Source organism: Streptomyces sp. NPDC001515 (genome assembly GCF_053597115.1).
Window position 1 is genome coordinate 1 of sequence record NZ_JBSFHN010000027.1, and the last position, 55,700, is coordinate 55,700.

54 protein-coding genes (1 of these 54 running past the window's edge) are annotated in these 55,700 nt (G+C 72.8%); 20 read left to right on the forward strand and 34 right to left on the reverse strand.

The features are described 5' to 3' along the window. Positions 1-490 precede the first annotated feature (490 nt). The 10 genes from proC to ACWCXC_RS26045 all read right to left on the reverse strand — a co-directional run bounded on the left by proC (position 491) and on the right by ACWCXC_RS26045 (position 9,285). A complete protein-coding gene (proC, locus tag ACWCXC_RS26000; RefSeq protein WP_450685829.1) occupies positions 491-1,300 on the reverse strand; it encodes a pyrroline-5-carboxylate reductase in 810 nt (269 codons plus the stop codon). Positions 1,301-1,375: 75 nt separating this feature from the next. Beyond that, positions 1,376-2,164: an ABC transporter permease gene (locus ACWCXC_RS26005; RefSeq protein ID WP_450685828.1), complete on the reverse strand. Its 789-nt coding sequence runs from the start codon at positions 2,162-2,164 to the stop codon at positions 1,376-1,378. Beyond that, positions 2,161-2,928: an ABC transporter ATP-binding protein gene (locus tag ACWCXC_RS26010; protein WP_450685827.1), complete on the reverse strand. Its 768-nt coding sequence runs from the start codon at positions 2,926-2,928 to the stop codon at positions 2,161-2,163. Before ACWCXC_RS26010 ends, ACWCXC_RS26005 begins: the two co-directional genes overlap by 4 nt. A 79-nt stretch (positions 2,929-3,007) precedes the next feature. Then, entirely contained in the window at positions 3,008-3,799 is a 792-nt protein-coding gene (locus ACWCXC_RS26015; RefSeq protein ID WP_450685826.1) for a class I SAM-dependent methyltransferase, read from the reverse strand. Then, on the reverse strand, positions 3,796-4,029 hold the full coding sequence (locus tag ACWCXC_RS26020; protein WP_450685825.1) for a hypothetical protein: 234 nt from the start codon (positions 4,027-4,029) through the stop codon (positions 3,796-3,798). Before ACWCXC_RS26020 ends, ACWCXC_RS26015 begins: the two co-directional genes overlap by 4 nt. 85 nt (positions 4,030-4,114) lie before the next feature. Further along, on the reverse strand, positions 4,115-4,669 hold the full coding sequence (locus tag ACWCXC_RS26025) for a hypothetical protein (RefSeq protein ID WP_450685824.1): 555 nt from the start codon (positions 4,667-4,669) through the stop codon (positions 4,115-4,117). A gap of 92 nt (positions 4,670-4,761) precedes the next feature. Beyond that, positions 4,762-6,612, reverse strand: coding sequence for a dihydroxy-acid dehydratase (gene ilvD, locus ACWCXC_RS26030; protein ID WP_450685823.1), 1,851 nt, complete (start codon positions 6,610-6,612; stop codon positions 4,762-4,764). A 131-nt stretch (positions 6,613-6,743) separates the two neighbouring features. Beyond that, positions 6,744-7,367, reverse strand: a complete 624-nt coding sequence (locus tag ACWCXC_RS26035; RefSeq protein WP_450685822.1) for a TetR/AcrR family transcriptional regulator — start codon at positions 7,365-7,367, stop codon at positions 6,744-6,746. Then, a complete protein-coding gene (locus tag ACWCXC_RS26040; RefSeq protein WP_450685821.1) occupies positions 7,364-8,188 on the reverse strand; it encodes a sugar phosphate isomerase/epimerase family protein in 825 nt (274 codons plus the stop codon). The genes ACWCXC_RS26035 and ACWCXC_RS26040 overlap by 4 nt, the downstream gene beginning before the upstream one ends. Before the next feature lie 146 nt (positions 8,189-8,334). Next, positions 8,335-9,285 (reverse strand): Ppx/GppA phosphatase family protein, encoded by a 951-nt coding sequence (locus ACWCXC_RS26045; RefSeq protein WP_450685820.1) that lies wholly within the window; start codon positions 9,283-9,285, stop codon positions 8,335-8,337. Between the two features lie 85 nt (positions 9,286-9,370). Here ACWCXC_RS26045 and ACWCXC_RS26050 point away from each other — a divergent pair, with 85 nt between their 5' ends. Beyond that, positions 9,371-10,201 (forward strand): hypothetical protein, encoded by an 831-nt coding sequence (locus ACWCXC_RS26050; protein ID WP_450685819.1) that lies wholly within the window; start codon positions 9,371-9,373, stop codon positions 10,199-10,201. A 4-nt stretch (positions 10,202-10,205) separates the two neighbouring features. On the opposite strand, the gene ACWCXC_RS26055 is transcribed toward ACWCXC_RS26050, so the two are convergent. Next, on the reverse strand, positions 10,206-12,182 hold the full coding sequence (locus ACWCXC_RS26055) for a BACON domain-containing protein (RefSeq protein WP_450685818.1): 1,977 nt from the start codon (positions 12,180-12,182) through the stop codon (positions 10,206-10,208). A gap of 184 nt (positions 12,183-12,366) precedes the next feature. On the opposite strand from ACWCXC_RS26055, the gene radA reads away from it, so the two are divergent. Next, positions 12,367-13,779: a DNA repair protein RadA gene (radA, locus tag ACWCXC_RS26060; RefSeq protein WP_450683628.1), complete on the forward strand. Its 1,413-nt coding sequence runs from the start codon at positions 12,367-12,369 to the stop codon at positions 13,777-13,779. A gap of 123 nt (positions 13,780-13,902) precedes the next feature. Next, on the forward strand, positions 13,903-15,027 hold the full coding sequence (gene disA, locus ACWCXC_RS26065; RefSeq protein WP_450683629.1) for a DNA integrity scanning diadenylate cyclase DisA: 1,125 nt from the start codon (positions 13,903-13,905) through the stop codon (positions 15,025-15,027). A gap of 168 nt (positions 15,028-15,195) precedes the next feature. Here disA and ACWCXC_RS26070 read toward each other — a convergent pair whose 3' ends face one another. Further along, the gene (locus ACWCXC_RS26070; protein ID WP_450890691.1) at positions 15,196-16,032 is read right to left on the reverse strand and encodes a hypothetical protein; all 837 of its coding nucleotides are present in this window, start codon (positions 16,030-16,032) and stop codon (positions 15,196-15,198) included. A gap of 339 nt (positions 16,033-16,371) precedes the next feature. Here ACWCXC_RS26070 and ACWCXC_RS26075 point away from each other — a divergent pair, with 339 nt between their 5' ends. The 5 genes from ACWCXC_RS26075 to cseC all read left to right on the forward strand — a co-directional run bounded on the left by ACWCXC_RS26075 (position 16,372) and on the right by cseC (position 20,956). Continuing rightward, a complete protein-coding gene (locus tag ACWCXC_RS26075) occupies positions 16,372-17,274 on the forward strand; it encodes an A/G-specific adenine glycosylase (RefSeq protein ID WP_450683631.1) in 903 nt (300 codons plus the stop codon). A gap of 200 nt (positions 17,275-17,474) precedes the next feature. Beyond that, on the forward strand, positions 17,475-18,119 hold the full coding sequence (locus tag ACWCXC_RS26080; protein ID WP_450890692.1) for a SigE family RNA polymerase sigma factor: 645 nt from the start codon (positions 17,475-17,477) through the stop codon (positions 18,117-18,119). After that, positions 18,107-18,844 (forward strand): hypothetical protein, encoded by a 738-nt coding sequence (locus ACWCXC_RS26085; RefSeq protein WP_450890693.1) that lies wholly within the window; start codon positions 18,107-18,109, stop codon positions 18,842-18,844. Before ACWCXC_RS26080 ends, ACWCXC_RS26085 begins: the two co-directional genes overlap by 13 nt. 10 nt (positions 18,845-18,854) lie before the next feature. Next, on the forward strand, positions 18,855-19,559 hold the full coding sequence (cseB, locus tag ACWCXC_RS26090) for a two-component system response regulator CseB (RefSeq protein ID WP_450683634.1): 705 nt from the start codon (positions 18,855-18,857) through the stop codon (positions 19,557-19,559). Beyond that, a complete protein-coding gene (gene cseC, locus ACWCXC_RS26095; RefSeq protein WP_450683635.1) occupies positions 19,556-20,956 on the forward strand; it encodes a two-component system sensor histidine kinase CseC in 1,401 nt (466 codons plus the stop codon). Before cseB ends, cseC begins: the two co-directional genes overlap by 4 nt. Here the strand turns inward: cseC and ACWCXC_RS26100 are convergent. Then, the gene (locus ACWCXC_RS26100) at positions 20,953-22,533 is read right to left on the reverse strand and encodes an MDR family MFS transporter (RefSeq protein ID WP_450683636.1); all 1,581 of its coding nucleotides are present in this window, start codon (positions 22,531-22,533) and stop codon (positions 20,953-20,955) included. The genes cseC and ACWCXC_RS26100 overlap by 4 nt on opposite strands. A gap of 122 nt (positions 22,534-22,655) precedes the next feature. On the opposite strand from ACWCXC_RS26100, the gene ACWCXC_RS26105 reads away from it, so the two are divergent. Beyond that, a complete protein-coding gene (locus tag ACWCXC_RS26105) occupies positions 22,656-23,240 on the forward strand; it encodes a TetR/AcrR family transcriptional regulator (protein ID WP_450683637.1) in 585 nt (194 codons plus the stop codon). 22 nt (positions 23,241-23,262) lie between these two features. Here ACWCXC_RS26105 and ACWCXC_RS26110 read toward each other — a convergent pair whose 3' ends face one another. From ACWCXC_RS26110 to ACWCXC_RS26120, 3 genes are all read right to left on the reverse strand, one after another. Further along, on the reverse strand, positions 23,263-24,000 hold the full coding sequence (locus ACWCXC_RS26110; RefSeq protein ID WP_450890694.1) for a M23 family metallopeptidase: 738 nt from the start codon (positions 23,998-24,000) through the stop codon (positions 23,263-23,265). Between the two features lie 432 nt (positions 24,001-24,432). Continuing rightward, positions 24,433-25,629: an outer membrane protein assembly factor BamB family protein gene (locus tag ACWCXC_RS26115; protein ID WP_450890695.1), complete on the reverse strand. Its 1,197-nt coding sequence runs from the start codon at positions 25,627-25,629 to the stop codon at positions 24,433-24,435. A 221-nt stretch (positions 25,630-25,850) separates the two neighbouring features. Continuing rightward, positions 25,851-28,379: an ATP-dependent Clp protease ATP-binding subunit gene (locus ACWCXC_RS26120; RefSeq protein ID WP_450683640.1), complete on the reverse strand. Its 2,529-nt coding sequence runs from the start codon at positions 28,377-28,379 to the stop codon at positions 25,851-25,853. Positions 28,380-28,822: 443 nt separating this feature from the next. On the opposite strand from ACWCXC_RS26120, the gene ACWCXC_RS26125 reads away from it, so the two are divergent. Continuing rightward, positions 28,823-29,443, forward strand: coding sequence for an SCO3374 family protein (locus ACWCXC_RS26125; protein WP_450683641.1), 621 nt, complete (start codon positions 28,823-28,825; stop codon positions 29,441-29,443). On the opposite strand, the gene ACWCXC_RS26130 is transcribed toward ACWCXC_RS26125, so the two are convergent. From ACWCXC_RS26130 to ACWCXC_RS26175, 10 genes are all read right to left on the reverse strand, one after another. Continuing rightward, positions 29,422-29,757, reverse strand: coding sequence for a histone-like nucleoid-structuring protein Lsr2 (locus ACWCXC_RS26130; RefSeq protein WP_450683642.1), 336 nt, complete (start codon positions 29,755-29,757; stop codon positions 29,422-29,424). The two genes, ACWCXC_RS26125 and ACWCXC_RS26130, sit on opposite strands and share 22 nt — an antisense overlap. A gap of 144 nt (positions 29,758-29,901) precedes the next feature. Then, the gene (locus tag ACWCXC_RS26135; RefSeq protein WP_450683643.1) at positions 29,902-30,459 is read right to left on the reverse strand and encodes an amino-acid N-acetyltransferase; all 558 of its coding nucleotides are present in this window, start codon (positions 30,457-30,459) and stop codon (positions 29,902-29,904) included. Positions 30,460-30,468: 9 nt separating this feature from the next. Next, positions 30,469-30,918, reverse strand: a complete 450-nt coding sequence (locus ACWCXC_RS26140; RefSeq protein WP_450683644.1) for a BlaI/MecI/CopY family transcriptional regulator — start codon at positions 30,916-30,918, stop codon at positions 30,469-30,471. A 122-nt stretch (positions 30,919-31,040) separates the two neighbouring features. After that, positions 31,041-31,220 (reverse strand): hypothetical protein, encoded by a 180-nt coding sequence (locus ACWCXC_RS26145; RefSeq protein ID WP_450683645.1) that lies wholly within the window; start codon positions 31,218-31,220, stop codon positions 31,041-31,043. A gap of 37 nt (positions 31,221-31,257) precedes the next feature. Continuing rightward, positions 31,258-31,836 carry a hypothetical protein gene (locus tag ACWCXC_RS26150; protein ID WP_450683689.1) on the reverse strand — a complete coding sequence of 193 codons (579 nt, stop codon included), beginning with the start codon at positions 31,834-31,836 and terminating at the stop codon, positions 31,258-31,260. Between the two features lie 145 nt (positions 31,837-31,981). After that, positions 31,982-32,779, reverse strand: a complete 798-nt coding sequence (locus ACWCXC_RS26155) for a type III pantothenate kinase (protein ID WP_383648725.1) — start codon at positions 32,777-32,779, stop codon at positions 31,982-31,984. Further along, complete coding sequence (nadC, locus tag ACWCXC_RS26160; protein WP_450683646.1) at positions 32,779-33,822, reverse strand: carboxylating nicotinate-nucleotide diphosphorylase; 1,044 nt, start codon at positions 33,820-33,822, stop codon at positions 32,779-32,781. The genes ACWCXC_RS26155 and nadC overlap by 1 nt, the downstream gene beginning before the upstream one ends. Before the next feature lie 85 nt (positions 33,823-33,907). Next, positions 33,908-35,608: an L-aspartate oxidase gene (locus ACWCXC_RS26165; protein ID WP_450683647.1), complete on the reverse strand. Its 1,701-nt coding sequence runs from the start codon at positions 35,606-35,608 to the stop codon at positions 33,908-33,910. Beyond that, positions 35,605-36,639, reverse strand: a complete 1,035-nt coding sequence (gene panC / locus ACWCXC_RS26170) for a pantoate--beta-alanine ligase (RefSeq protein WP_450683648.1) — start codon at positions 36,637-36,639, stop codon at positions 35,605-35,607. The genes ACWCXC_RS26165 and panC overlap by 4 nt, the downstream gene beginning before the upstream one ends. After that, complete coding sequence (locus tag ACWCXC_RS26175) at positions 36,636-37,574, reverse strand: Rossmann-like and DUF2520 domain-containing protein (protein WP_450683649.1); 939 nt, start codon at positions 37,572-37,574, stop codon at positions 36,636-36,638. The genes panC and ACWCXC_RS26175 overlap by 4 nt, the downstream gene beginning before the upstream one ends. Positions 37,575-37,753: 179 nt before the next feature. On the opposite strand from ACWCXC_RS26175, the gene ACWCXC_RS26180 reads away from it, so the two are divergent. Both ACWCXC_RS26180 and ACWCXC_RS26185 read left to right on the forward strand, forming a co-directional pair. After that, positions 37,754-38,989, forward strand: coding sequence for a threonine aldolase family protein (locus ACWCXC_RS26180; protein WP_450890696.1), 1,236 nt, complete (start codon positions 37,754-37,756; stop codon positions 38,987-38,989). 85 nt (positions 38,990-39,074) lie between these two features. Then, positions 39,075-40,187: a DUF5937 family protein gene (locus ACWCXC_RS26185; protein ID WP_450683651.1), complete on the forward strand. Its 1,113-nt coding sequence runs from the start codon at positions 39,075-39,077 to the stop codon at positions 40,185-40,187. 14 nt (positions 40,188-40,201) lie between these two features. Here the strand turns inward: ACWCXC_RS26185 and ACWCXC_RS26190 are convergent, their stop codons facing one another. Genes ACWCXC_RS26190 through ACWCXC_RS26200 form a run of 3 tightly spaced genes read right to left on the reverse strand, consistent with a single transcriptional unit; the run spans position 40,202 to position 42,760 of the window. Continuing rightward, a complete protein-coding gene (locus tag ACWCXC_RS26190) occupies positions 40,202-40,810 on the reverse strand; it encodes an AAA family ATPase (RefSeq protein WP_450890697.1) in 609 nt (202 codons plus the stop codon). Between the two features lie 3 nt (positions 40,811-40,813). Then, positions 40,814-41,488, reverse strand: a complete 675-nt coding sequence (locus tag ACWCXC_RS26195; RefSeq protein ID WP_450890698.1) for a response regulator — start codon at positions 41,486-41,488, stop codon at positions 40,814-40,816. A 57-nt stretch (positions 41,489-41,545) separates the two neighbouring features. Continuing rightward, positions 41,546-42,760, reverse strand: coding sequence for a sensor histidine kinase (locus ACWCXC_RS26200; protein WP_450890699.1), 1,215 nt, complete (start codon positions 42,758-42,760; stop codon positions 41,546-41,548). Between the two features lie 95 nt (positions 42,761-42,855). On the opposite strand from ACWCXC_RS26200, the gene ACWCXC_RS26205 reads away from it, so the two are divergent. Both ACWCXC_RS26205 and ACWCXC_RS26210 read left to right on the forward strand, forming a co-directional pair. After that, positions 42,856-43,824 (forward strand): SAM-dependent methyltransferase, encoded by a 969-nt coding sequence (locus ACWCXC_RS26205; RefSeq protein ID WP_450683655.1) that lies wholly within the window; start codon positions 42,856-42,858, stop codon positions 43,822-43,824. 62 nt (positions 43,825-43,886) lie between these two features. Continuing rightward, positions 43,887-45,029: an NADH-quinone oxidoreductase subunit D gene (locus ACWCXC_RS26210; protein WP_450683656.1), complete on the forward strand. Its 1,143-nt coding sequence runs from the start codon at positions 43,887-43,889 to the stop codon at positions 45,027-45,029. Positions 45,030-45,100: 71 nt separating this feature from the next. On the opposite strand, the gene ACWCXC_RS26215 is transcribed toward ACWCXC_RS26210, so the two are convergent. The 4 genes from ACWCXC_RS26215 to ACWCXC_RS26230 all read right to left on the reverse strand — a co-directional run bounded on the left by ACWCXC_RS26215 (position 45,101) and on the right by ACWCXC_RS26230 (position 48,731). Continuing rightward, positions 45,101-46,201: a hypothetical protein gene (locus ACWCXC_RS26215; protein WP_450890700.1), complete on the reverse strand. Its 1,101-nt coding sequence runs from the start codon at positions 46,199-46,201 to the stop codon at positions 45,101-45,103. A gap of 103 nt (positions 46,202-46,304) precedes the next feature. Then, the gene (locus ACWCXC_RS26220) at positions 46,305-47,279 is read right to left on the reverse strand and encodes an ABC transporter substrate-binding protein (protein WP_450683658.1); all 975 of its coding nucleotides are present in this window, start codon (positions 47,277-47,279) and stop codon (positions 46,305-46,307) included. A 70-nt stretch (positions 47,280-47,349) separates the two neighbouring features. Then, positions 47,350-48,024 (reverse strand): ABC transporter permease, encoded by a 675-nt coding sequence (locus ACWCXC_RS26225; RefSeq protein ID WP_450890701.1) that lies wholly within the window; start codon positions 48,022-48,024, stop codon positions 47,350-47,352. A gap of 2 nt (positions 48,025-48,026) precedes the next feature. Beyond that, positions 48,027-48,731 (reverse strand): ABC transporter permease, encoded by a 705-nt coding sequence (locus tag ACWCXC_RS26230; RefSeq protein ID WP_450890702.1) that lies wholly within the window; start codon positions 48,729-48,731, stop codon positions 48,027-48,029. Positions 48,732-48,862: 131 nt separating this feature from the next. On the opposite strand from ACWCXC_RS26230, the gene ACWCXC_RS26235 reads away from it, so the two are divergent. After that, positions 48,863-50,140, forward strand: a complete 1,278-nt coding sequence (locus ACWCXC_RS26235) for an ABC transporter ATP-binding protein (protein ID WP_450890703.1) — start codon at positions 48,863-48,865, stop codon at positions 50,138-50,140. A 7-nt stretch (positions 50,141-50,147) separates the two neighbouring features. Here ACWCXC_RS26235 and ACWCXC_RS26240 read toward each other — a convergent pair whose 3' ends face one another. Next, a complete protein-coding gene (locus ACWCXC_RS26240) occupies positions 50,148-51,269 on the reverse strand; it encodes an alpha/beta hydrolase (RefSeq protein ID WP_450890704.1) in 1,122 nt (373 codons plus the stop codon). A gap of 139 nt (positions 51,270-51,408) precedes the next feature. Here ACWCXC_RS26240 and ACWCXC_RS26245 point away from each other — a divergent pair, with 139 nt between their 5' ends. The 5 genes from ACWCXC_RS26245 to folK all read left to right on the forward strand — a co-directional run. Continuing rightward, positions 51,409-53,250 carry a phosphatidylglycerol lysyltransferase domain-containing protein gene (locus tag ACWCXC_RS26245; protein ID WP_450683663.1) on the forward strand — a complete coding sequence of 614 codons (1,842 nt, stop codon included), beginning with the start codon at positions 51,409-51,411 and terminating at the stop codon, positions 53,248-53,250. 65 nt (positions 53,251-53,315) lie between these two features. Then, on the forward strand, positions 53,316-54,176 hold the full coding sequence (folP, locus tag ACWCXC_RS26250; protein WP_450683664.1) for a dihydropteroate synthase: 861 nt from the start codon (positions 53,316-53,318) through the stop codon (positions 54,174-54,176). Continuing rightward, positions 54,173-54,655, forward strand: a complete 483-nt coding sequence (locus ACWCXC_RS26255) for a nuclear transport factor 2 family protein (protein ID WP_450890705.1) — start codon at positions 54,173-54,175, stop codon at positions 54,653-54,655. The genes folP and ACWCXC_RS26255 overlap by 4 nt, the downstream gene beginning before the upstream one ends. Before the next feature lie 219 nt (positions 54,656-54,874). Beyond that, positions 54,875-55,234 (forward strand): dihydroneopterin aldolase, encoded by a 360-nt coding sequence (folB, locus tag ACWCXC_RS26260; RefSeq protein WP_450683666.1) that lies wholly within the window; start codon positions 54,875-54,877, stop codon positions 55,232-55,234. Beyond that, positions 55,231-55,700, forward strand: the 5' portion of a protein-coding gene (gene folK / locus ACWCXC_RS26265; RefSeq protein ID WP_450890706.1) for a 2-amino-4-hydroxy-6-hydroxymethyldihydropteridine diphosphokinase. Its footprint extends 142 nt past the window's final position; the window shows 470 of its 612 coding nt (coding positions 1-470); the start codon lies at positions 55,231-55,233; its stop codon lies off the right edge, out of view. Before folB ends, folK begins: the two co-directional genes overlap by 4 nt.

Genomic DNA, 55,700 nt, shown 5'->3' on the forward strand with positions numbered 1-55,700 from the left:
ACTCTATCAGACTCTTTCGTGTCCGATTCCCGGTCGAAGCGGGTCAAGCGTTTTTCGCTTTCCAGTTCTTCGCTTTCGCGTTTCCCTTTCCGGCGAGTCCGACTCTATCAGATCCTTTCGGGCCTGATTCCCAGTCAGCGGGGCTTGTCCTCCGGGCTGTTGGGCCCTTCCGACGAGTGAGACATTAGCGAATCACAGGCCCCGACGCTAATCGGGGTCGCGTTCCTTCGAACGCGGATTGCTCATTCCACGGGCGCGCACAGAAAAGCCAGCGACAGATGTCGCGTGCTCGTGTGGTTACTGCGGAATGGCTGTCCGGGGACCGACCGGGGTCGGCGCTCACGTCGGACAACTCGGAGCACACTACGGATGCGAGGAGAGCGTGTCAACCCCCGGCTCGGGCGCACTGCGGTGAGGGGCGGGGCAGTGGTGCGAGGACGTGCTGGCCAGGCGGCCGGCTCCGCGACGCTGTGCGGTTGGTCCAATGGGGTCAGCCGTTGCCGGAGGCCAGTTCGCGGCTGCGGTCGCGGGCGGCCTCCAGGGCGGCGATGAGGGCGGCACGTACGCCGTGGTTCTCGAGTTCGCGGATGGCGCTGATGGTGGTGCCGGCCGGGCTGGTGACGGCCTCGCGGAGCTTGACCGGGTGTTCGCCGCTGTCGCGGAGCATCACGGCGGCGCCGATGGCGGCCTGGACGATGAGGTCGTGGGCCTGGGCGCGGGGCAGGCCGAGCAGGATGCCGGCGTCCGTCATGGCCTCGACGAGGAAGTAGAAGTACGCCGGGCCGGAGCCGGAGAGGGCGGTGGCCGCGTCCTGCTGGGACTCGGGCACCCGCAGGGTCTTGCCGACCCCGCCGAAGATCGTCTCGGCGGAGGTCAGATGGCCGGGGGTGGCGTGGCTGCCCCCGGAGATGACTGACATGCCCTCGTCGACCAGGACGGGGGTGTTCGGCATGACCCGGACGACCGGGGTGCCCGTGGCGAGGCGGTCCTCGATGAAGGCGGTCGTGATGCCGGCCGCGGCGCTGATGACCAGGCGGTCGGCGGTGAGGTGCGGGGCGAGTTCGTCGAGGAGCCGGCCCATGTCCTGCGGCTTGACCGCGAGGATGAGGATGTCCGCGCGCTCGGCGGCCTCGGCGTTGGTGACCGCGTCGACCCCGTACCGGTCCTTCAGTTCGGCGGCGCGTTCGGAGCGGCGGGTGGTCACCAGGAGGTCGGCCGGGCGCCAGCCCGCCCGGATCATGCCGCTGAGCAGGGCCTCGCCGATCTTGCCTGTGCCGAGGACCGCAACTGTCTGGGTCATGCCGTTTCACCCTCCGGGCTGTGCTCGCCGTGCACGGGGTTCCGTACGCGTTCCGGTCATCCTCGCACCGGCCCGTCAGGTGGTGCGGCGGCGGAGGGTGGCGGCTCCGAGGGCGAGGACGACCAGGGCGCAGCCCGCCACGATGGCCACGTCGCGGACGAAGGCGCCGGTGACGTCGGCGTGGTGGAGGACCTCGTTCATGCCGTCCACGGCGTACGACATGGGCAGGACGTCGGAGACGGCTTCGAGTACGGGGGCCATCCGGTCGCGGGGGATGAACAGTCCGCAGAGCAGGAGCTGCGGGAAGATCACGGCGGGCATGAACTGGACGGCCTGGAACTCGGACGCGGCGAAGGCGGAGACGAAGAGGCCGAGCGCGGTGCCGAGGAGGGCGTCGAGGACGGCCACCAGCAGGAGCAGCCACGGCGATCCGGTGACGTCCAGGCCGAGGGCCCAGACGGAGAGGCCGGTGGCCAGCAGCGACTGGACGACGGCGACGGCGCCGAAGGCGAGCGCGTAGCCGGCGATGAGGTCGCCCTTGCCCAGGGGCATGGCGAGGAGCCGTTCCAGGGTGCCGGAGGTGCGTTCGCGCAGGGTGGCGATGGAGGTCACCAGGAACATCGTGATCAGCGGGAAGATCCCGAGGAGCGAGGCCCCGATGGAGTCGAAGGTCTGCGGGGAGCCGTCGAAGACGTACCGCAGCAGGGTGATCAGCACGACCGGGATCAGCAGGAGCAGCGCGATCGTGCGCGGGTCGTGGGTGAGCTGGCGCAGGACGCGGCCGGCGGTGGCGAGGGTGCGGGCCGGGCTGAGCGGCGGGGTGGTGGCGGGCCGGGTGCCCGGGGTGCTCGTCGTGGTGCTCATCGGGCGTTCTCCTGACGGGTGGCGGCCGCGTCGACCAGGTGGAGGAAGGCTTCTTCGACGGTGGGGGTGCCGGCATCGGCACGCAGGGCCTCGGGGGTGTCGTCGGCGAGGATCTCGCCCTCGCGCATGAGGAGCAGCCGGTGGCAGCGCTCGGCCTCGTCCATGACGTGCGAGGAGATGAGCAGGGTGGTGCCCCGCTCGGCGGCGAGGGTGTGGAAGAGGTTCCAGAGGTCGCGCCTGAGGACGGGGTCGAGACCGACGGTGGGTTCGTCGAGGACGAGCAGTTCGGGGGTGCCGAGCAGGGCGACGGCGAGGGAGACCCGGGTGCGCTGGCCGCCGGAGAGCGCGCCGGCCAGGGCGTCGGCGTGGCTGGTCAGGTCCACGTCGCCGATGGCGCGGGTGACGGCGTCCCGGCGTTCGTCACGGTGGCGGCGGCCGGGCCGGAGGACCGCCGCGAAGTAGTCCAGGTTCTGGCGGACGGTGAGGTCGGTGTACACGGAGGGGGCCTGCGTCACATAGCCGATGCGGGGGCGCAGGGAGGGGTGGCCGGCCGGGCTGCCCAGGACGTCCAGGGCGCCGGTGACCTTGGCCTGGGTGCCGACGACGGCACGCATCAGGGTGGATTTGCCGCAGCCGGAGGGGCCGAGGAGCCCGGTGATCCTGCCGGGTTCGACGGTGAAGTCGAGGCCCTTGAGGACGGTGCGGCTGCCTCGTACGACGGTGAGGCCACGGGCCTCGATGGCGACGCCCGAAGAATTCATCATGTGATGAATTTTGATCCCGGCGCGGCCCCGCCGTCAAGGGAACGCGCACCGGCGGGGCCGTGTCGGGACGGGCGGGCGCTCAGCTCAGGGCGAGCTTCAGATCGACGACGTACCTCTCCTCGACCGTGCCGTCCGGGAAGAGCGCGGCGAGACGGACGCGCTCCTCGGCGAGGAAGCGCTCGGCCGGTTCCGCGTCGATGACCAGAAAGGCGGAGTGGCTGCCGAGGTTGGCGAGGTGGGTGTCCAGCGGGACCCGGCGGGTCCACGGGATGCGGCGGTGCGCGAAGCCGAAGGTGTCCGGCAGCTCGCGGATGCCTACGGCCGAGCCGTGCGCGCTGGTGTCCTCGGCGCCGGCCTCCTCCAGGAAGAACCGGCGCAGCCGGGCGTCCTGGTCCGCCAGCCACGGGGTCTCCCGGTCCGGGACGTTCCACCACAGGGCGAGCGCGCCCCCGGGAAGCAGGACCCGGCGGGCCTCGGCGGCGGCGAGCGCGGGATCGGTCCAGTGCCAGGACTGGGCGTACGTGACGAGGTCCGCGGAGCCCCCGGCGAACGGGAGCCGGTTGCCGTCGGCGCGCACCAGCGGGACGTGCGGCAGGGTGCGGCGCAGTTCGGCCGCCATGCCGGGGCCGGGCTCCACCGCGACGACCCGGGCGCCCCGGTCGTCGAGCAGCCCGGTGGAGATGCCGGTGCCCGCGCCGACGTCGAGGGCGCGGGCACCGCGCAGGGGGCGGCCGGCCAGGTCCTCGACGGCGGTGAACAGCGCGGGCGGGTAGCCGGGGCGGGCCGCGGCGTACTGGGCGGCGGCCCGGTCGAACGACCGGGCGCGGGCGGCGACGAGGGCGGCGGGGTCCTGCGGGCGGGATGCGGTCATGGAGCCATCGTGGACCCCGGGGTGCGCCCGGCGGGAGCCGCGGGTGCCCGGGATCCGCGCCACCGGGTCCGGGGGCCCAGGAATCCCTCGGGCCCGCGCCGACCCGCCGTACGGACGGCGACGGCACAACGGGCCCGGACCCGATCCGGCTCCGGCTCCGGCTCCAGCTCCGGCTCCAGCTCCAGCTCCAGCTCCAGCTCCAGCTCCAGCTCCAGCAACAGCAACAGCAACAGCAACAGCGGAGTCGTGCTTCTCGGGCGTACGGGCACGGTCCCGGTCGCCGGGCGTACGGTGCGGGCCCTCCCGCCCCCGACGCTACTTCCGGCGGGGCTTCTTGGTGTTCTTGCGGGCCGCCGGGTTGCCGGTGCGGGCGGCGCGGCGCTTGGCGTAGCGCGCCTGGGCGGCTTCGAACTCCTCGCGGTGGAGCTTCTCGCCGGGCGCCTCGGAGAACGTACGGAAGAAGTAGGCGAGCAGGGAGCCGACGAAGCCGATGGTCTTGAGGCCGCGCAGGCTCTCCTCGCGGGCGGCGTCGGCGGGGCGGCGGTTGAAGCCCTCCCAGGTCTTGCGGAAGGCGATGGCGCTGCAGACGGCGAACATCAGCACGACCAGCATGCCGACGAAGCCGCCGATGTCGGCGATCTCCAGGCCCTGGTAGGCGAAGCGGAGCACGAAACAGGAGGCGACGGCGGCGGCGAGCGAACCGACGGCCGCTCCGACGCGGCGCAGCCCGTAGTTCCCGTCGTGGGCGACCCAGGTGGTGCCGAAGAAGCGGATCGGCTCCGGCTGGGGGCCCGGGGCGGTCGCGGGGGCACCGACGGGGGCCTCGCGGTCGGGGGCGTTGCCGTCGGGGGTGTCGCTGTTCTCGCTCACGGGGTCGATTATCCCAGGCGCCGGGATGCCGGACACGCGTCCGGCCCCTCCGGCGCGGGGCCGGAGGGGCCGGAGACGGCACCCGGGAGGGGTCAGCCGAGCCGGGAGACGTCGCGGACGGCGCCCCGGTCCGCGCTCGTCGCCATGGCGGCGTAGGCGCGCAGCGCGGCCGAGACCTTGCGTTCGCGGTTCTTCGGCGCGTACACCCCGTTCAGCGCGGCGCGGCGGGCGGCCAGGACCTCGTCGGCGACCAGGAGGTCGATCGAGCGGTTCGGGATGTCGATGCGGATGCGGTCGCCGTCCTCGACGAGCGCGATCGTGCCGCCGGAGGCCGCCTCGGGCGAGGCATGGCCGATGGACAGGCCCGACGTGCCGCCGGAGAAGCGGCCGTCGGTGACCAGGGCGCAGCTCTTGCCGAGGCCCCGGCCCTTGAGGAACGAGGTCGGGTACAGCATCTCCTGCATGCCGGGGCCACCGCGCGGGCCCTCGTAGCGGATGACGACGACGTCGCCCTCCTTGATCTCCTTGCGGAGGATCTTGTCGACGGCCTCCTCCTGCGACTCGCAGACGACCGCCGGGCCCTCGAAGGTCCAGATCGACTCGTCGACGCCGGCCGTCTTCACGACGCAGCCGTCCTCGGCGATGTTGCCCTTGAGGACCGCGAGACCGCCGTCCTTGGAGTACGCGTGGGCCATGTCGCGGATGCAGCCGCCGGCCGCGTCCACGTCGAGGGTGTCCCAGCGCTCGGACTGCGAGAAGGCGGTCGCGGAGCGGACGCAGCCGGGGGCCGCGTGCCACAGCTCGACGGCCTCGGGCGACGGCGAGCCGCCGCGCACGTCCCAGTTCTTCAGCCACTCGGCGAGGGTGTCGGAGTGCACCGCGTGCACGTCCTCGTTGAGCAGACCGCCCCGGTGCAGCTCGCCGAGGATGGCGGGGATGCCGCCGGCCCGGTGGACGTCCTCCATGTAGTACGTCCCGCCGGGCGCGACGTTGGGGGCGACCTTCGACAGGCACGGGACGCGGCGCGAGACGGCGTCGATGTCCGAGAGGTCGTAGTCCAGCTCCGCCTCCTGGGCGGCCGCCAGCAGGTGCAGGATCGTGTTGGTGGAGCCGCCCATCGCGATGTCCAGCGCCATCGCGTTCTCGAACGCGGCGCGGGTGCCGATGGCGCGGGGCAGGACCGTGGCGTCGTCCTGCTCGTAGTAGCGCCGGGTGATCTCGACGACCGTGCGGCCGGCCTCCTCGTACAGCGCCTTGCGGGCGGTGTGCGTGGCGAGGACCGAGCCGTTGCCGGGGAGGGAGAGGCCGAGGGCCTCGGTCAGGCAGTTCATCGAGTTGGCGGTGAACATGCCGGAACAGCTGCCGCAGGTGGGGCAGGCGTTCTCCTCGATACGGAGGATGTCCTCGTCGGAGATCTTCTCGTCCACGGCGTCGCTGATCGCGTTGATCAGGTCGAGCTTGCGGACCGTGCCGTCCACGAGGGTGGCCTTGCCGGCCTCCATCGGGCCGCCGGAGACGAAGACCGTCGGGATGTTGAGGCGCATCGCGGCCATCAGCATGCCGGGGGTGATCTTGTCGCAGTTGGAGATGCAGATCAGCGCGTCGGCGCAGTGCGCCTCGACCATGTACTCGACGCTGTCCGCGATCAGGTCGCGGGAGGGCAGGCTGTAGAGCATGCCGCCGTGGCCCATCGCGATGCCGTCGTCCACCGCGATGGTGTTGAACTCGCGGGGCACCGCGCCCGCCGCCTTGATCGCCTCGGAGACGATCCGGCCGACGGGGGCGAGGTGGGTGTGGCCGGGGACGAACTCCGTGAAGGAGTTGGCGACGGCGACGATCGGCTTGCCGATGTCCTCGCTCGCTACGCCCGAGGCCCGCATAAGGGCGCGGGCGCCCGCCATGTTGCGTCCGTGGGTGACCGTGCGGGACCTCAGCTCGGGCATCGTCGCTCGCTCCTTCGACAGAAAAGACTGCCTCCGAGCGTACGCCTCCGGTGCCAAGATCTGGACACGGTGTCCGGAATGCGGGACGGGCGGCTCGCTCCGTGGGCGCCGCGTGGGGCACGGGCGTACGGTCAGCGCTCGGTCAGATAGCGCCGGAGCGTGGGGGCCACCATCGCGATGATCCGCTCGGGGTCCGCCGACGCCAGCGGTTCGGCGCGCACCACGTACCGCAGTATCACGATCCCCACCATGTGCGAGGCGGCCAGCTCCGCCCGGAAGGTCGGATCGGGTACGTCCAGCCGCTCCGCGATCCGCTCCAGCAGCCGCCTCAGCACGAAGGCCCGCAGCACGTCGGCGGCGGCCTCGTGGGTGAGCGCCGAGCGGATGACCGCCAGCAGCGGGACGCGGGTGACCGGGTCCTCCCAGATCCCGATGAAGTAGCGGGCCAGCCGCTCCCCCACGTCCGCGCCGCCCTCGCCGAAGAGCTCCGCGATGTCCAGGACCGGTTCGAAGGAGACCTCGATGGCCGCGGCGAAGACCTCGTCCTTGGTCCCGAAGTAGTGGTGGACCAGGGCCGGGTCCACCCCGGCCGCCTTGGCGATGCCGCGCACCGACGTCTTGTCGTAGCCGCGCTCCGCGAACTCGGCGCGGGCCGCGTCCAGGATCCGGGTGCGCGCGTCCGGTCCCGGGCCGGCGTCGGCGCGGGCGGGGCGGCCCCGGCGCCGGGGGCCCGGGGCGGCGGTGTCCCCGGTCACGGGCGGGGCGTCCGGGCGGAGGAGGCGAGGTGGAGCCGGGTGAAGGCCAGCGCCTCGGCAAGGTCGGCCTCGCGTTCGGCGGAGGACATCGCCCGCCGGGTGTTGACCTCGATGACCACATGGCCGTCGAAACCGGTCCGGGCCAGCCGCTCCAGCAGGGCGGCGCAGGGCTGGTCGCCCCGGCCGGGCACCAGGTGCTCGTCCTTGTTGGAGCCCTTGCCGTCGGCCAGGTGCACATGGGCGAGCCGGTCGCCCATCCGCTCGGCCATGGCCATGCCGTCGGTCCGCGCGGTCGCGGTGTGCGAGAGGTCGACGGTGAAGTGGCGGTAGTCGTCGTTGGTGACGTCCCAGTCGGGGGCGTACGCGAGCATCTCGCGGTCCCGGTAGCGCCAGGGGTACATGTTCTCGACGGCGAACCGCACATCGGTCTCGTCCGCCATCCGCCAGATGCCCCGGACGAAGTCGCGGGCGTAGGTGCGCTGCCACCGGAACGGGGGGTGGACGACGACGGTCGTGGCGCCGAGCTTCTCCGCCGCGGCGCGGGCCCGCTGGAGCTTGACCCAGGGGTCGGTGGACCAGACCCGCTGGGTGATGAGGAGACAGGGGGCGTGGACCGCCAGTATCGGCACCCCGTGGTAGTCCGAGAGGCGGCGCAGCGCCTCGATGTCCTGGCTGACCGGATCGGTCCACACCATGACCTCGACGCCGTCGTACCCCAGGCGCGCGGCGATCTCGAAGGCCGTCGCCGTCGACTCCGGATAGACCGAGGCCGTCGACAGGGCGACCTTCGCATCCGGGATGCGCACCACTGGTTCTGCCACGCAGACAGCGTACGGGCAGCGGTGCGCCCCGCCGAGGGAGCGGGACGGAAAGTGAGAAGGGCCATGGATCCCGACGCGGTCCTGACTCGATCCGGGCCCGGCCGCGCCGAGATCGAGTCACCGACCGGGGCCGGGCCGGGGCCGGGTCAGGTGAGGGCCGCGTCCTCGCGGGACGTCAGGTGGTCCAGGCGGCGCAGGATGACGCCCTCGCGCAGCGCCCAGGGGCAGATCTCCACCTCCTCGACGCCGAGCAGGTCCATCGCCCCCTCCGCGACCAGCGCGCCCGCCAGCACCTGGGCCGCGCGGCCCTCGGAGACGCCGGGCAGGGTCCCGCGCTCCTCCGCCGTCATCGCGGCGAGCTTCGGCACCCACTCCTCCAGCGCCCGGCGGCCGAGGGTGCGCTGCGTGTACAGCCCCTCCGTGGAGCGGGCGGCGCCCGCGATCCTGGCGAGCTGCTTGAAGGTCTTGGAGGTGGCCACGACGTGGTCGGGGCGGCCGAAGCGGGTGAACTCGCCGACACTGCGGGCGATCCGCGCCCGCACGTGGCGGCGCAGCGCCCTGACCTCAGCCGGGTCCGGCGGGTCGCCGGCCAGCCAGCCGGCCGTGAGGCGGCCGGCGCCGAGCGGCAGCGACACGGCGGCGTCCGGTTCCTCGTCGATGCCGTACGCGATCTCCAGCGAGCCGCCGCCGATGTCCAGGACCAGCAGCCGCCCCGCCGACCAGCCGAACCAGCGGCGGGCGGCGAGGAAGGTCAGCCGGGCCTCCTCGCTGCCGCTGAGGACGGCCAGGTCCACGCCGGTCTCCTCACGGACCCGGGCCAGCACCCGGTCGGCGTTGCTCGCCTCGCGCACCGCCGAGGTGGCGAAGGCCAGCACGTCCTCGCAGCCCTTGTCCTCGGCGGCCTGGAGCGCGTCGGCGACCGTCGCCACCAGCCGGTCCACGCCGACCGGGCCGATCGCGCCGTCGTCGTCGAGCAGTTGGGCCAGGCGCAGCTCCGCCTTGTGCGAATGCGCGGGCAGCGGCCGGGCGCCGGGGTGCGCGTCGACCACCAGCAGATGAACCGTGTTCGACCCCACGTCGAGGACTCCGAGTCTCATATGAAGAACGCTACTGCCGCCCCCGGCCGCTCCGGACCGGCGCACGGGACCGCGCGCATGCGCCGGTGCGCCTTACTCTGGGCCCGTGCCAAAGACGAAAAAGGCGAAGCCGGGCAAAGCCACGAAGAAGCAGACGACCGGGCGGGCCACCCCGCCGGCGCGGACGGAGGAGCCCGACGAGAAGGGCATCGACTTCGCGCGGGCCTGGGTGGAGTTCCCGGACCCGGCCGACGACGAGCAGGTCTTCCGCTGCGATCTGACCTGGCTGACGTCCAGGTGGACGTGCGTCTTCGGCAGCGGCTGCCAGGGCATCCAGGCGGGGCGCGCGGACGACGGCTGCTGCACCCTGGGCGCCCATTTCTCGGACGAGGACGACGAGAAGCGGGTCGCCGGGCACGTCGCGCGCCTCACCCCCGAGCTGTGGCAGTTCCACGACGTGGGCAGCGAGTCGGGCTGGGTCCAGACCGACGAGGACGGGGAGCGCCAGACCCGGCGCTGGCAGGGCTCCTGCATCTTCCAGAACCGTCCCGGCTTCGCCGCGGGCGCCGGCTGCTCCCTGCACATCCTGGCGCTGCGCGAGGGCCGCGAACCGCTGGAGACCAAGCCGGACGTGTGCTGGCAGCTGCCGGTCCGGCGGACGTACGACTGGATCGACCGGCCCGACGACACCCGGGTGCTCCAGGTGTCGATCGGTGAGTACGACCGCCGGGGCTGGGGTCCGGGCGGGCACGATCTGCACTGGTGGTGCACCTCGGCGACGTCGGCGCACGGAGCCGGTGAGCCGGTGTACGTGTCCTACCGGCCCGAGCTGACGGAGCTGATGGGCAAGGAGGCGTACGAGCGGCTGGCCGAGCTGTGCGAGGAACGGCTCTCCGCCCTGCTGCCGATGGCCCCCCACCCGGCGGACCCCGCTTAGGGCTTCAGTCGGCCCGGGGCGGGGTGCCGGGCCCGCCCTTGCCCGGCTCCGAGGTCGACGGCGGGCCCGTCGGGTCCGGTGAGGAGCCGGGCGGGTCCGTGGGCGGCGGGGTGCTGCCCGACGGATCGGGCGTCGGCGTCGGCGTGGGCGTCGGGTCCGGCGGTGTCGGGGAGGGCTCCTGCGGGACGGGCGGATGCGGGCGGGACGATCCGCTCGGGGACGGCGGGGGGACGGTCGGGGGCGCGCCCCCGTAGCCGTGCAGGGCGACGACGGCTCCGGAGGGGGCGACGGCGATCCTGGCCGTCCAGTAGCCCGCGGGCTCCCGGCCGTGGTCCACCAGGACCCGGATGGTGGTGGACGCGCCCGGGGCGAGCCTGCCCGAAGTGGCGCTCAGCCGCAGCCAGGACTGGGCCGTGCCGGCGGTCCAGGCGACCGGGCCGGACGCGGAGGCGGTGAGCGTGAGCGTGGTCGTGCCGCCGGAGGAGCGGGCCTCGACGGTGAGCCGGCCGGTGTGCCGCTCCCGGCCGTCCCCGTCCGCGTCCGTTTCCGCGCCGATGACCTCGGCGGAGATCTCGGGGAGGCCGGCGCCGTCCGTGAAGGGGCGGCGCTCGTCGGGGCGTGCGTTGCCCGCGTTCTCGTAGTGGCCGTACGGGGCCTCGGTGCTGTGGTCGCCCTGGTCGGTGGCGGTGACCACCGGGCCCTCGTGGCCCTCGCCGATGAGCGGCGCGCCCCGGTAGGCGGACCAGAGCGCGATCACGGGGGCGGCGACGACCGTGGCGACCACGGTCGTCGTCATCATCCGGGACCGCAGCCGGTCGCGGCGCGCCGCGTGGTCCTTGGGGTCCATGGGGAAGCCGGTGCGGTCGAAGCGGGGTGTGGCGGACCGATTCTTCTGATGCTTCTGCGCCTGGAGCATGGCCACATACGCGGAGGGGCGCGGCGCCTCGACGACCGCCAGTGCCGCCGCGGGCGTGATCGCGGCCCCGGGCCAGGGGCCCCGCGCGTCGGCCCGCTCGGCGGCGCGCCGGCACCTCGGGCAGTCGTCCACATGCCGTACGAGCTCACGGCGGAGCGGGGCGGAGAGCAGGAGCCGCCGGTCGCCGGTGAGCCGGCCGACCGCGGGGCAGGTGCCCGTCTCGGCGACGGCGAGGGCGGCCCGGGTCCGCTCGACCTCGCAGGCGGCGGCGGCCAGGAGCTCCCGGGCGGTCGCCGGCTCCAGCCCGAGGACGGCGGCGACGGCGCGCGGGGCGAGGCGGTGGCGGACGGCGAGCTCCAGGGCCTCGCGCTGCTCGGGTGTGGTCCCGGCCGCCTCGGGCCAGGCCAGCTGGGCCAGCTCGCGGCGGTGCGCCTCGGCGGCGGCCGGGCTCTCGGACCACGAGGCCGGGGCGGCGGGGGCCTCGGAGCGGGACCGGGCGGCGGGCGCGCTCCCGGAGAGGAGCGGGGCGGCGGAGGGCTCGGGCCTGGTCCGGGCGTCGGCCGGGCCGCCTGGCCGGACCGGGGAAGCGGAGGCGGAGCGGGGTGCGGGGGTGGTGAGCGGGGTCCTGAGGGCGCGCGCGGAGGCGGCCGTGCGCCGTCCCCGGCGGCCCGTGTGCGCGGCGGGGCCCCGGTGGTCGTCGCCGGCCGGGGACGGCTGGCCGTACGGGCGGGCGGGGTCGGGCCCGCGGTGCGCCTGCCGGCCCCGCGTCCGCTCGGCGAGCCTGCGCAGACACATCCAGCGGGCCAGGGCGTACAGCCAGGTCCTGCGCTCCTCCTCGCCCGTGGGACACCGCCCGCCCTGCCGCTCGGCCAGCGCGAGGACGGCGCCCAGCGCCTCGGTGGCGGCGTCGTGGTCGCAGAGCACGGAGAGGCAGTAGGTGAACAGACCGTCGAGATGCGGCTCGTAACGGGCGGGCGGCCGCTTCGGCGAGGCGTGGGGCGCGCGGCGCGGCGCCCGGTGTGCGCCGGGGGTGTTCGCGGGGGTCTCCAGCCTGCTGCTCGTCACCTTGCGACCGTAGGCAGGGCGGACCACCCCCTCGTACCCCTTGCGGACATTTAACCCTTACGGGTGAACGTATCGGTCGACAAGGGACACCGGGCCGGGCCGGCCGCCCCCGCGCCCCCGGCCCCGGGCGCCCCGGGGCACCGCGCCGGGCGGCACTGTCCGACCCCACCGATACGGTGGCGCCATGGCTGCCCGTACGAAATCCGCGAAGGACCGGCCGTCCTACCGCTGCACCGAATGCGGCTGGACCACCGCGAAGTGGCTCGGCCGCTGCCCCGAGTGCCAGGCGTGGGGCACGGTCGAGGAGTTCGGCGGTGCCCCGGCCGTGCGGACGACGGCCGCCGGCCGCGTCTCCACGGCCGCGCTCCCCATCGGCCAGGTCGACGGCCGGCAGGCCACGGCCCGCTCGACGGGCGTCGGTGAGCTGGACCGGGTGCTCGGCGGCGGCCTGGTGCCCGGGGCCGTCGTGCTGCTCGCGGGCGAGCCGGGCGTCGGCAAGTCCACGCTGCTGCTGGACGTGGCGGCCAAGGCCGCGAGCGAGGACCACCGCACGCTGTACGTCACGGGTGAGGAGTCCGCCGGCCAGGTCCGGCTGCGCGCCGACCGGATCCGGGCGATCCACGACCAGCTGTACCTGGCGGCGGAGACCGACCTCTCGGCGGTGCTGGCCCATCTGGACGAGGTCAAGCCCTCGCTGCTCGTCCTGGACTCGGTGCAGACCGTGGCCTCCCCGGAGATCGACGGGGCGCCCGGCGGGATGGCGCAGGTCCGCGAGGTGGCCGGGGCGCTGATCCGCGCCTCCAAGGAACGCGGCATGTCCACGCTGCTGGTCGGCCACGTCACCAAGGACGGCGCCATCGCCGGTCCCCGGCTGCTGGAGCACCTGGTCGACGTGGTGCTCTCCTTCGAAGGCGACCGGCACGCCCGGCTGCGCCTGGTGCGCGGGGTGAAGAACCGCTACGGGGCGACCGACGAGGTCGGCTGCTTCGAGCTCCACGACGAGGGCATCACCGGCCTCGCCGACCCCTCGGGCCTCTTCCTCACCCGCCGCGACGAGCCCGTCCCGGGCACCTGCCTGACGGTGACGCTGGAGGGCAAGCGCCCCCTGGTCGCCGAGGTGCAGGCGCTCACGGTCGACTCGCAGATCCCCTCGCCCCGGCGCACGACCTCGGGCCTGGAGACGTCCCGGGTGTCGATGATGCTCGCGGTCCTGGAGCAGCGCGGCCGGATCAGCGCGCTCGGCAAGCGGGACATCTACAGCGCGACGGTCGGCGGGGTGAGGCTCACCGAGCCCGCCGCGGACCTCGCGGTGGCGCTCGCCCTGGCCAGCGCGGCCAGCGACACACCGCTGCCGAAGAACCTGGTGGCGATCGGCGAGGTGGGTCTCGCGGGCGAGGTCAGACGGGTCACGGGGGTCCAGCGGCGGCTGGCCGAGGCGCACCGGCTGGGCTTCACCCACGCGCTGGTCCCGGTCGATCCGGGCAAGGTCCCGGCCGGTATGAAGGTCACGGAAGTCGCCAACATGGGCGACGCGCTCAGGGTCCTCCCGCGCCGCTCTCGTGCACAGGCCCCACAGGAGGACAACGGGCGCCGGTAGACTTTGCCCTGGTCTCGCCCGTCCGTACGAACGGCACGAGGGACGTAGGGTCTCCCGTTCGGATCCGGCAGGATCCGCGCACCAGGCCCTGAGGGCACCGCAACCTGTGACCGGAGGAGTGCAGTGGCAGCCAGCGACCGGGCAGCATCGCCCGGAAAGTCCGGCCAAGGCACCGGGATCGAGGCGCTGATGCGCGCCTCGTTGTCCGCCGTCGCGCCCGGAACGGCCCTGCGGGACGGCCTGGAGCGCATTCTCCGCGGCAACACCGGCGGGCTGATCGTCCTCGGCATGGACAGGACCGTCGAGTCGATGTGCACCGGCGGCTTCGTGCTGGACGTGGAGTTCACCGCGACCCGGCTGCGGGAGCTCGCCAAGCTCGACGGGGCACTGATCCTCGACAAGGACATGACCAAGATCCTGCGCGCCGGCGTTCAGCTGGTCCCGGACGCCTCGATCCCCACCGAGGAGACCGGCACCCGGCACCGCACGGCGGACCGGGTCTCCAAGCAGTGCAACTTCCCGGTCGTCTCGGTCTCCCAGTCGATGCGCCTGATCGCGCTGTACGTGAACGGGGAGCGCCGGGTCCTGGAGGAGTCCGGTGCGATCCTCTCCCGGGCCAATCAGGCGCTCGCCACCCTGGAGCGGTACAAGCTCCGTCTGGACGAGGTCGCCGGGACGCTCTCCGCGCTGGAGATCGAGGACCTGGTGACCGTCCGGGACGTGACGGCGGTCGCCCAGCGCCTGGAGATGGTCCGCCGGATCGCCACCGAGATCGCGGAGTACGTGGTCGAGCTGGGCACCGACGGCCGCCTTCTCTCGCTCCAGCTCGACGAGTTGATCGCCGGAGTGGAGCCCGAGCGCGAGCTGGTCGTCCGGGACTACGTGCCGGAGCCGACCGCCAAGCGCTCGCGCACGGTCGCGGAGGCGCTCACCGAGCTGGACGCTCTCTCCCACACGGAGCTGCTCGAACTGCCGGTGGTGGCACGGGCGCTGGGGTACAGCGGCTCTCCGGAGACGCTCGACTCGGCGGTCTCGCCGCGCGGCTTCCGGCTGCTGGCGAAGGTGCCGCGGCTGCCCGGCGCGATCATCGACCGGCTGGTGGAGCACTTCGGCGGGCTGCAGAAGCTGCTCGCCGCGAGCGTGGACGACCTCCAGACGGTGGACGGCGTCGGGGAGGCACGGGCGCGCAGCGTGCGCGAGGGCCTGTCCCGCCTGGCCGAGTCGTCGATCCTGGAGCGGTACGTCTGACCCGGTCGCGGTGGTGACCGGGGCGGCCCCGGCCCCCCGACCCGCTCGGCCTCCGCTCTCCCCGGGCCTTTCCCGACCGCCCGGCCCCCAAGGACATCCGTCCGGAGCGCCCGGCCCCCACGGGCCCTTTCCGGCCTGCCCGGCCTCTTCCCCGCCGCCCGGCCCCGCTCAGTCCTTCGCGAGGACGAACGAGGCGCGCTGCACGGGGGCGCCCGGGGCCTTGGCCTCCACCAGATACGTCCCCGGCCCGGCCTTCCCGGCCGGTGGCGTCGCGCACTTCGGGGCGCTCTTGGCGCGGTCCCACTCGACGGCGTACTCGACGGTCTGCCCCGCCGGAACCTTCAGCAGGACCGCGGCGGTGTCGCGCGGGCAGTCCTTGGAGGACCACACCTGCTCGTCGTCGCCGCCCGCCTCGGTGACGGTGAGGACGGCGGCCCTCGGACCGAAGTCGGCCTTGCAGGTGGTCGACGAGGTGTTCTCGGCGAGCAGCCGGAACCTCGGCTTCTCGCCCGGCGCGTAGCGCAGACCGGTCTTCAGCGTGAACCGCAGCGCGGTGGGGGCGCAGACGGGGAGCGGGGAATCGGCGGGGACGCGCTGTCCGGCGATGCCCGCGCCCGGCCCCGAGCCGGAACCCGAACCGGCGCCCGTTCCGGCGGTGTTGCCGTTGCCGTCGTTCGCCTCGCCGTCCGCCGGGGCGTCGGACTCGTCGCCGCCGGCCGAACTGCCGCCGCCGCCCGTGCCGCTGCCGCCGCCGTCGCCCGACTCGCCTCCCCCGCCCGGCCGTTCGGTGACGACGGGGCCGGTGCCCGAGGGGCCCGGGGTGATCGAGTGCACGGGTCCCGAGGACGGCGCCTTGGAATCGTCGTGATCCCCCTTGCCGCCACCGGAGGTGACGGCCCATACGATCAGCGCCGCGAGCAGCGCGACCAGCGTCGCCGCTACTGCCCTCCGTCGCCAGTAGATGGAGGAGGGAAGCGGCCCGATCGGATTACGCAGAGATCCCACGGCCCAAACTGTACGAGAGATCGGCGTCAACTCCCGCCCCACCCGCCGCCCCGGGCCCCCGAGTTCCGCCGATCATCATTCCGGGAAGGACCGTTCCGGCCCCGGAGCGCTCCACGGCCACCCTGGGCGACCTTCCGGACGCACCGGGTCACCGGTCGGGGGGCGGGGTTCGGCCGGTTGCCGCAACGGCTCGCGGTGGGTGCGGCCAGTTGCCGGAACGCGGAGGCGGCCCAGCAGGGGCGGACGGCGGTCTCTATCACTCCATGGGCTCGTATTGCGGGCCGACACCCCCGTCCCCCCGACCGCGTTCCTGTCGTCCGTGCCAGGATCGAGGGTGCGATGACTGCCACGACTGCGACACAGACGACCCCCGCCTCCCTCCACACCCCCGTCATCGGGTGGTTCGAACAGCACGCCCGCGATCTGCCCTGGCGCCGCCCCGAGGCGGGCGCCTGGGGCGTGATGGTGAGCGAGTTCATGCTGCAGCAGACCCCCGTCAACCGTGTGCTCCCCGTGTACGAGCAGTGGCTGGCCCGCTGGCCGCGCCCCGCCGATCTCGCGGCGGACCCGCCCGGTGAGGCCGTCCGCGCCTGGGGCCGGCTCGGCTATCCCCGCCGGGCCTTGCGCCTGCACGGGGCCGCCCAGGCCATAACGGAACGCCACGGCGGCGACGTACCGAGCGAACACGCCCAGCTCCTCGCCCTGCCCGGGATCGGTGAGTACACGGCGGCGGCCGTGGCCTCCTTCGCCTACCGGCAGCGGCACGCCGTCCTCGACACGAACGTCCGCCGGGTGTTCGCGCGGGCCGCGACCGGCATCCAGTACCCGCCGAACGCGACCACCGCCGCCGAGCGCAAGCTCGCCCGCGCCCTGCTGCCCGAGGAGGACGAGCGGGCGGCGCAGTGGGCGGCGGCGACGATGGAGCTCGGCGCGCTCGTCTGCACCGCCAGGAACGAGGACTGCTCGCGCTGCCCGATCGCCGCGCAGTGCGCCTGGCGGCTGGCCGGGAAGCCCGCGCACCAGGGGCCCGCGCGCCGGGGCCAGACGTACGCCGGGACCGACCGGCAGGTGCGCGGACGGCTCCTCGCGGTGCTGCGCGAGGCGGTGGGGCCGGTGCCGCAGGCGGTGCTCGACGCGGTGTGGGAGGAGCCCGTGCAGCGGGCCCGCGCCCTGGACGGCCTGGTCGCCGACGGACTCGTCGAACCGCTGGCCGGCGGCCAGTACCGGCTGCCGCTGACCTGAGCACGCTCCCGGCGGGCCGCCGTCCGCCGGGAGCAGCCCCGCGCGCCCGGCTGTTACACAACCGATGGACAGCCGTGCGCCGGCCTATGGCTGCCGCGCACAGCCTCGTGACAACCGCTCCGTAGCGTCTCCTCCATCAGCCCGGTGACCGGTGGCTGAGTGCGGTTCCACGGGGTTCCACGGGGATGGAGGCGGTTGTCATGGCGCAGGGCGAGGTGCTCGGCTTCGAGGAGTATGTGCGGACCCGGCAGGACGCGCTGTTGCGCAGCGCCCGCCGATTGGTCCCCGACCCCGTGGACGCGCAGGACCTGCTGCAGACCGCGCTGGCCCGCACCTACGGGCGCTGGGACGGCATCGCCGACAAGTCCCTCGCCGACGCCTATCTCCGCCGCGTCATGATCAACACCCGTACCGAGTGGTGGCGGGCGCGCCGGCTCGACGAGGTCCCCACCGAGCAGCTTCCCGACGCCAGCATCGAGGACGGCACCGAGCAGCGGGCCGACCGCGCCCTGCTGATGGACGTCCTGGGCGTGCTGGCTCCCAAGCAGCGCAGTGTCGTCGTCCTGCGACACTGGGAGCAGATGAGCACGGAGGAGACGGCCGCCGCCCTGGGCATGTCGGCCGGTACGGTGAAGAGCACCCTGCACCGGGCGCTGGCGCGGCTGCGCCAGGAGCTGGAGAGCAGGGAGGCGGCGAGCCGCGAGGAGCGGTCCCGGGAGGACCGCGGGGCCGCGGTGGCGCATCGCGGCACGGCCGCCCGGACCCCGGCGCGGCCGCGGGCACAAGCGGGGGCGCCCGCGCAGAGGCGCCATGACGAGCGGGGGCGGGAGCGGTGCGCGGCCTGAGAGGCAGCGGTGACGGCCCGGGGAGGGCCGGCGCCATCGGACATCCCACGGGGGACGGCACGGGCGGAGCGCGGGGACGCGCGCTGACGGGCTGGGCGGCGAGCAGTGCGGCACTGGCCGGGCTCGCCGCCTTCGGGCTGTTCGCCGTCAGTTGTTCCACGGGCGGTACGGGGACGCGCGACGAGGGCCCGGCGGGCACCGAGCCGGTCGCCCGGGTCACGCCGAGCACGACCGCGTCCGCCTCGGCGCGGCCGGTGCCGCGGGTCGCCCCGGTGGAGCTGCTCAAGGCGGACCCCAAGGTCAGCGAGCGGGTCCGCTCCGTACTGCGGCCCTGCACCGGTGACGAGTACCCGGTGGACACCTCGTACGGCAAGCTGACCGGCGGCCCGGACACCGATGTCGTGGTGAACGTGATGACCTGCGGGGACTCGGTGGGCGTGGGCACGTATGTCTACCGGCCCCGGCCGGACGGCACGTACGAGAACGTCTTCACGGTCGAGCAGCCCGCGGTGTACGGGACGATCGACCGGGGCGATCTGGTGGTGACGACGCAGTTGTACGGGAAGAAGGACGCGGTCGCCTACCCGTCGGCCGAGGAAGTGATCACGTACCACTGGTCGGGCAGCCGGTTCAGCGAGCAGGACCGGGTGCACAACGATTTCAACCGGGCGGTCGGCAGCGGGGACGGGGATCTGCCCGCACCCACCGAACCGCCGGAGAACTGAGAGCTGTCCGATGGCCGAGACCCATGTCCTGTTCGTCGAGGACGACGACGTCATCCGTGAGGCGACCCAGCTCGCGCTGGAGCGCGACGGCTTCGCCGTCACCGCGATGCCGGACGGGCTGCGCGGCCTGGAGGCGTTCCGCGCGAACCGCCCCGACATCGCGCTGCTGGACGTGATGGTGCCCGGCCTGGACGGGGTCAGCCTCTGCCGGCGCATCCGGGACGAGTCGACGGTTCCGGTGATCATGCTGTCGGCGCGGGCCGACTCGATCGACGTGGTGCTCGGCCTGGAGGCCGGCGCCGACGACTACGTCACCAAGCCGTTCGACGGGGCGGTCCTGGTCGCCCGGATCCGGGCGGTGCTGCGCCGCTTCGGCCACGCCACGGGCGGGCGCTCCGGCGGCGGGGAGCCGGAGCCTGCGGACACCGGCGGAGTGCTGGCCTTCGGGGAGCTGGAGGTGGACACCGAGGGCATGGAGGTCCGCAGGGCGGGCGAGCCGGTGGCGCTGACGCCGACCGAGATGCGGCTGCTGCTGGAGTTCTCCGCGGCGCCCGGCACCGTGCTCTCGCGCGACCGGCTGCTGGAGCGGGTCTGGGACTACGGCTGGGGCGGGGACACCCGGGTCGTGGACGTCCATGTGCAGCGGCTGCGCACCAAGATCGGCCAGGACCGGATCGAGACGGTCCGCGGCTTCGGCTACAAGCTCAGGGCATGAGGCGGCCGGCGCTGCGGACGGGGGTCCGCTGGAAGATCAGCGCGGCGATCGCGGCGGTCGGCGCGCTGATCGCGGTGGCGCTGAGCCTGGTCGTGCACAACGCGGCCCGGGTCTCGATGCTGGAGAACGCGCGGGAGGTCCAGCTGGAGCGGCTGACCTATGCCCAGCTGCTCTACGAGGCGAAGAAGACCAAGAAGGCCGATCCCCGTTTCGGGGCCAAGCTCAACGATCCGACGATGCCCCGGAGCCTGCGCCAGGAGACCCGGCGCAACCGGCGGGCCACGCACGTCGACGACGCGGGCGGGGTGCCCGACGTCTGGGCGGCCGTGCCGGTGGGCAACGGGGACGTGCTGTCGCTGCACACCCGCTTCGCCGACCGCTCCGCCACGATCATGGGGGATCTGGACCGGGCGCTGATCATCGGTTCGGTCTCCGTGGTCCTCGGCGGTTCCGCGCTGGGCGTGCTGATCGGCGGGCAGCTCTCGCGCCGGCTGCGCAAGGCGGCCGCGGCGGCCGGGAAGGTCGCCCAGGGAAACACCGAGGTCCGGGTCAGGGACGCCGTCGGCGGGGTCGTACGGGACGAGACCGATGAGCTGGCCGGTGCGGTGGACGCGCTCACCGACGCGCTGAACGAGCGGATCGAGGCCGAGCGCCGGGTGACCGCGGACATCGCGCACGAGCTGCGCACCCCGGTGACCGGGCTGCTGACCGCGGCCGAGCTGCTGCCCCCGGGCCGCCCCACGGAGCTGGTACGGGACCGGGCGCAGGCGATGCGGACGCTGGTGGAGGACGTGCTGGAGGTGGCCCGGCTGGACAGCGCGTCGGAGCGGGCCGAGCTCCAGGAGATCGCGCTGGGCGAGTTCGTCGGCCGGCGGGTGGCGCTGCTCGACCCCGAGGTGCGGGTGCGGGTGGTCCACGAGTCGTGGGTGAACACCGATCCGCGCCGGCTGGAGCGGATCCTGGGCAATCTGCTGGGCAACGCCGCCAAGCACGGCGGGACGCCGGTCGAGGTCACGGTCGAGGGCCGGGTGGTGCGGATCCGCGACCACGGTCCGGGGTTCCCCTCGGCGCTGCTGCGGGAGGGGCCGAGCCGGTTCCGTACCGGATCGAGCGACCGGTCGGGGAAGGGCCACGGGCTCGGGCTGACCATCGCGGCCGGGCAGGCCCGCGTGCTCGGCGCCCGGCTGACGTTCCGGAACGCGGCGCCCGAGGGGGCGGCCGAGGGCACCGGCGGGGCGGTCGCCGTGCTGTGGCTGCCGGAGCACGCGCCGACCGACACCGGGAGCTATCCGATGCTCCAGTTCGCCGACCAGCGCGCGCCCCAGCCGCGCGCACCGGAACCGGACGGCACCGAGGCCGCGGGTTCCGGTGCGCGCCGCCGGGGCAAGAAGCCCTAGAGCGCTTCGGCCGCCGGGGCCGGGGTCTTCTCGGGGCCGGCGCCGCGCAGCGGCACCTCCTTGACGAAGACCGCCGCCACCAGGGCGAGCAGTCCGACGGACGCGCCGACCAGGAAGGCGATGTGGGTGCCGGAGGCGACCGCGTACTCGTAGGCCTCGCGCACCGGGGCGGGCAGCTTGGCCAGGCTCGCGGCGTCGAGCTGGGCGGAGTGGGCGGTGGCCGCGCCGCCGCCGCGCGCCGTCATCTCGTCCTGGACGCGGCCGGTGAAGAGCGCGCCCATGATGGCGACGCCGAAGGAGCTGCCGAGCGTACGGAACAGGGTGGTGGCCGAGGAGGCGACGCCCATGTCCTTCAGCTCGACGCTGTTCTGCGCCACGAGCATGGTGATCTGCATGAGGAAGCCCATGCCGGCGCCGAGCACCGCCATGTAGAGGCCCGAGGTGACGCGGGTGGTGCCGGTGTCCATCTGCGCGAGCAGGAAGAGGCCGGCGACCATGAGGATCGAGCCCAGGATCGGGAAGATCTTGTACCGGCCGCTGCTGGTGGTGACCCGCCCGGCGATCAGCGAGACGATCATCATGGCGAGCAGCATCGGCAGGAGCAGCAGTCCGGAGTTGGTCGCGGAGGCGCCCTGGACGGACTGCTGGAACAGCGGCAGGAAGAGGACCGCGCCGAACATCACGAAGCCCGCCATGAAGCCGACCACGGACATCAGGGTGAAGTTGGCGTTGCGGAAGATGTGCAGCGGAATGATCGGCTCGGCGGCCTTCGTCTCGACGAAGAGGAAGCCGGCCAGCGCGGCGACGCCGATCGCGATGAGTTCCATGATCACGGCGGAGTTCCAGTCGTACTCCGTACCGCCCCAGGTGGTCACGAGCACGATCGCGGTGATGCCGACGGTCAGGAGCGCGGCGCCGAGGTAGTCGACCTTGGGGCGGACGCGCTCGCGGGCGGGCAGGTGCAGCACGACGGTGATCATGGCGAGGGCCACGGCGCCCAGCGGCAGGTTGATGTAGAAGCTCCAGCGCCAGCCGAGGTGGTCGGTGAGGGTGCCGCCGACCAGCGGCCCGCCGATCATGGCGATCGCCATCACGCCGGCCATCATGCCCTGGTACTTGCCGCGCTCGCGGGGCGGCACCAGATCGCCGATGATCGCCATCACGCCGACCATCAGACCGCCCGCACCCAGCCCCTGGACGGCGCGGAAGCCGATCAGCTGGCCCATGTCCTGGGCCATGCCGCTGAGGACCGAGCCGATCAGGAAGATCACGATGGACGTGAGGAACATGCCCTTGCGGCCGTACATGTCGCCGAGCTTGCCCCAGATCGGGGTGGAGGCCGCGGTCGCCAGGGTGTAGGCCGTGACCACCCAGGACAGATGTTCCAGTCCGCCGAGATCGCCCACGATCGTCGGCATCGCGGTGCCGACGATCAGGTTGTCCAGCATGGCCAGCAGCATGGTGATCATCAGGGCGAGGATCACCACCCGGACGCTGCGCTGCTTCGGCTCGGGACTCCCCGTCGCGGCGGGCGGCGCATCCGCCCTGCCGTCCGTCGCCTTCACCAGGTCCGCCATGGTTCCCACTCCCCGATTCCCCTGTTAGCCGGGCACTTACTTGCCGCCCGGCTAGTTGACTACACTAGGGGAAAGTAGACCCGTAACTAGCCGGGCGTCAAGTAAGTTTTTGGGAGAGCACCATGAGCAGCACGCCGCAGCAGCGCAGGGGCAACACGCGCCAGCGCATCCAGGACGTCGCTCTGGATCTCTTCGCCGAGCAGGGGTACGAGAAGACCTCCCTGCGCGAGATCTCCGAAAAGCTCGACGTTACGAAGGCGGCGCTCTACTACCACTTCAAGACGAAGGAAGACATCCTCGTCAGCATCTTCGACGATCTGAACCAGCCGATCGAGGAGCTGATCGCCTGGGGCAAGGAACAGCCGCGCACACTGGAGACCAAGAAGGAGATCCTGCTCCGCTACAGCGAGGCCATGGCCGGGGCCTCCGCGCTCTTCCGTTTCATGCAGGAGAACCAGGCGACGGTGCGCGATCTGAGCATCGGGGAGACGATCAAGCACCGGGTGATCGGGCTGGTCGACCTGATCAAGGACCCCGACGCCCCCCTCACCGACCAGGTGCGGTGCTTCACCGCCCTCTTCACGATGCACGCCGGGATGTTCGCGCTGCGGGACGCCGAAGGCGACCCCGAGGAGAAGCGCAAGGCCGTCCTGGAGGTCGCCGTCGAACTGGTCACCCGGGCCCATGACCCGGGCGCCGCCCACTGAGGGGCGGCGCGTCACGGTCCGGTCAGACCGAGATGCCGTGGCGGTGCAGGTAGTCGACCGGGTTCACCGCGGAACCGTAGTTCGGGGTGGTCCGGATCTCGAAGTGCAGGTGCGGGCCGCTGGAGTTCCCGGTGTTGCCGGACAGGGCGATCTTCTCGCCCTTCTTCACGTGCTGGCCGATGTGCACATCGATCTTCGACAGGTGCGCGTACTGGGAGTACGTGCCGTTGCCGTGCTTGATGACGATGGCGTTGCCGTACGCGGGGCCGTCGCCGCCGCCGTTCGGGCCGGCCTTCACGACGGTGCCGTTGTGCGCGGCGGCGACCTTGGTGCCGATCGGCACGGCGAAGTCCTGGCCGGAGTGCTTGTGCGCCCAGCGGCTGCCGTCGTTGCCGAAGCTCGCGCTCAGCTGGTAGTGGCTGACCGGGGTCTTCCACGGCAGCTTCGAGGCCCGCTTCGCGGCGGCCTTCTTGGCGGCGGCCTTCTTCTTGGCGTCCTTGGCCTTCTTCTCGGCCTTCTTCTCGGCCTTCTTCTCGGCGGCGTGCTGAGCGGCCTTGCCCTGGGCGGCGGCCTGCTGCGCGATCGAGTCGGCGGTCGTGGTGCTCACCAGGCTCGTGGCGCCGGCGGTTCCCGCCGGGGCGGCCGCGATCGCAGCGCCCGCACCGAGAACCATCGACGTCCCGAGGCCGGCTGCCACCACGGCGCCGCGGACACGGGGGGCGGACAGGCGGCGGGACTGGAACGTGACGCGCTTCGACATAAGCGGAAAACCTCCGGGTATGACTGGACCCGGCGTTCTGCCGGGCTTGCCCCACCTTGGTAACCCGCCCCCGGGGGTCGGCTCAAACCCCCCTCCTACGAGGGGAAGCCGTAGCCGGGGCCCCGGGAATTCGCTTCGACGCCTCCCGGAACAATCACGGAAGAGGCCGCCGAAAGTCTGTGTGAGAAGAGGTTTAACCCCTGTTCCGAACCGCCCTTAACGGACAGAACGCTGCTATCGCGGCACATGCCGCCAAACACCCGAAGGCACCCTCCGGGAGGGGGTCGAAGGTCCCTTCCGACCTCCACCCCCCAGCTCCTAAGGCGCCTAGTAGGCCCCTGAAGGGCTGTGCGCCTTGTCACCGGCGGTGGGACCGACGCCCGTCCGTTTCAGGACCTTCGGCCCAGGGTATGCAACGCCGCCGGAGCACCCCTACACCGCCGGCAGGCCCGTGACCTTCTTGGCGTGCAGCGCCACGAGCTGCTTGCCGCCCGAGGCCAGGTACCAGCGGTCGAGGTCGCCGCTGCCGTCGTTGTACGTCCAGCGCAGCTTCCCGCTCCCCGCGTCGAAGGCGTGGATGCCGCCGTTCTTGTCGAACTCGGTCGCCCCGTAGAGCACGTCGCCGACCTTGGCGTACTGCCAGGGGGCGGCCACGTCCAGGCTTCCCTTGTCGTGCCAGTGCCGCTTGCCCGTCGCCGGGTCCGCCGCCCAGAGCCCATGCACGCTGTCGGAGACGTAGAGCACCCCGTCGAGGACCGCCGGGTCGTTGAACCGGCTGTACTTCTCCGTCGCGAAGGACCACTTCTCGGTGCCGTCGGCTAGGTCGAAGGCGCGGATCCGCTCGCCGTTGGCCAGGATCGCCAGCCCCTCGTGGAGCACGAAGGCCCGGTTGCTGGAGCGGCCGATCTTCTTCGTCCAGACCTGCTTGCCCGTCGCGGTGTCGCGCACCGTGAGGTTCTCGCGGAAGTCCGTGTAGACCAGGCGGTTGCCCGCCACCCGCGCGGTGATGCCGTTCGCCTCGGTGCCGTGGTCGCGCTGCTCGCGCCAGACGACCTTGCCCGAGCCGGTGTCGATCGCGGCGATCACGTTGTCCGGCGTCCGGAAGTCCTTGTCCAGGATTCCCGCGACGACATAGACGTGGCCGGCGTCCGCGGCGATGACCTTGGGCTGCGCGTACTCCTTGTCGCCCAGCCGGCTGCGCCAGACGTCCTTGCCGGTCTTCGGGTCCAGCCCGATGATGTTGCCGTCGTACCGGGCGCTGGCCAGATAGAGCGTGCCGTCGCCCACGAGCATGGAGGCGCCGGGGGTGGTGACCTCCGCGCGCGACCACAGCTCCTTGCCGGTGGCCAGGTCGCGGGCGACCAGCGGATCGCCCGAGACGAGCACCACGTCGTCCACCACGGCGACCGCCGAGATCCAGGCCAGCCCGTCGTAGGTGGTGGACTGCTGCCAGGTCGGCGAGGGCTTGGAGCCGGGCGCGGGGGTGGCCGCCCCCTCCCCCGGCTTCTCCGTACCGCCGCCGATGGCCTCCTCCTCCGGCCCGCAGGCCGCCGCACCGCCTCCCAGAAGCACCAGACCGGCTCCCGCCAGCTTCATCAGCTGCCTGCGTGACACATCGCGTCTGCGCATGATCTGCTCCGTCCCCCTCGCTTTTCCTCGGTCGTCCGGACCGGGCGTCCGGATCCGGGAGCAGATTAACCAGCGAATTTCCGCTCCCGACCGGGGGGAACGTGACCGGGACATCTCTGTGACGCCGCCGTCACTTGGTGCGCAACAGCAAAGAGGCGGCCCCGAACCGGTATGCACCGGTACGGGGCCGCCTCGTGCGACGCGTCAGCTCCGGGGAGCCGTCACGCCTCCTTCGTCAGATTCGGGCCGGCGCCGCCTGCCGCCTGCTCGATCGGCGGGACGTCGGGCAGGGCCGACTTCTCCTCGCCGCGGAAGGTGAACTTCTGCTCGTCGCCCTCGCCCTCGCTGCCGACGACCACGATGTGGCCGGGGCGCAGCTCGCCGAAGAGGATCTTCTCCGAGAGGACGTCCTCGATCTCGCGCTGGATCGTCCGGCGCAGCGGCCGGGCGCCCATCACGGGGTCGTAGCCCTTCTTGGCGAGCAGCTTCTTGGCGTCCGCGCTGAGCTCGATGCCCATGTCGCGGTCCTTCAGCCGCTCGTCCACCTTCGCGATCATCAGGTCGACGATCTCGATGATGTCTTCCTGGCTGAGCTGGTGGAAGACGACGGTGTCGTCGACACGGTTGAGGAACTCGGGCCGGAAGTGCTGCTTGAGCTCTTCGTTGACCTTGACCTTCATCCGCTCGTAGTTCGTCTTGACGTCGCCCTGGGCCGCGAAGCCCAGGTTGAAGCCCTTGGAGATGTCCCGGGTCCCGAGGTTGGTCGTCATGATGATGACCGTGTTCTTGAAGTCCACGACCCGGCCCTGGGAGTCGGTCAGGCGACCGTCCTCCAGGATCTGGAGCAGGGAGTTGAAGATGTCGGGGTGGGCCTTCTCGACCTCGTCGAACAGGACGACGGAGAACGGCTTGCGGCGGACCTTCTCGGTGAGCTGGCCGCCCTCCTCGTACCCCACGTAGCCGGGGGGCGAACCGAAGAGACGCGAGACCGTGTGCTTCTCGCTGAACTCCGACATGTCGAGGGAGATCAGCGCGTCCTCGTCACCGAAGAGGAACTCGGCGAGCGTCTTGGACAGCTCGGTCTTACCGACACCGGACGGACCGGCGAAGATGAACGAGCCACCGGGGCGCTTCGGGTCCTTCAGACCGGCCCGCGTACGGCGGATCGCCTGCGAGAGGGCCTTGATGGCGTCCTTCTGCCCGATGACGCGCTTGTGCAGCTCGTCCTCCATGCGCAGCAGACGGGAGGACTCCTCCTCCGTCAGCTTGAAGACCGGGATGCCGGTGGCGGTGGCGAGGACCTCGGCGATGAGCTCGCCGTCGACCTCGGCCACGACGTCCATGTCGCCGGCCTTCCACTCCTTCTCGCGCTTGGCCTTCGCCGCCAGCAGCTGCTTCTCCTTGTCGCGGAGGGAAGCCGCCTTCTCGAAGTCCTGGGAGTCGATGGCCGACTCCTTGTCGCGGCGCACGCCCGCGATCTTCTCGTCGAACTCGCGGAGGTCCGGCGGCGCGGTCATCCGGCGGATGCGCATCCGGGAACCGGCCTCGTCGATCAGGTCGATCGCCTTGTCCGGCAGGAAGCGGTCCGAGATGTAGCGGTCGGCCAGCGTCGCGGCCTGGACCAGCGCCTCGTCCGTGATGGAGACGCGGTGGTGGGCCTCGTAGCGGTCGCGCAGACCCTTGAGGATCTCGATGGTGTGCGGCAGCGACGGCTCCGCGACCTGGATGGGCTGGAAGCGGCGCTCCAGCGCGGCGTCCTTCTCCAGGTGCTTGCGGTACTCGTCGAGCGTGGTGGCGCCGATGGTCTGCAGCTCACCGCGGGCCAGCATCGGCTTGAGGATGCTGGCGGCGTCGATCGCGCCCTCGGCGGCGCCCGCACCCACCAGGGTGTGGAGCTCGTCGATGAACAGGATGATGTCGCCGCGGGTGCGGATCTCCTTGAGGACCTTCTTCAGGCGCTCCTCGAAGTCACCGCGGTAGCGGGAGCCGGCGACCAGGGCACCGAGGTCGAGGGTGTAGAGGTGCTTGTCCTTGAGGGTCTCGGGCACCTCGCCCTTGACGATGGCCTGGGCCAGGCCCTCGACGACCGCCGTCTTGCCGACGCCGGGCTCGCCGATGAGGACCGGGTTGTTCTTGGTGCGGCGGGACAGCACCTGCATGACCCGCTCGATCTCCTTCTCGCGCCCGATGACCGGGTCGAGCTTGGACTCACGAGCGGCCTGGGTGAGGTTCCGGCCGAACTGGTCGAGCACCAGCGACGTGGAGGGGGTGCCCTCCGCGGGACCACCGGCGGTGGCCGCCTCCTTGCCGCCCGAGTATCCGGACAGCAGCTGGATGACCTGCTGGCGGACCCGGTTCAGGTCGGCGCCCAGCTTCACGAGGACCTGGGCGGCGACGCCCTCGCCCTCGCGGATCAGGCCCAGCAGGATGTGCTCGGTGCCGATGTAGTTGTGGCCGAGCTGAAGGGCCTCGCGGAGCGACAGCTCCAGGACCTTCTTGGCTCGGGGGGTGAAGGGGATGTGCCCGGACGGGGCCTGCTGGCCCTGGCCGATGATCTCCTCCACCTGCTGACGGACCGCCTCGAGCGAAATCCCGAGGCTCTCCAGTGCCTTAGCGGCGACACCCTCACCCTCGTGGATCAGGCCCAGGAGGATGTGCTCGGTGCCGATGTAGTTGTGGTTGAGCATCCGGGCTTCTTCCTGAGCCAGGACGACAACCCGCCGCGCGCGGTCGGTGAACCTCTCGAACATCGTTAATCGCTCCTCAGAGCGGTCAGGCAGTAAGGGGTCGGTCCCCTCCCTGTCCTTCCGCAGCTTAGTCCCGCAAGCGGGGACCGCTCATTCCAACTGCCGACACCCGGCCCTGCTTCCCGGGGGGATCGCCCGCCCCGAACGCCGACAACTCCTCCAACCCGATGGTGCGAGACGATGTTCCCGCAGGCCAGGCGGATACCCCTCTCGCCAGTACGCCGATGGCGAACGTGAGACGTTCCGTGGCTTGCGTGTCGCCCCTCCCCACTGGGGATGTCCTACCCGCAATTACAGACAGTCCATGCGGCGTACGCGGGTTCCCTCCGCTACGGGCGAACATCTTCGTACTCCCGAATGCGCCCGTACGCCCCCAACCCGGACACCCTATGCGGTCGGGTGAGGACTCTGCGTAACCCCCGGCGCGGATCGGCCGTTCTTCCGGCATGGCCCTCCCCGTCCCCCCGCCCCGTACCGCGTCCCCCGTACCGCGCGACCGTCGTGCCGACGCGGTGTCAGGGGGCCCATGGGCCCGGTGGTACGAGAGCGAGCTCGGCTGGCCGACGGCCGGCTCCGCGCCGGTGCGGCTGCTCACGGGGGTGCGTTTCGACGCGCTCGTCGTCCCCGCCGCCGTCGGCCGTGCGGCGCTGCGGCGGGTGGGCCGGACCGGTCCGGTGGCGGTCGCGGGCCGGCGGATGAGCGTGCTGGTCGCTCCCGGGAGCGCCGACGAGCTGCCGGGGCTGCTGGACTGGCTGGAGTGGGGCGGCGTCTCCCTCGCCCTGACCGCGCTGGGCGCGGGCGGACGGATCACCGCGCCGAGGCCGCCCGGCCTGGCGGCTGCGCCGGGGGCCGCCGTGTGGCTGCGGCCCCCCTGTGCCTCGCGCGAGCGGGGAGACGAGCCGGTGTTTCCGGCCTTCTCCGGCCTCGGGAGCAGGGGTGGGGGTGCTCCCGATCTCGTCCGGCTCGTGGACGCCCTGGCGACGGAATGCCACCGCGCCCGGCTGACGCGCGCCCGGACGGGATTGCACTCCGACGAAACGGCCGGTCAGCTGTTGGCTTCCTCGTAGGCCTGGCGGATGTCCGCGGGAACACGGCCGCGGTCATTCACGTTGTGGCCGTTCTCGCGCGCCCACTTGCGGATCTCGGCGGTGTCCTTGTTGCCGCCGGAGACCGCGCGGCCCTTGCCGCGGCCGGACGTCGCGCGGCCACCGGTGCGCCGGCCGTTCTTGGCGTACGGCTCGAGAAGGGAGCGCAGCTTGTCCGCGTTGCTGGTGGTGAGGTCAATCTCGTACGTCTTGCCGTCGAGAGCGAACGTCACGGTCTCGTCCGCCTCGCCGCCGTCGAGGTCGTCAACAAGAAGGACCTGAACCTTCTGTGCCACCGGATTTCCTTTCATCGAAAATGGAGTACGCGGAAAGGAAACCGCTTTTCCCCGGAAAACACAAACCCCCGGGAGAGGTTCAGGAGCGCAAGAGGACGGGAAACGTGCGCGATTCGGACATAGGGTCCGGGCCACTTCCGGCGGTCACAGGTGCAGAAGCATCCGACTGTTGCCCAAGGTGTTCGGCTTCACGCGTTCGAGCCCCAGGAACTCCGCGACTCCCTCGTCATAGGAACGCAGCAGCTCGCTGTAGACATCTCCGTCGACCGGAGTCTCTCCGATCTCGACGAAGCCGTGCTTGGCGAAGAAGTCGACTTCGAAGGTGAGGCAGAAAACCCTCCGCACCCCGAGCCAGCGGGCGGTCCGCAACAACTTGTCCAGCACCTGATGCCCCACTCCGGCGCCCCGGATGCTGTGGTCGACCGCGAGAGTACGGACTTCGGCGAGGTCTTCCCACATGACGTGGAGTGCGCCGCAGCCGACGACACGGGCGTCCTCGTCGCGTTCGGCGATCCAGAACTCCTGGATGTCCTCGTAAAGGGTGACGGTCGCTTTGTCGAGCAGGATGCCTTCTCGCACGTAGCCGTCGAGGAGACGCCGGACCGCGCCCACATCGCTCGTCCGTGCGCGACGGACGGTGATGGCCACGTTTATAACCGACGGTTCGGTATGGGAATCGGTTTGCGGAAGCTCTGAGGACATACCCAGACGCTATCGCCCGGCGTCCGGCTCCGCGCCATCGGCCGCTTCGCCGCCTTCGGCGGCCGTGTCCCGACCGGTCCGGACGCCGTCCTCGGGAAGTGTGGGCAGAACGATCCGCATGGCGTCCCGCAGGGCCTCGCGCTGCTCTGCCGACATCATCCCGAAGAACGCGACCAGGGCGGCGGCGGGGTTGTCACTGCGCGACCAGGCTTCGTTCATCAGTGCGGCCGAGTAGGCGGCCCGGGTCGAGACGGCCGTATATCGATAAGCGCGCCCGTCCACTTCCCGGCGCACCCAGCCCTTCTGATGGAGATTGTCCATAACCGTCATGACGGTCGTGTATGCGATGGACCGCTCCTGCTGAAGGTCTTCGAGCACTTCTCGAACCGTGACCGGCCGGTTCCATTCCCAGACCCGTGTCATCACGGCGTCTTCCAGCTCTCCCAATTGACGGGGCACGACGCCACCTTAGTGTCGGATGTCCGAAATGCACTGGTATTTACACAGCAAAAGGGCGTACGACTCTCAGGAGCCGTACGCCCTTCGTCCGTGCGGTGTGCCCGGGAGCGGGTCCGGGAAGGTCAGACCCCGTCGGCGCCCGGCGTCTGGCGGGCCGCCTCCGCGCGGCCGATCGCGGCGTCCACGGCCGCGTCCTCCTTGGCCTTGTTCGGCCCGCCCTGGCTCTTGACGATCGTCACGACCAGGCCGATGAAGAAGGCGGCCATCACCACGGGCGGCACAAGCGCGGATACGTAGTCCATGCGTCCAGAGTAGCGAGCCGGGTCCGGGAGCCCGCGCCTACCCCGCGGCGCGCTGCGAGGGCGGCGGCGACGGGCGGCGGCGGGGCGGGAAGACCTCGGAGGGCTTGGGCGCCGGACGTCCGGAGGGGTTCGCGGGGCGGGCGGGCGGCGTGGGGACGGGCTCCGGTTTCGGGGACTCCGCCGCACGGCCGCCCGGCAGGGCGAGCAGCCGGCCGCGGGGCGCCGGGGCCTTCATGGGGGCGGCGCGTCCGGCCAGCCGGGCCCGTACCGAGCGCTCCGCCAGGATCTGGCAGCGCTCCAGCAGCGCCGCGGCCACCGGGGCGCCGCGCAGGGCGCGCAGGGCGGCCAGATCCTCGGGGCGCGGGTCGTATCCGGCGGCCAGGGCGTCCTGGAGCAGCTCCAGATACCCGCTGAGCGAACCGGGGAGCGCGTCGCGGTAGCGGGCGAGGTCCGCGAGGAGGAAGGCGCGGAGCCGTCCGGCCTCGGCGGCGGCCTCGTCGACGGAGCCCGCGAGGCGCAGGCAGTCCTGGACGTCCTCGTCGGGCAGGGGCGCGGGGTGCAGGGCGACGGCGAGGGCACGGCGGAGCACGCGCAGTTCGTCCGCGCTGAACGCCATACCGCCGCGTGATCCGTAGGGCGTGGGCATAACGCGACAATACGTGCTAAAGGGACAAAATCCGCTTAGCTGGTCGTCGGTGGCGCGGCGACTCCGAGGGAGAAGGGGAGCCGCCGCACGAAGGAAGCGCTGATCCGGGCGCCGCCTACAGCCGCGCCACGTTCCGCTCGTACACCAGGCGCAGCCCGATGAGCGTCAGCCATGGCTCGTGCTCGTCGATCACGGAGGACTCGCCCAACACCATCGGCGCAAGGCCGCCCGTCGCGATGACCGTGACGTCGTCCGGGTCGGCCGCCAGCTCCCGCTTCATCCGGCTCACGACCCCGTCGACCTGGCCGGCGAAACCGTAGATGATGCCCGACTGCATGGCCTCGACGGTGTTCTTGCCGATCACGCTGCGCGGCCGGGCCAGCTCGATCTTGCGCAATTGCGCGCCCCGCACGCCCAGCGCCTCGACGGAGATCTCGATGCCGGGGGCGATGACGCCGCCGGTGTACTCGCCCCGGGCGGAGACCGCGTCGAAGGTGGTGGCCGTACCGAAGTCGACGACGATCGCCGGACCGCCGTACAGCTCGGCCGCCGCCGCCGCGTTGATGATGCGGTCGGTGCCGACCTCCTTCGGGTTGTCCATCAGGATCGGCACCCCGGTCTTGATGCCCGGCTCGACGAGCACGGCGGGGACGTCGCCGTAGTAGCGGCGGGTCACCTCGCGCAGCTCGTGCAGGACGGCCGGGACCGTGGAGCAGATCGCGATGCCCTCGATGCCGTCGCCCAGCTCCATGCCGAGCAGCGGGTGCATGCCCATCAGGCCCTGGAGCAGCACGGCCAGCTCGTCGGCGGTGCGGCGGGAGTCGGTGGAGATGCGCCAGTGCTCGACGATCTCCTCGCCGTCGAAGAGGCCGAGGACGGTGTGGGTGTTGCCGACGTCGATGGTGAGCAGCATCAGACGCCGTCCCCGTCGGTGTCGCGGAAGTCCAGGCCGATGTCGAGGATCGGCGAGGAGTGGGTCAGCGCGCCCACGGCCAGGTAGTCGACCCCGGCCTCCGCGTAGGCGCGGGCGGAGTCCAGAGAGAGCCGGCCCGAGGACTCCAGGACGGCCCGGCCGCCGACGAGCGCGACGGCCTCGGCGGTCCGCTCCGGGGTGAAGTTGTCCAGCAGGATCAGGTCGGCGCCCGCCTCCAGCACCTCGGCGACCTGCTCCATCGTGTCGACCTCGACCTCGATGGGCACGTCCGGGAACTCGCCCCGGACCCGCTTGAACGCCTCGGCGACCCCGCCGGCCGCGATCACGTGGTTGTCCTTGACCAGCGCGGCGTCCGACAGCGACATCCGGTGGTTGACGCCGCCGCCGCACCGCACCGCGTACTTCTCCAGCGCGCGCAGCCCCGGCGTCGTCTTGCGGGTGTCGCGGACCTGGGCCTTCGTGCCCTCCAGCACATCGGCCCAGGCGCGGGTGGCCGTCGCGATGCCGGAGAGCCGGCACAGCAGGTTGAGCGCGCCGCGCTCGCCGGTCAGCAGGTCGCGGGTGCGGGTGGTGACGGTCAGCAGCTTCTGGCCGGGGACGACGCGGTCGCCGTCCTCGACGTGCCGCTCGACCTCGAAGGCGTCGGTGCAGACGATCGACAGCACCGCCTCGGCCACCCGCAGTCCGGCCACCACGCCCGCCTCGCGGGCCGTGAAGTCCCCGGTCGCCACGGCGTCCTCGGGGACGGTGGCCACGGTCGTGACGTCCACCCCGCCGTCCAGGTCCTCCTCGATGGCGACGTGCGCGATGTCCTCGACGGTGACCGGGTCGAGGCCCGCCTCGGCCAGCAGCCGGGCCAGCGCGGGGTCGAGCCCGCACTCCAGGGCGTCCGGCTCGTACCCGTCCTCCCCGCCGCAGCCGCAGGCGTCCCCGCAGCCGCCCGCGTCGGGGGCGGGCGCGCCGACCCGGATCAGCGGTACGTCCACGGGCGTGGGGCGCGGATTCTCTTCGGGCGTGCTCACGGTTACGGCTCCTCGGGAGTGGGGTGGGTGGTGCTCGTTGCTGCGCGGTCCGCTGCCCCGGACGGGCCGAGGTGCGTGCCGGGCGTCACCGCGCGGGCGGGGAACTCCGGTCAGACCCTACGGGCCCGAACGCCTCCGTATCGGTCCGACGGAGGACAAGGGTGCGGTCCGGGGCGATCCGCACCACGAGGTGGCGGCGCCAGTCGGCGTCGTCGCGCTCGGGCCGGTCCTCGCGCCAGTGGCAGCCCCGGGTCTCCTCGCGGCGGCGGGCGGCGGCCACCAGGACCCGGGCGACCAGCAGGAGGTTGGTGGCCTCCCACGCCTCGACGCCGGGCTCGGCCGCCTTGCCGCCCCCGGAGCCGGACCGCTCCACGGCGCCCCGGTGCAGCTCCTCCAGCTCCTCGGCGGCGGCGGCCAGCCCCTCCGCGGAACGCAGGACGCCCGCGCCCCGGGTCATGACGCGCTGGACCGACAGGCGCGTCTCCGGCGACAGCAGCGGTACGGGCGCGGCGTCCCCGGCGACGGCCTCGCCCGCGCGGGGGCGCGCAGTCGCGATGTCCTCCGCGATGCGCTCGGCGAAGACGAGTCCTTCGAGGAGCGAGTTGGACGCCAGCCGGTTCGCCCCGTGCACGCCGGTGCAGGCGGCCTCGCCGCAGGCGTACAGACCGGGCACGGTGGTGCGTCCGGCGAGATCGGTGCGGATGCCGCCGGAGGCGTGGTGCGCGGCCGGGGCGATCGGGATCGGGGTGGTCACCGGGTCGATGCCGTGGGAGCGGCAGACCGCCAGGATGGTAGGGAAGCGCTGTTCCCACATCTCGGCGCCGAAGTGGCGGGCGTCGAGGTACATGTGGTCGGCGTCCTGCTCCTGCATCCGGCGGGTGATGGCCTTGGCGACGATGTCGCGCGGGGCCAGTTCCGCCAGCTCGTGCTGTCCGACCATGAAGCGGGTGCCGGAGGCGTCGACGAGATGGGCGCCCTCGCCCCGTACCGCCTCCGAGACCAGCGGCTGCTGGCCCTCGGAACCGGCGCCGAGGAAGAGCACGGTGGGGTGGAACTGGACGAACTCCAGGTCCGAGACCTCCGCCCCGGCCCGCAGCGCGAGCGCCACGCCGTCGCCGGTGGAGACCGCAGGGTTGGTGGTGGCGGAGAAGACCTGCCCCATGCCGCCGGTGGCGAGGACCACGGCGGGGGCGTTGACCGCGCCGACGCCGTCGTGCTGGCCCTCCCCCATGACGTGCAGGGTGACGCCCGCCGTACGGCCCTCGGCGTCGGTGAGCAGATCGAGCACGAGCGCGTTCTCGACGATGCTCAGGGCGGCCCCGCGCACCGCCTCGACGAGGGCGCGGGAGATCTCGGCGCCGGTGGCGTCGCCGCCCGCGTGGGCGATGCGGCGGCGGTGGTGGCCGCCCTCGCGGGTGAGGGCGATGTCGCCCTCGTCGGTGGTGTCGAAGTGGGCACCGGTCTCGATGAGCCGGCGCACCGCGCCCGGGCCCTCGGTGACGAGCATCCGCACCGCCGCCTCGTCGCAGAGGCCGGCACCGGCGACCAGCGTGTCGTCCAGGTGCTGCTCGGGCGTGTCGCCCTCGCCGAGGGCCGCCGCGATGCCGCCTTGCGCCCAGCGGGTGGAGCCGTCGTCGAGGCGGGCCTTGGTGACGACGACGGTGGCGAGACCCGCCGCCGCGCAGCGCAGGGCGGTGGTGAGGCCGGCCACGCCGGAACCCACGACCACCACATCGGCGTCGATGGACCACCCGGGGGCGGGGGCGGTCAGCCGTATACCGGTCACGTGGGGGCTCCGAAGGTCAGCGGGATGTTGTCGATGAGCCGGGTGGCACCCACCCGGGCGGCGACGGCGAGCACGGCGTCGCCCGCCGTGCGGTCGTCGGGGATCTCGGTGAAGTCCGCCGGATCCACCAGCGCCACGTAGTCCAGGTCGAGCGGGGGCGAGGCGGCCGACGCCTCCTCCAGGACCGCGCGGGCGGCCGCGCGCACGGCGGCCGGGCCGTCGTCCGGCAGGGCGCGGGCGACGGCCTGCGCGTCGGCGGCCAGCCGGGCCTCGCCCAGCCGGTTCAGCCCGGCGGCCCGGTCCTGCGTCACGCCGGTCGCCCGGGCGCGGGCGTGCAGCGCCTGCTGGGCGGCGAGCCGGTCGCGGGCCGCGAACAGGGCCCTGGAGAGCGCCAGCGCGGTGCGGCGCTCGTGCGGGTCGAGGAAGCGGTTGCGGCTGGAGAGGGCGAGGCCGTCGGCCTCCCGGGCGGTCTCCACGCCCACGATCTCCACCGGGAAGTTCAGATCCCGCACCATGCGCCGGATCAGCGCCAGCTGCTGGGCGTCCTTCTGTCCGAAGAAGGCCACGTCGGGGCGGGTGAGGTGGAGCAGCTTGGCGACGACGGTGAGCATCCCGTCGAAGTGGCCGGGCCGGGAGGCGCCTTCGAGGCGCTCGCCCATCGGGCCCGCCGAGATGCGCACCTGGGGCTCGCCGCCCGGGTACACCTCGTCCACGGAGGGCGCGAAGACGGCATCGGCGCCGGCCTCACCGGCCACCGCCAGATCGGCGTCCAGGGTGCGCGGGTAGCGCTCCAGGTCGGCTGCCTCGCCGAACTGGAGCGGATTGACGAAGACGGTGACGACGACCTGTCCGGCGTCCTTCACCAGGGCGCGGGCGGTGCGGATCAGGGAGGCGTGGCCCTCGTGCAGGGCGCCCATCGTCATCACGACGGCGCGGTCCGCGCGGGCGGCGCCCGCGCTCGCCGCGGACGGAACCGGGGCGAACGCCTCCAGCTCGGCGGCGGTACGCAGCAGGGCGGCGGGTGCGGTCATCGGGACTCCTCCGGTCCGGTGCCCGAGCCGTCGGCCAGGACCCCGAGCAGATCCTCGGCCAGCTCCGGCTTGAGCATGCCGTGGGCGAGGGCGCGGTCGGCGGTGGCGCGGGCCATCGCGAGATAGCCGGCCACGGCGCCGGGGGCGTGGTGGCGCAGCTCGCCGATGTGCGCGGCGACGGTGCCCGCGTCGCCTCGGGCGACCGGGCCGGTCAGCGCGGCGTCGCCGGAACGCAGCGCGTTGTCGAGCGCGGCGCCGAGCAGCGGGCCGAGCATCCGGTCGGGGGCCGAGACCCCGGCGGTGCGCAGCAGCTCCATCGACTGGGCGACCAGGGTGACCAGGTGGTTCGCGCCGAGCGCGAGGGCCGCGTGGTAGAGCGGGCGGGCCTCCTCGTCGATCCACTCGGGCTCACCGCCCATCTCGATGACCAAGGCCTCGGCGGCCAGCCGCAGCTGCTCGGGGGCGGTGACGCCGAAGGAGCAGCCGGCCAGCCGCTGGACGTCCACCGAGGTGCCGGTGAACGTCATGGCGGGGTGCAGGGCGAGCGGCAGGGCGCCGGCCCGCAGCGCGGGGTCGAGCACCCGCGTCCCGTACCGCCCCGAGGTGTGGACGAGGAGCTGGCCCGGACGGACCGCGCCGGTCTCGGCGAGGCCCTCGACGAGCCCCGGCAGGGCGTCGTCGGGAACCGTCAGCAGGACCAGCTCGGCGCGGGCGAGGACCTCGGCGGGCGGCACCAGGGGCACATCGGGGAGCAGGGCGGCGGCGCGGCGCACGGAGGCGTCGGAGACGCCCGAGACGGCGACGGGGCGGTGCCCGGCGAGCGCCAGCGACGCGGCCAGCGCGGGGCCGACCCGGCCCGCCCCCACCACTCCGACGGTGAGCCGGGCGGGGCGGTCCCTGGCCTCCAGGGGGTCCTTCGGGGCTGTTGCGTTCACGCGGGAGGTGACCTTCCGTTCCAGTCCGCGGGGGGTACCGGACGATTTATCTGCATGCTACGCCAGCGTTTCGCCCCGGCATCCGGCTGTCCACAGGCTGTGGGAAACTCCGCGCCGCCGCGCGCGGTGCCCCGGATATCCCCTGGGCCGGAGTCCGGCGTCTGCGTGATGATCGTCCCATGGCAGACATGAACGAGCAGGTGCGCGGAGCGGCGGCGCACGACGGACCCGAGGGCGCCGGGGAGGCGCACGCGGGCGGCGCGGACCCGGGGCCGGAGGACGCCGCGCGGCTCCGCCGGCTCGCCGCCTGGCGCGGGTCCGCGCGCACGCTGTGGCGGGCGCCCATGGACCGCACGCTCGGCGAGCAGCTGACCGAGCTGGCCTCCCTGGCCGGTGCGGCCGGACCGGCCGCCGGTCCGGACCGGCCGGTGGACATCTACGGCGACGGGGTCGTCGCCGAGCTGGAGCGGCGCGTCGCCGAGACGCTGGGCACGGAGGCGGCGGCGTACTTCCCGACCGGCACGATGGCGCAGCAGATCGCGCTGCGGTGCTGGGCGGGACGTACGAACAACCCGACGGTGGCGCTGCATCCGCTGGCCCATCCGGAGGTGCACGAGCGCGGCGCGCTGTCGACGGTGAGCGGGCTGCGCACGGTCCATCCGACCCACGAGCCCCGGCTGCCCACGGCCGAGGAGATCCGCGCCTTCGACGAGCCGTTCGGCACCCTGATGCTGGAGCTGCCGCTGCGGGACGCGGGGTTCGTCCTGCCCACCTGGGAGGAGCTGGAGGCCGTGGTCGCGGCGGCGCGGGAGCGCGACGCGGTGGTCCACTTCGACGGGGCGCGGCTGTGGGAGTGCACCTCCCGCTTCGGGCGCGGGCTGCCGGAGATCGCGGCGCTGGCGGACAGTGTGTACGTCTCGTTCTACAAGACCCTCGGCGGGATCTCCGGGGCCGCGCTCGCCGGTTCCGCCTCGCTGATCGAGGAGGCCCGCGCCTGGCGCCACCGGTACGGCGGCCAGATCTTCCAGCAGTTCCCGGCGGCGCTCTCCGCGCTGAGCGGCCTCGACCGGGAGCTGCCCGCGCTGCCCTCGTACGTGGCGCACGCGCGGACGGTCGCCGAGGCGCTGGCCGAGGGCTTCGCACAGGCCGGCACCGGGTGGTTCCGGGTGCATCCCGAGGAGCCGCACACCCATCAGTTCCAGGTGTGGCTGCCGTACGGGGCCGACGCGCTGACGGAGGCGTCGGTACGGCTGGCGGAGGAGACGGACGTCACGCTCTTCCGCCGGTGGTTCGCCGCGGACGGCCCGCCCGGGGTCTCCTTCACCGAGGTCACGGTGGCGCGCGAGGCCCTGGAGTGGACGGCGGACGACGTCAGGGCGGCGCTGGCCGCCTTCCTGGAGCGGGTGGACGGCTGAGGCGTCCTCCCGGGCCGCCGATTGACGCCCGCCGTCAATCGGGGCCCGGGACGCCCCGCGCACCCCGCACCATGGAGGGGTGAGCGTGACCATCGACATCGCCGGCCTCGACCCCGCGCGCGTCGTCTTCGAGACCTCCCCCCTCGCCGAGCTGGGGCTGGCCCTGCACGCCCTGTCCGAGCCGGGCCACCACCCCGGGGTGCACGGCTGGGCGACGGCCACCGCGTCGGCCCTGGAACCGGACCTGGCCGACCGGCTGCACGAGGCCGAGTTCCTGTGGCGGAACATCTTCTCCGACATCTTCATGCCCTTCGCCGGGGTGCGGGGCGGCACCGGCAGGACCGGCGCCGATCTGGCCGAGGACCTGGACATCCTGGACCGGCTGGACGACGAGCGGTTCGCCTCGGCCGCCCTGGAGTTCACCTGCACCGCGCTGTACGGGACGGGCGCGCCCTCGCCGCTGAGCGACGCCCGGACGCGGGCACGGGCCCTGGACATGGCGGCGGCGCGCGGCCCGCGCCAGACCGAGTTCACCGAGCGGCTGCTCGCCGACCCCGTCTCCGTACGCCACTGGCTCAGGCGCCTGTTCGAGGACTGCGACCAGGCGTTCTTCGCGGACACCTGGCGGCGGGTGCGGGTCCAGCTGGTGGCCGACGCCCGGCACAAGACGGATCTGCTGCGCCGCAGGGGGCTGGCCGAGGCGGTGGGCGCGGTGTCGGCCGCGCTCTCCGTGGACGAGGACGGCAAGCGCATCCGCGTGGACAAGATGACGGCCGGATCGACCGACGCGACCGACCCGGCCGTCGGCCCCGGGCTCACGCTCATCCCGACCAGCTTCGGCTGGCCGCATCTGACGGTGCTGCACGCCCCCGGCTGGCGCCCGGTCATCCACTACCCGGTGCACCGGCCCGAGCTGCCCTCGCCCGGTTCGGTGGAACTGCTGCAACTGCGCATGGAGGCGCTGGCCCACCCGATGCGCATGCGGCTGTGCCGCAACATCGCCCGCTCCCCGTACACGACGGGCGAGCTGGCCGACTCCATCGGCATCACGGCCCCCGAGGTCTCCCGCCATCTCGCGGTGCTCAAGAAGGCCGGTCTGGTCACCACGCGCCGGCGCGGCCGGTACGTCCTGCACCAGCTGGACCTGACCCTGGTGGCCCGGCTCGGGAGCGACTTCCTGGAGGGCATCCTGCGCTGAGCCGCGGCCTGCGGTCAGCCCAGGCGGATGTGGCGGATGCCCGTCCAGGTCCGGCGCAGCCGGCCCCGCAGCCGGCCGTCGGTGTTCGGCAGCAGGACGAGACCGGCCGAGGCGGCGATCCGGTCGGCGACCTGGGGAACGGTCAGCCGGTCGGTGCGGATGTGCTCGGCGAACTCCGGGGCGGTCAGCCGCTCCAGGCAGTGGTCCAGCCGCTCCACGGCGAAGCTCTCGTGCTTCAGCCCCCGGCCCAGACCGCGTTCGCGCAGCCGGCCCAGCACGGTGGCCCGGTCGGCGAGGAGCGAGAAGTGGTGCACCGCGTGCCCGTCCTCGCGCAGCCGCCCCACGATCTCCGCGAAGTAGCCGCGATCGACCAGCGTCATCGGGGCGATGACCGTGCCCTCGTGGCCGCGCAGCGTGAGGTCCAGGACCTCGCGCACCCCCTGCCGCCAGGACGCCAGGTCCTGGAAGTCGCCGCGCAGCGCGCGGGGCATCGTGCGGTGCAGCCCGAAGCCGACGTTCTCCGGATCGCAGACCACGCTGCCGGGCAGCCGCCGCTCCAGCTCGTACGCCGTCATCGTCTTGCCGCCGCCGAACGGACCGTTGATCCACACCAGTGCGGCCATGGCTCAGCCCACCCCGCCGCCGGCCCGCACCAGGCCCGTCTCGTAGGCGAGGACCACCACCTGCACCCGGTCGCGCAGCCCGAGCTTGGTCAGGATGCGGCCGACGTGCGTCTTCACGGTCGCCTCGGAGAGCACCAGCCGGGCGGCGATCTCGCCGTTCGACAGGCCCTGGGCGACCAGCAGCATCACCTCGCGCTCGCGCTCGGTGAGCTTGGCGATGTCCTTGTGCTCCGGTTCGGTCCGGCCGCCGGGGAGCATCGGGGAGAAGCGGTCGAGCAGCCGGCGGGTGGTGGACGGGGCGACGACGGCGTCCCCGCTGTGCACCGAGCGGATCGCGCCGAGCAGCTCGCCCGGGGGCACGTCCTTGAGCATGAAGCCGCTGGCCCCGGCCTTCAGCCCGGAGAAGGCGTACTCGTCGAGGTCGAACGTCGTCAGGATGAGCACCTTGGGCGCCTCGGGCCCGGCGCAGATGCGGGCCGTCGCCTCCACCCCGTCCAGCCGCGGCATGCGCACGTCCATCAGCACCACGTCGACGGCGGTGGAGCGCAGGATCTCGATCGCCTCCGCCCCGTCGCCCGCCTCGGCGACGACCTCCATGTCCGGCTGCGCGGCCAGCACCATCCGGAAGCCGGTGCGCAACAGCGCCTGGTCGTCGACGAGCATCACGCGGATCGCCATCGGGAACGGTCTCCTGTTCGATACGGATCGGTCGGGGTCGGGGGTCCCGGGCACGGACTATCCCGCGGTCTTGAGGGGCAGCAGCGCGCTGATCCGGAAGCCGCCGCCCGGTCTCGGCCCGGCGTCCAGCGTGCCGCCGACCATGCCGACGCGTTCCCGCATGCCGATCATGCCGTGACCGGCGCCGTCCGCACCGCCGTCCTCGTACAGCTCGTGGGCCGCACCGCGCCCGTCGTCCTCCACCAGCAGACCGAGCCCGTCGTCGAAGTAGACCAGCCGCACACTGGCCCCGGCGTTCGGACCGCCGTGCTTGCGCGTGTTGGTCAGGGCCTCCTGCACGATGCGGTACGCGGTCAGCTCGACGCCGCTGGGCAGCGGGCGGGGGGTGCCCTCGACCCGGAAGTCGACGGCCAGTCCGGCGGTCCTGACCTGCTCGATCAGCACCTCGATCTGCTCGACGTCGGGCTGCGGCACGTACTCCCCGCTCTCCGGGGCGTCCCCCGTGCGCAGCACCCCGAGCAGCCGCCGCATCTCCGCGAGGGCCTGCCGGCCGGTGCCGGAGATGGTCTCCAGCGCCTGCCGGGCCTGGTCGGGGGCGGTGTCCATCACATAGGCGGCGCCGTCGGCCTGCACGACCATCACGGAGACGTTGTGCGCGACGACGTCGTGCAGTTCACGGGCGATCCGGGCCCGCTCGGCCGCCACCGCCACCTTCGACTGCGCCTCGCGCTCCCGCTCCAGCCGCGCCGCCCGCTCCTCCAGCTGGTCGAAGTAGGCGCGCCGGGTCCGCATCGAGTCGCCGAGCACCCAGGCCAGCACGAAGGGCACGGTCATCACGACGACGAGGAACACGGTCTGCGCCCAGCCGCGGGGCGGGTTCGTGTCGTCCGGCCAGCGCAGCTGGGCGAGCGTGGCCGCGCCGAGCGAGCAGACGAGCGCGAGCCGGGAGGCCCAGCGCTCACCGACCGTGGCGACGGTGAAGGTGATCACGAGCATCGCGAAGTTCGCCAGCGTCGGCCGGACGCCCGAGAGCAGTTGCAGCAGGCCCATCGCGATGGCGAGCAGCAGCATCTTCTCGGGGGCGCGCCTGCGCAGCGCGACGACCACGCAGAGTCCGACGACCACCGGCACGACGGCGACGCGCTCCCAGCGGCCGCCGTCACCGATGTCGCCCACCACGATCGTCATGCCGGAGAGCCCGAGGAGGACGACGGCCCAGAAGCAGTCGACGCCCGTCGGGTGTCTGCGGATGAAATCGTAGAAGCGCTGCACGTAACCCAGAGTAGGGAAGGCCGAGGGCGGGTGGGTCAGCCCGAGGGCCGATCCACGTCCGGAGACCGTACTCCCCAAGGTGGAGACTGGGAAACGTGACGGATGAGTGGCGTGGGTGGCAGGAGGCGGCCGAGGCCGCGCTCTACGGGGACGAGGGCTTCTACCGGAGGCCCGAGGGGCCCGCGGGACATTTCCGTACGTCCGTGCACGCCTCGCCGCTCTTCGCCGCCGCCGTCGCCCGGCTGCTGGTCGCGACGGCCGGGGACCTGGGCACCCGCGCGGTGGATCTGGTGGATCTGGGCGCGGGCCGGGGGGAGTTGCTGACCGGGGTCCTCGCGGCCCTACCGGCCGAGGGCGGCGCGGACCTGACGGTACGGGCGTACGCCGTGGAGCGCGCCGCCCGCCCGCCGGGGCTGGACCCCCGGGTGGAGTGGCGCGCCGAGCCGCCCCGGGGGACGCGCGGGCTGCTGTTCGCCAACGAGTGGCTGGACAACGTGCCGGTGCCGGTCGCCGAGACGGACCCGGACGGGGTCGTGCGGTACGTGGAGGTGCGGACCGCGGACGGCGCCGAGCGGCTGGGCGCCCCGGTCACCGGGGCGGACGCGGCGTGGCTGGAGCGCTGGTGGCCGCCGGCCGGGCCGGGCAGCCGGGCGGAGATCGGCCGGCCGCGCGACGCGGCGTGGGCGGCGGCCGTGGCCTCGCTCTCGGCGGGGCTCGCGGTGGCCGTGGACTACGCGCACCGGCGCGACGAGCGACCGGTGTTCGGCACGCTGACCGGCTTCCGGGAGGGGCGCGAGGTGCGGCCGGTGCCGGACGGCGGCTGCGATCTGACCTCGCATGTGGCGCTGGACGCCTGCGCGGCGGCGGGCGGGGCAGGCGCGGAACTGCGCACCCAGCGCGAGGCCCTGGCCGCGCTCGGCGTCGACGGGCGGCGCCCGCCGCTGTCCCTGGCCTCCACCGACCCCGCCGGCTACGTCCGCGCGCTCGCGGCGGCCGGTGAGGCCGCGGAGCTGACCGCCCGGGGCGGGCTGGGTGATTTCGGCTGGCTGACCCAGCGGACGTAGGGGGCTTCCCGGGATCGGGGTGCGGGCCCCTGGGACGCGCCCCCGCGCGCGATACTGGCCCCATGACGGAGACGACGATCGGCATCGGCGGTGCGGCCGAAAGCACCGACATGGTGCTCAACATCGGCCCCCAGCACCCCTCCACGCACGGTGTGCTCCGGCTGCGGATCGTGCTGGACGGCGAGCGCGTCCAGCAGGCCGAACCCGTCGTGGGCTATATGCACCGGGGCGCGGAGAAGCTGTTCGAGGCCCGCGACTACCGGCAGATCATCATGCTCGCCAACCGCCACGACTGGCTGTCGGCGTTCTCCAACGAGCTGGGCGTCGTGATGGCGGTCGAGCGGATGCTGGGCATGGAGGTGCCCGAGCGCGCGGTGTGGACGCGCACCCTGCTCGCCGAGCTGAACCGGGTCCTCAACCATCTGATGTTCCTCGGTTCGTATCCGCTGGAACTGGGCGGGATCACCCCGGTGTTCCACGCCTTCCGGGAGCGCGAGGAGCTCCAGGCCGTGATGGAGGAGATCTCCGGCGGCCGGATGCACTACATGTTCAACCGGGTCGGCGGCCTCAAGGAGGACCTTCCGGCGGGCTGGACCGGCCGGGTCCGCGACGCCGTCGCCTCGGTCCGCTCCCGGATGGACGTCTACGACGGGCTGGTCCTCGGCAACGAGATCTTCCGGGGCCGCACCCGGGGGGTGGGCGTGCTGTCCGCCGACGCGGTGCACGCGTACGGGGTGTCCGGGCCGATCGCCCGCGCCTCCGGCGTCGACTTCGATCTGCGGCGCGACGAGCCGTATCTCGCGTACGGGGAGCTGTCGCGGACGCTGAAGGTCGTCACCCGGACCGAGGGCGACTGCCTGGCCCGCTTCGAATGCCTGCTGGAGCAGACGCACAACGCCCTGGACCTGGCCGACGCCTGTCTGGACCGGATGGCGGACCTGGCCCCCGGGCCGGTCAACCAGCGGCTGCCCAAGGTCCTCAAGGCCCCGGAGGGCCACACCTACGCCTGGACGGAGAACCCGCTCGGCGTCAACGGCTACTACCTGGTCTCCAAGGGCGAGAAGACCCCGTACCGGCTGAAGCTGCGCTCCGCCTCGTTCAACAACATCCAGGCGCTCACCGAACTGCTGCCGGGGACGCTCGTCGCCGACATGGTGGCGATCCTCGGCTCGCTGTTCTTCGTCGTCGGCGACATCGACAAGTAACCGGCCCCGGACGCGGGACGGCCGCCGCCCGGGTCCGGGCGGCGGCCGTCCTGCCGTGCGGGCGCCGTGCGTTACGAGATCGCGCTGCGCAGCTCCGCGACGTCCAGCTGCTCGGTCTCGTCGTGCGCGGTCAGGTCGATGACCTTGCCGACGGCCCGGTTCTCCGGTGTGCCGGTGCGGTGCGCGGCGAGGGCCTCCTCGCCCACCACGTCGGCCAGGTCCTCGTTCTGCACGGACTCGATGGCGGCGCGTGCCTTCTGCGTACCGAAGAAGTCGAACCCGCCCTGGGGCACCGGCTGGCGCCGGGCGGCCGACGGCGGGACGACCGGGCTGGCGGCCGGCACCGGGCGCGGCGCGGGCAGCGCCTGCGAGGGCCGGGCGGGCGGGAGCGCGGCGGAGTTCCCGGCCGGGGCCGGCCGGGCCGGGGGCAGGGCCTGGGAGGGGCGGGTCGGGAGCAGGGCCGGCTGCGGCTCGGCGGGCTTGTGCTCGGCGGGCCGGCGCTCGGCGGGCAGCGGCGCGGCGGCCGGCTGCCGGACCGCGGGTGCGGCGGGCTCGGGGGCACGGGTGTCGAGGACGCTGCGGCGGGCCTGCTCGGCGGCGCGCCGGGCCTCCTGGAGCGCCCGGTTGCGGCTCAGGTCCTCCAGCGCCTGGGCGGCGCGCAGATAGGCGCCGGGCGTGGGGGTGGAGCGGGCGGCGGGCAGCTCGCGGGGGACCGTGGCGGCCTCCAGCGCCAGCCGGCGGCGGCTCTCCAGCACGCTGGCGCGCTCGGTCTCGGCGGTGGCGTACCGACGCAGCAGCGCGGCGTGTTCGCCCCGGAGACCGGCCAGCTCCACGCGCTTGCGGCGCAGCTTCGCCTCCAGCCGGGCGCGCAGTTCGCGGGACTCCTCCAGATCGGCTTCCAGCTCGGCCATGCGCTCCTCGGCGCGCCATGCGTCGCTCGCGCGGGCACGCGTCAGCTCGGCGACGCGGCGGCCGGCCTCCTGGTCCCAGCTGCGCATCAGATACGCGCCGGTGACGGCGGCGGCCGCGGCGGCGGCGACCAGTCCCCGCAGGACCAGCGGCTCGGCGAGCAGCCAGGCTCCCGCGGCACAGAGGACCGCTGCTCCGGCGACGGCCGAAGGCGGAAGGATTCTGTGCAGTGGTGGCGAATGGCGGTGGCGTCCACGTGGCATGGCCTGAAATTTACCGTGCGCCCGAGCCGATTGGGGCGCCGCCAGGCAATCTGTTCCCCGGCAGTTACCTGACGGCCCCTGAATCCCTCATTCCGGCCGGGCGCTACTTCTTGATCAGGCTCTTGGAACGCAGGTATTCCGCTGCCACGTCGGCGGGCTTGGCGCGCTCCGCGTCCACCTTGCGGTTCAGCTCGGCGAGATCTCCGGTGGTGAGCACATCGGTGAGCCGGCCCAGGGCGTCGGCGATGTCCTGGGCTCCGGCGTCCTTGGCATTGACCACCGGCAGCACGTTGTCCGCGTTCTGGAGCTTCTTGTCGTCCTCCAGGAAGATGAGGTCGTAGCTGTCGAGCACGGCGTCGGTGGTGGTGGTCAGGACCAGCTGGTCCTTGCCGTCCTTGACCGCCTGCTTGGACTGCGGGGTGCCGACGCCCTTGGGGTCGATGCCGGCGACGTCGATGCCGTACGTCTTCTTCAGCCCGGGGGCGCAGAAGGGCCGCACCTCGCACTCGTCGCCCGCCGCGATCCGCACCTTGATCTTGGCCGCGCCGAGATCGGAAAGGGTGGTCAGCTTGTTCTTCTCGGCGAATTCCTTGGTGACCGCGAAGGCGTTCTGGTCGACGGCCTTCCCTGCGGGAAGGACCTTCAGTCCGCGCGGGGCGGCAAGCTTCTCCAGCGCGGCGACCGTGGCGGCGGCGTCGCCGGAGGCGACCGGCTTCGCCTCGGCGGCCTTCGCCCCGTTCACCTTCGCGTTGAGGAATTCCGCGATCGTCGCCGCGTATTCGGGGACGACGTCGATCTCGCCCTTCTCCAGGGAGGGTTCGTAGAGTTCGCGGTTCTCCACCGTGGTGACCGAGGTGCTGTATCCGGCGTCGGCGAGGACGCCCGCGTACAGCTCGGCGAGGATCTTGGATTCGGTGAAGGCGGCCGCGCCGACGACGAGCGAGCCCTTCTTGTCCGAACCCTTCCCCGGGGAACCGCCCTTGTCCTTCTCCAGGCTGTCGCCACCGCAGGCGGCGAGCGAGCCCGCGAGGGCGAGGATGCCGATGGCCGCGCCTGCGGTGCGCGAGATCCTGCTCATGGTGTGTCTCCGTCCGGGGCCGTGGGGCCGTAGATGACAAGCGGAAGCGGTGGGGCGGGTGGTCCGGGGCTCATGCCGTCCGGCGGCGGCGCATCGGTGACAGCAGCCGGTCGACGGCGAGCAGCGCCGCCTCCACCAGCAGCGCCAGCACGGCGACGAGCAGGGCCCCCGCGACCACCTGCGGGGTGTTGTAGGTGGCGAAGCCGGCGGTGATGATCCGGCCGAGGCCGCCCTGGCCGGCCATCGCGGCGATGGTCGCGGTGGCGACCACCTGGACGGCGGCCGAGCACAGTCCGGTCATCACCATCGGGTACGCCAGGGGGAGTTCGACGCGGAGGAAGAGCTGGCGGCCGGACATGCCCATGCCGCGCGCGGCCTCCGCCACCGAGCGGTCCACCTCCGTCATGCCGACGTAGGCGTTGGTCAGCAGCGGGGGCACGGCGAACAGCACGAGGGCGATGACCGTCGGCACGTATCCGGTGTTGCGCAGGGGCGAGACCATGAAGAGGGCGAGCACCGCGAAGACGGGGATCGCCCGTCCGATGTTGGAGAGGTTGACGGCGAGCGCGCCGCCCTTCCCCAGATGCCCCAGGAGGAACGCGACGGGCAGCGCGACGGCGCACGACAGGACGAGCGCCACCCCGCTCACGTACAGATGCTCGGAGAGCCGGTGGGCCACCCCGCTCTCCCCCGACCAGTGGGCCCCGGTGGTGAGCCAGGTCCAGGCGTCCGCGAGCACTCCCATGGTCAGACCGCCTCCGCCGTGCGCCGGGCGCGGGGGCCGGCGGGTATCCGGGTCCAGGGGGTGAGCAGCCGCTGCACACCGAGCAGCAGCAGGTCGGCGACGACCGCGAGCAGCACGCAGAGCACGGAGGCGGCCAGCACCTGGGCCTTGAAGAAGCTGGGCAGGGCCTCGCTGATGAGATTGCCCAGCCCGCCCCGGCCGACGATCGAACCGACGGTGGTCAGCGCGATCGTGGAGACCGTGGCGATGCGGACTCCGGCGATCAACGCGGGAAGCGCCAGCGGCAGTTCCACTTCCCAGAGCAGCCGGACCGAGCCGTATCCCATCCCCCGGGCGGCGTCCTTCGCCTCCTGCGGAACGGCTTCGAGGCCCGCCAGGATGTTGCGGACCAGAACCGTCAGCGAATACAGCACCAGTCCGGTGACGACCAGCGACGCCGACAGGCCGAACAGCGGCAGCAGCAGCGAGAACATGGCGAGCGAGGGAACGGTGTAGAGCACCGTCGTCAGCCCGAGCACCGGTCCGGCGAACCGCCGTCCGCGCCGGGCGAGCAACGCCAGCGGAAACGCCACCGCCACACCGATCGCGACCGAGACCGCGGTGATCCAGATGTGCTGGACCGTGGCATCGGTCAACTCCTGGCTCCGGGAACGGAGATACTCCCCGCAGATCCAGTCGTTCGTCACCAGGCAGTTCTGTCCGGCCATCCCGTCCCCCACCTCCCGGATGCGCTCTCGTACTGATGTCCGGCGAGCCTATCCTCGACCACTGACAATCACCGAGGCCGTGGTATTCCGGCAACACGTCCTTCACAGAACTCGCGCCACAATGAGGACCCATGATCCGTTTCGAGCACGTCACCAAGCGCTATGCGGACGGCACCACGGCGGTCGACGACCTTTCCTTCGAGGTGGCCGAGGGTGAACTGGTCACGCTCGTCGGCCCGTCGGGCTGCGGCAAGACGACCACCATGAAGATGGTGAACCGGCTGATCGAACCGACCGAGGGGCGGATATTCCTCGACGGGGACGACATATCCGCCATCGACCCCGTCCAACTCCGGCGCCGTATCGGCTATGTGATCCAGCAGGTCGGCCTCTTCCCCCACCGCACGGTCCTGGAGAACACGGCCACCGTGCCGCATCTGCTCGGCTGGAAACGCGGAAAGGGACGCGCCCGCGCGGCGGAACTCCTCGACCTCGTCGGACTCGATCCTTCCGTTTATGGCGACCGCTATCCCGAACAGCTCTCCGGCGGCCAGCGCCAACGCGTCGGCGTGGCCCGCGCATTGGCCGCCGACCCGCCCGTCCTTCTGATGGACGAGCCTTTCGGGGCCGTCGACCCGGTGGTCAGGGAACGGCTCCAGAACGAATTCCTGCGCCTCCAGGCCCAGGTCCGCAAAACCGTTCTCCTCGTCACGCACGACATCGAGGAGGCCGTCCGCCTCGGCGACCGGATCGCCGTCTACGGCCAGGGCTCGATCGAGCAGTTCGACCCGCCGGCCACGGTGCTCGGCGCCCCGGCCACCCCGTACGTGGCGGACTTCGTCGGCGCCGACCGGGGCCTCAAGCGCCTCTCGGTCACCCCGGTCGAGGAGGGCGACCTCGACCGCCCCCCGGTCGTCCACCTCGACGATCCGCTGGAGACCGCGACCGCGCGGCTGCGCGCCCGGGGGGCGCGCTGGGCGGTCGTCCTGGACCGCGAGGAGCGGTTGCACGGCTGGATCCCCGCCGGCGACGCCCGCGCCGGGGACACGGACGCCGGACGCACCGGCTCCGGCTCGGGCTCCGGCTCCGGCTCCGGCTCCGGCTCCGGCTCCGGCTCCGGCTCCGGCTCCGGCTCCGGCGGCACGGTCCGCGAACACGCCCGTCGGATGGAGGCGTGGCTCCCCGTCGGCGCCTCGCTCAAACAGGCGTTCGCCACGATGCTCCAGCACGACGCCGGCTGGATCGCCGTCATCGACGCCGAGGAGACCGGCCGCTTCCTCGGCGTCCTCACCCCCGCCCGGCTCCACGAGGCGCTGCGCCGCTCGGTCGGCGCGGACGGCCGCGACGTCTCCCGTGCCGAGGTCGACGTGGAGAGCGTCGCGGGCATCGCCGGGCCGGAGGTCTCCTGACCGCCGCTCAGTTCTCGCTGAGCCGGCTGCTCAGCCACTCGAGCGCCGCCGGGATCTCCCGGCGCCAGGTGGTGAAGTTGTGGCCGCCGCTGTCCAGCACGATCGAGGAGACCTGGGCCGGCCGCTTCACCTTCGCCACGAACTGACGGGTGGCGGCGTAGTTCGACTCCCCCTGACGCGACGTCGTCACCAGGAAGGAGGAGTCGGGCTGCGGCCGGTTCTCCAGGGTCCACAGCAGATCGGCGCGCTCGCGTGCGGCCCGGCTGCCGTGGAAGAGGTCGCCGGTCGTCGGGTCCTCGGCCGCCTTGTAGTACGCCGAGAGGCCCGCACTCGCGGTGTAGCGGTCCGGGTGGTGCAGACCGATCTTCAGCGCGCAGTACCCGCCGGTCGAGTTGCCGATGATGCCCCAGTTGCGGGCGTGCCGGCCCACCCGGTAGCCCGCCGAGACCGCCGGCGGCAGATCCTCCGCGAAGAAGGTCTCCGTCTTCGGGCCGCCCTTTATGTCCACGCACTCGGTGTCGCGCGGCGGCGCCAGCGTCGGCCGCAGCATCACCAGGATCATCGGCTGGGCCTTCCCGGCCCGCACCCGCTCCAGGGCCGTCCGGGGGTAGGCGAGCCCCTTGATCAGGTTCTCCGCGGTCCCCGGATAGCCGGTCAGCACCACGACCGCCGGGAACTTCCGGCGGGCGAACGCCGGCTGGAAGTACTCCGGCGGCAGATACACGTACGCCGAGGTCTCGATCCCCGAGTGCCGCCCGGCGATCACCACCTTGTCGATCCGGCCGACCGCCGCCGGACGCGAACCGCCCGGACCCTCCGGACGCCGCGTCCCCACCCGGACGATGTTCTTCGCCGCCAGCGTCCCCCGCGCCTGGTCGGTGACCACGCCCAGCTCCTGCGTACGCCCGAACAGGTCGGCCCAGGAGCCGTAGAACAGGAAGGAGTTGTTGGCCAGCAGGGCCACCGAGACGAAGACCGCGAGCTGGGTGCCCAGCATCAGCCCCACCCGGCCGCACACCGCGGCGGCGCTCCGCCGGGCCAGCCGGGGCCAGAGCCAGATGGTGGCGGCGAACAGCACGACGGCACTCGTGATCGCCAGGATCAGCACTGCGTGACCGGTAAGGCCCATGGTCCGTTGAACTTTCTTGTCAGGAAATTTCCGGCTGCCGGATGAACCGGTCCTCCGGAAGCCTCGTCCTAGAGGGCGCACCTCGTCCGGAGGGCCTCGGCCGACGGACTCCAGAATCTCGCGCGGAGCTACGGGAATCATGTCTGTCACGCTAGATGGGGATAAATCAGGATCGGTTCCGACGGGCGTACGCAGGTTCGCCCACGGACCGCGCGCCGAGGCCGTGCCGGGACTCGTCGGCACCGCCTGCACCGCCGTCGGCCTGATCGACATCGCCGCAGGCGTCTTCCCGCGCTTCCGGCACAGCCGGATGCACACCCTGGCCGAAGTACTGCCCGGCGCCCTCGGCCCCTTCGCCGCCGCCCTCGCCCTCAGCGCGGGCGTCCTGCTGCTGCTCCTGGCCCACGGCCTGAAGCGCCGCAAGCGACGCGCCTGGCGGGCCGCCGTGATCCTCCTGCCGGCCGGAGCCGTCGCCCAGTTCACCTATCGCCACTCGGTCATCGGCGTCCTCGTCCCCCTGGCGCTCTGCTGGCTGCTGCTGCGCCACCGGAGTGAGTTCGCCGCCCTCCCCGACCCGCGCAGCCGCTGGCGCGCCCTGGCCAACTTCGTCCTGCTCGGCGCCGGTTCGCTGGGGCTCGGGCTGGTCGTCGTCAGCGTCCATCCGGGCCGGCTGGTCGGCAGCCCGAGCATCGCGGACCGCCTCCAGCACGTGCTGTACGGCCTGTTCGGCTTCGAGGGACCGGTCGAGTACGCCGGCGACACCTCCTGGACCGTCGCCTACTCCCTGGGCGCCCTCGGCCTCCTCACCGCCGTCACCACCATCTATCTGGCCTTCCGCCCCGAGCACCCCGCCGCCCGGCTCACCGAGGACGACGAGCACCGGCTGCGCGCCCTGCTGGAACGGCACGGCGGGCGCGACTCCCTCGGCCACTTCGCGCTCCGCCGCGACAAGGGCGTGGTCTTCTCGCCCAGCGGCAAGGCGGCCGTCTGCTACCGCGTCGTCTCCGGGGTGATGCTGGCCAGCGGCGACCCCATCGGTGACGTCGAGGCATGGCCCGGCGCCATCGAACGCTTCATGGACGAGGCCCGCGCCCACTCCTGGACCCCCGCCGTCATGGGGTGCAGCGAGACCGGCGGCGAGGTCTGGACCCGCGAGACCGGCCTGGACGCCCTGGAACTCGGTGACGAGGCGGTGGTGGACGTCGCGGATTTCTCCCTGGCCGGACGCGCCATGCGCAACGTCCGCCAGATGGTGAAACGCATTGAGCGCGGCGGCTACGTCACCCGGGTCCGGCGCGTCGCCGACATCGGCGAGGCCGAACTGGCCCGCATCCGCCGCGCCGCCGCCGACTGGCGCGGCACCGACACCGAACGCGGCTTCTCCATGGCACTGGGCCGGATCGGCGACGAGGCCGACCGCGACTGCTTCGTCGCCACCGCCCACAAGACCGACGAGGACGCCGCCGACTCCCCCTACGGCGACCTCAAGGCCGTCCTCCACTTCGTCCCCTGGGGCACCGACGGCATGTCCCTCGACCTCATGCGCCGCGACCGCTCCGCCGACCCGGGCATGAACGAGCTGCTGATCGTCGCCTCCCTCCAGGCCGCGCCCCGCCTCGGCATCAGCCGCGTCTCGCTCAACTTCGCGATGTTCCGCTCCGCGCTGGCCCGGGGCGAGAAACTGGGCGCGGGCCCGGTGCTGCGCGTCTGGCGCGGACTGCTGGTCTTCCTCTCCCGCTGGTTCCAGATCGAATCGCTGTACAAGTTCAACGCCAAGTTCCGGCCCCGCTGGGAGCCCCGCTTCGTCGTCTACCGCACCGCCCGCGACCTGCCCAGGATCTCCTTCGCCGCCATGCAGGCCGAGGGCTTCGTCACCCTCGGCCTCCCCCGCCCCCTGGCCCGCCGGCTCTCCCCCGGCGGCCGCCGCCCCTGCCCCCACACCCGCCCCTCCCCGGGTGAGCAGGGCGTCCGCCCCGCCTGACCGCACCCCCTCAGGCCTGAAGGCTGGCCCGCAGTTCCTGGCGGGCCAGCCCTTACGCTGGTCGCATGAGTACGTTGCAAGGACGCGGCACGGTCCAGGGCCTGCCCGAGTGGGACCGCTGCGCGGTCATGGGCGTCGTCAACGTGACCCCCGACTCCTTCTCGGACGGGGGCCGCTGGTTCGACACCACGACGGCCGTCAAGCACGGCCTCGACCTGGTCGCGGAGGGCGCCGACCTGGTCGACGTCGGCGGCGAGTCGACCCGCCCCGGCGCCACCCGGGTGGACGAGGCCGAGGAACTGCGACGCGTCGTGCCGGTCGTGCGCGGACTCGCCTCCGAGGGGGTCACGGTCTCCGTCGACACCATGCGGGCCCGCGTCGCCGAGCAGGCCGTCGCCGCCGGAGCGGTCCTGGTCAACGACGTCAGCGGGGGCCTCGCCGACCCCGACATGGTCCCGGTCGTCGCCGCCGCCTCGGTGCCCTTCGTCGTCATGCACTGGCGCGGATTCAGCGCGTCCATGAACAGCCGCGCGGTGTACGAGGACGTCGTCACCGAGGTCGTCGACGAACTGCGCGCCCGGATGGACGCCGTGGTCACCGGCGGTGTCGCCCCCGAACGGATCGTGATCGACCCCGGTCTCGGCTTCGCCAAGGAGGCCGCCCACGACCTGGCCCTCATCGCCCGGCTCGACGCCCTGCACGGCCTCGGCCGGCCCCTGCTGGTCGCCGCCTCCCGCAAACGGTTCCTCGGCCGGGTCCTGGCCCGCGAGGGCGGCGCACCGCCGCCCGCCCGGGAACGCGACGCGGCCACCGCCGCCGTCTCCGCCCTCTCCGCGGCCGCCGGAGCCTGGGCCGTCCGGGTCCACGAGGTGCGGGCCACCGCCGACGCCGTCCGGGTCGCCCGCGCGGTCGAAGGAGCCGCGTGAACGGTCCCCGGGACGACCCCGCCTCCGCCGCCGCCGACATCGAGGCGGTCGAGCAGGCCAACACCGCGTTCTACACGGCCGTGGAGGAGGGCGACCTGGACGCGCTGACCTCCCTCTTCCTCCCCGGCGAGGACCTGACGGTCTCCTGCGTCCACCCCGGCTGGCCGGTGCTCTCCGGACGCCGCGAGGTGCTGCGGAGCTACGCGCTGATCATGGCGAGCACCGACTACATCCAGTTCTTCCTCACCGACGTCGTGGTCTCCATGACCGGGGACACCGCACTGGTCACCTGCACCGAGAACATCCTCAGCGGCGGCCCCGCCGAGGAGGGCGGCTCGCTCGGCCCGCTCGTCGGCCAACTGGTCGTCGCCACCAATGTCTTCCGGCGCACTCCGGACGGCTGGAAACTCTGGTCGCACCACGGATCACCCGTACTGGCCGAAACCGGCGAGGAAACGGACGAAGACTCCCCCTCCTGAGTGGGTTCCCCCACACCCGCGGGCCCAAAGGCGGCCCGACGGGGTTGGACCCGGGCACATCGGGGTACGAGGGCCAGTCGGCTACCAGTCCCGTGACGCCCTGTCCATAGCCCCCATGGGGGAGGGATGTCGGTGCCCGCGGGTAGATTCGGATCCGGGTACCCGCCGCCCGCACGCGGCCCGCACCCCCTTCGACAACAACAGGCAGGAGTGATTCGCGTGGATCGTGTCGCGCTGCGCGGCCTCAAGGCCCGTGGGCACCATGGCGTCTTCCCCAAGGAACGGGAAGAGGGGCAGACGTTCATCGTGGACCTGGTGCTCGGCCTCGACACCCGCCCCGCGGCAGCCACCGACGACCTGACGAGGACCGTGCACTACGGCGTGGTCGCCGAGGAGGTCGTCGACGTGGTCCAGGGCGAGCCGGTCGATCTCATCGAGACGCTCGCCGAGCGCATCGCCCAGCGGTGCCTCACGCACGAAGGCGTCCAGGAGGTGGAGGTCGTGGTGCACAAGCCGGACGCGCCCATCACCGTCCCCTTCGACGACGTCACCGTCACCATCACCCGGAGCCGAGCATGACTGCATTTTCACCCGAGGGGCAGAGCGACCCGACCGTACAGCCGGTGCCCGCCTCCGTGGTCGAGCAGGTGGACGCCGCGGACATCACCCTCTCCAACCCCAAACGGGCCGTGCTTTCGCTCGGCTCCAACCTGGGCAACCGCCTGGAGACCCTCCAAGGCGCCATCGACGCCCTGGAGGACACCCCGGGCCTGCGGGTCAAGGCCGTCTCCCCGGTGTACGAGACGGAGCCCTGGGGCGTCGAGCCGGGCTCCCAGCCGTCGTACTTCAACGCGGTGGTCGTCGTGAAGACGACGCTGCCCCCGTCCTCCCTGCTGGAGCGCGGCCAGGCCATCGAGGAAGCCTTCGACCGCGTCCGCGACGAGCGCTGGGGCCCGCGCACCATCGACGTCGACATCGTCGCGTACGCGGACGTGGTCTCCGAAGATCCCGCGCTCACCCTCCCCCACCCCCGGGCCCGTGAGCG

Coding starts and splice junctions, on each gene's coding strand:
- proC (WP_450685829.1), bottom strand. CDS start 1,300: ATGACCCAGACAGTTGCGGTCCTCGGCACAGGCAAGATCGGCGAGGCC.
- ACWCXC_RS26005 (WP_450685828.1), bottom strand. CDS start 2,164: ATGAGCACCACGACGAGCACCCCGGGCACCCGGCCCGCCACCACCCCG.
- ACWCXC_RS26010 (WP_450685827.1), bottom strand. CDS start 2,928: ATGATGAATTCTTCGGGCGTCGCCATCGAGGCCCGTGGCCTCACCGTC.
- ACWCXC_RS26015 (WP_450685826.1), bottom strand. CDS start 3,799: ATGACCGCATCCCGCCCGCAGGACCCCGCCGCCCTCGTCGCCGCCCGC.
- ilvD (WP_450685823.1), bottom strand. CDS start 6,612: ATGCCCGAGCTGAGGTCCCGCACGGTCACCCACGGACGCAACATGGCG.
- ACWCXC_RS26045 (WP_450685820.1), bottom strand. CDS start 9,285: ATGAGACTCGGAGTCCTCGACGTGGGGTCGAACACGGTTCATCTGCTG.
- radA (WP_450683628.1), top strand. CDS start 12,367: ATGGCTGCCCGTACGAAATCCGCGAAGGACCGGCCGTCCTACCGCTGC.
- ACWCXC_RS26075 (WP_450683631.1), top strand. CDS start 16,372: ATGACTGCCACGACTGCGACACAGACGACCCCCGCCTCCCTCCACACC.
- ACWCXC_RS26080 (WP_450890692.1), top strand. CDS start 17,475: ATGGCGCAGGGCGAGGTGCTCGGCTTCGAGGAGTATGTGCGGACCCGG.
- cseB (WP_450683634.1), top strand. CDS start 18,855: ATGGCCGAGACCCATGTCCTGTTCGTCGAGGACGACGACGTCATCCGT.
- cseC (WP_450683635.1), top strand. CDS start 19,556: ATGAGGCGGCCGGCGCTGCGGACGGGGGTCCGCTGGAAGATCAGCGCG.
- ACWCXC_RS26100 (WP_450683636.1), bottom strand. CDS start 22,533: ATGGCGGACCTGGTGAAGGCGACGGACGGCAGGGCGGATGCGCCGCCC.
- ACWCXC_RS26105 (WP_450683637.1), top strand. CDS start 22,656: ATGAGCAGCACGCCGCAGCAGCGCAGGGGCAACACGCGCCAGCGCATC.
- ACWCXC_RS26110 (WP_450890694.1), bottom strand. CDS start 24,000: ATGTCGAAGCGCGTCACGTTCCAGTCCCGCCGCCTGTCCGCCCCCCGT.
- ACWCXC_RS26115 (WP_450890695.1), bottom strand. CDS start 25,629: ATGCGCAGACGCGATGTGTCACGCAGGCAGCTGATGAAGCTGGCGGGA.
- ACWCXC_RS26120 (WP_450683640.1), bottom strand. CDS start 28,379: ATGTTCGAGAGGTTCACCGACCGCGCGCGGCGGGTTGTCGTCCTGGCT.
- ACWCXC_RS26125 (WP_450683641.1), top strand. CDS start 28,823: ATGGCCCTCCCCGTCCCCCCGCCCCGTACCGCGTCCCCCGTACCGCGC.
- ACWCXC_RS26135 (WP_450683643.1), bottom strand. CDS start 30,459: ATGTCCTCAGAGCTTCCGCAAACCGATTCCCATACCGAACCGTCGGTT.
- ACWCXC_RS26145 (WP_450683645.1), bottom strand. CDS start 31,220: ATGGACTACGTATCCGCGCTTGTGCCGCCCGTGGTGATGGCCGCCTTC.
- ACWCXC_RS26150 (WP_450683689.1), bottom strand. CDS start 31,836: ATGGCGTTCAGCGCGGACGAACTGCGCGTGCTCCGCCGTGCCCTCGCC.
- ACWCXC_RS26155 (WP_383648725.1), bottom strand. CDS start 32,779: ATGCTGCTCACCATCGACGTCGGCAACACCCACACCGTCCTCGGCCTC.
- panC (WP_450683648.1), bottom strand. CDS start 36,639: ATGACCGCACCCGCCGCCCTGCTGCGTACCGCCGCCGAGCTGGAGGCG.
- ACWCXC_RS26180 (WP_450890696.1), top strand. CDS start 37,754: ATGGCAGACATGAACGAGCAGGTGCGCGGAGCGGCGGCGCACGACGGA.
- ACWCXC_RS26190 (WP_450890697.1), bottom strand. CDS start 40,810: ATGGCCGCACTGGTGTGGATCAACGGTCCGTTCGGCGGCGGCAAGACG.
- ACWCXC_RS26195 (WP_450890698.1), bottom strand. CDS start 41,488: ATGGCGATCCGCGTGATGCTCGTCGACGACCAGGCGCTGTTGCGCACC.
- ACWCXC_RS26210 (WP_450683656.1), top strand. CDS start 43,887: ATGACGGAGACGACGATCGGCATCGGCGGTGCGGCCGAAAGCACCGAC.
- ACWCXC_RS26215 (WP_450890700.1), bottom strand. CDS start 46,201: ATGCCACGTGGACGCCACCGCCATTCGCCACCACTGCACAGAATCCTT.
- ACWCXC_RS26220 (WP_450683658.1), bottom strand. CDS start 47,279: ATGAGCAGGATCTCGCGCACCGCAGGCGCGGCCATCGGCATCCTCGCC.
- ACWCXC_RS26225 (WP_450890701.1), bottom strand. CDS start 48,024: ATGGGAGTGCTCGCGGACGCCTGGACCTGGCTCACCACCGGGGCCCAC.
- ACWCXC_RS26230 (WP_450890702.1), bottom strand. CDS start 48,731: ATGGCCGGACAGAACTGCCTGGTGACGAACGACTGGATCTGCGGGGAG.
- ACWCXC_RS26235 (WP_450890703.1), top strand. CDS start 48,863: ATGATCCGTTTCGAGCACGTCACCAAGCGCTATGCGGACGGCACCACG.
- ACWCXC_RS26240 (WP_450890704.1), bottom strand. CDS start 51,269: ATGGGCCTTACCGGTCACGCAGTGCTGATCCTGGCGATCACGAGTGCC.
- ACWCXC_RS26245 (WP_450683663.1), top strand. CDS start 51,409: ATGTCTGTCACGCTAGATGGGGATAAATCAGGATCGGTTCCGACGGGC.
- folP (WP_450683664.1), top strand. CDS start 53,316: ATGAGTACGTTGCAAGGACGCGGCACGGTCCAGGGCCTGCCCGAGTGG.